The organism is Pseudooceanicola aestuariicola (genome assembly GCF_045763785.1).
Classification (GTDB): Bacteria; Pseudomonadota; Alphaproteobacteria; order Rhodobacterales; family Rhodobacteraceae; genus Pseudooceanicola.
Genome location: NZ_JBJGSF010000008.1, coordinates 1 through 55598 on the forward strand (window position 1 = coordinate 1; position 55598 = coordinate 55598).

General features: G+C 58.7%; 60 protein-coding genes and 2 pseudogenes (1 of these 62 running past the window's edge). 29 read left to right on the forward strand and 33 right to left on the reverse strand.

Annotated features, from left to right (window positions below; genetic code table 11):
• Positions 1-103: 103 nt before the first annotated feature.
• Positions 104-988, reverse strand: coding sequence for a LysR family transcriptional regulator (locus tag ACI3GR_RS17995; protein ID WP_407496457.1), 885 nt, complete (start codon positions 986-988; stop codon positions 104-106).
• 37 nt (positions 989-1025) lie between these two features.
• Between ACI3GR_RS17995 and ACI3GR_RS18000 the strand changes: the two genes are divergently transcribed.
• Positions 1026-1487 carry a tautomerase family protein gene (locus tag ACI3GR_RS18000; protein WP_407496459.1) on the forward strand — a complete coding sequence of 154 codons (462 nt, stop codon included), beginning with the start codon at positions 1026-1028 and terminating at the stop codon, positions 1485-1487.
• A 22-nt stretch (positions 1488-1509) separates the two neighbouring features.
• On the opposite strand, the gene ACI3GR_RS18005 is transcribed toward ACI3GR_RS18000, so the two are convergent.
• The 4 genes from ACI3GR_RS18005 to ACI3GR_RS18020 form a co-directional block, all read right to left on the reverse strand.
• Positions 1510-2301, reverse strand: a complete 792-nt coding sequence (locus ACI3GR_RS18005) for an endonuclease/exonuclease/phosphatase family protein (protein WP_407496509.1) — start codon at positions 2299-2301, stop codon at positions 1510-1512.
• 19 nt (positions 2302-2320) lie between these two features.
• Positions 2321-3262 (reverse strand): DMT family transporter, encoded by a 942-nt coding sequence (locus ACI3GR_RS18010; protein WP_407496461.1) that lies wholly within the window; start codon positions 3260-3262, stop codon positions 2321-2323.
• Positions 3259-3720, reverse strand: coding sequence for a MarR family winged helix-turn-helix transcriptional regulator (locus tag ACI3GR_RS18015; protein ID WP_407496462.1), 462 nt, complete (start codon positions 3718-3720; stop codon positions 3259-3261). Before ACI3GR_RS18015 ends, ACI3GR_RS18010 begins: the two co-directional genes overlap by 4 nt.
• A 157-nt stretch (positions 3721-3877) precedes the next feature.
• On the reverse strand, positions 3878-5056 hold the full coding sequence (locus ACI3GR_RS18020) for an MFS transporter (RefSeq protein ID WP_407496463.1): 1179 nt from the start codon (positions 5054-5056) through the stop codon (positions 3878-3880).
• A 136-nt stretch (positions 5057-5192) separates the two neighbouring features.
• Here ACI3GR_RS18020 and ACI3GR_RS18025 point away from each other — a divergent pair, with 136 nt between their 5' ends.
• The 3 genes from ACI3GR_RS18025 to ACI3GR_RS18035 all read left to right on the forward strand — a co-directional run bounded on the left by ACI3GR_RS18025 (position 5193) and on the right by ACI3GR_RS18035 (position 7263).
• Complete coding sequence (locus ACI3GR_RS18025) at positions 5193-6032, forward strand: LysR family transcriptional regulator (RefSeq protein WP_407496465.1); 840 nt, start codon at positions 5193-5195, stop codon at positions 6030-6032.
• Positions 6029-6757, forward strand: coding sequence for a 3-keto-5-aminohexanoate cleavage protein (locus ACI3GR_RS18030; protein WP_407496467.1), 729 nt, complete (start codon positions 6029-6031; stop codon positions 6755-6757). The genes ACI3GR_RS18025 and ACI3GR_RS18030 overlap by 4 nt, the downstream gene beginning before the upstream one ends.
• Before the next feature lie 245 nt (positions 6758-7002).
• Positions 7003-7263 carry a WGR domain-containing protein gene (locus ACI3GR_RS18035; RefSeq protein ID WP_407496510.1) on the forward strand — a complete coding sequence of 87 codons (261 nt, stop codon included), beginning with the start codon at positions 7003-7005 and terminating at the stop codon, positions 7261-7263.
• Positions 7264-7626: 363 nt separating this feature from the next.
• On the opposite strand, the gene ACI3GR_RS18040 is transcribed toward ACI3GR_RS18035, so the two are convergent.
• From ACI3GR_RS18040 to ACI3GR_RS18050, 3 genes are all read right to left on the reverse strand, one after another.
• Entirely contained in the window at positions 7627-7995 is a 369-nt protein-coding gene (locus tag ACI3GR_RS18040; RefSeq protein WP_407496468.1) for a hypothetical protein, read from the reverse strand.
• A gap of 173 nt (positions 7996-8168) precedes the next feature.
• Positions 8169-8618: a hypothetical protein gene (locus ACI3GR_RS18045; RefSeq protein ID WP_407496470.1), complete on the reverse strand. Its 450-nt coding sequence runs from the start codon at positions 8616-8618 to the stop codon at positions 8169-8171.
• Positions 8615-9250, reverse strand: coding sequence for a hypothetical protein (locus ACI3GR_RS18050; protein WP_407496472.1), 636 nt, complete (start codon positions 9248-9250; stop codon positions 8615-8617). The genes ACI3GR_RS18045 and ACI3GR_RS18050 overlap by 4 nt, the downstream gene beginning before the upstream one ends.
• A gap of 498 nt (positions 9251-9748) precedes the next feature.
• On the opposite strand from ACI3GR_RS18050, the gene ACI3GR_RS18055 reads away from it, so the two are divergent.
• The 6 genes from ACI3GR_RS18055 (at position 9749) to ACI3GR_RS18080 (ending at position 17621) form a co-directional block, all read left to right on the forward strand.
• Complete coding sequence (locus ACI3GR_RS18055; RefSeq protein WP_407496473.1) at positions 9749-11905, forward strand: hypothetical protein; 2157 nt, start codon at positions 9749-9751, stop codon at positions 11903-11905.
• Between the two features lie 271 nt (positions 11906-12176).
• The gene (locus tag ACI3GR_RS18060; protein WP_407496474.1) at positions 12177-12377 is read left to right on the forward strand and encodes a hypothetical protein; all 201 of its coding nucleotides are present in this window, start codon (positions 12177-12179) and stop codon (positions 12375-12377) included.
• 681 nt (positions 12378-13058) lie between these two features.
• Positions 13059-13619: a hypothetical protein gene (locus tag ACI3GR_RS18065; RefSeq protein ID WP_407496475.1), complete on the forward strand. Its 561-nt coding sequence runs from the start codon at positions 13059-13061 to the stop codon at positions 13617-13619.
• Between the two features lie 161 nt (positions 13620-13780).
• Positions 13781-14212: a helix-turn-helix domain-containing protein gene (locus ACI3GR_RS18070; protein WP_407496477.1), complete on the forward strand. Its 432-nt coding sequence runs from the start codon at positions 13781-13783 to the stop codon at positions 14210-14212.
• A gap of 105 nt (positions 14213-14317) precedes the next feature.
• Positions 14318-16204, forward strand: a complete 1887-nt coding sequence (locus tag ACI3GR_RS18075; protein ID WP_407496479.1) for a site-specific integrase — start codon at positions 14318-14320, stop codon at positions 16202-16204.
• Position 16205: 1 nt separating this feature from the next.
• Positions 16206-17621: a hypothetical protein gene (locus ACI3GR_RS18080; RefSeq protein ID WP_407496480.1), complete on the forward strand. Its 1416-nt coding sequence runs from the start codon at positions 16206-16208 to the stop codon at positions 17619-17621.
• 68 nt (positions 17622-17689) lie between these two features.
• Here the strand turns inward: ACI3GR_RS18080 and ACI3GR_RS18085 are convergent, their stop codons facing one another.
• Complete coding sequence (locus ACI3GR_RS18085) at positions 17690-18094, reverse strand: hypothetical protein (RefSeq protein WP_407496481.1); 405 nt, start codon at positions 18092-18094, stop codon at positions 17690-17692.
• 746 nt (positions 18095-18840) lie between these two features.
• Between ACI3GR_RS18085 and ACI3GR_RS18090 the strand changes: the two genes are divergently transcribed.
• A complete protein-coding gene (locus ACI3GR_RS18090; RefSeq protein WP_407496483.1) occupies positions 18841-19617 on the forward strand; it encodes a hypothetical protein in 777 nt (258 codons plus the stop codon).
• A 518-nt stretch (positions 19618-20135) separates the two neighbouring features.
• On the opposite strand, the gene ACI3GR_RS18095 is transcribed toward ACI3GR_RS18090, so the two are convergent.
• The 4 genes from ACI3GR_RS18095 to ACI3GR_RS18110 all read right to left on the reverse strand — a co-directional run bounded on the left by ACI3GR_RS18095 (position 20136) and on the right by ACI3GR_RS18110 (position 22652).
• Positions 20136-20429, reverse strand: coding sequence for a hypothetical protein (locus tag ACI3GR_RS18095; protein ID WP_407496485.1), 294 nt, complete (start codon positions 20427-20429; stop codon positions 20136-20138).
• 371 nt (positions 20430-20800) lie between these two features.
• On the reverse strand, positions 20801-21271 hold the full coding sequence (locus ACI3GR_RS18100) for a hypothetical protein (protein WP_407496487.1): 471 nt from the start codon (positions 21269-21271) through the stop codon (positions 20801-20803).
• 131 nt (positions 21272-21402) lie between these two features.
• A complete protein-coding gene (locus ACI3GR_RS18105) occupies positions 21403-21813 on the reverse strand; it encodes a hypothetical protein (RefSeq protein ID WP_407496489.1) in 411 nt (136 codons plus the stop codon).
• A 272-nt stretch (positions 21814-22085) separates the two neighbouring features.
• Positions 22086-22652: a hypothetical protein gene (locus tag ACI3GR_RS18110; protein ID WP_407496492.1), complete on the reverse strand. Its 567-nt coding sequence runs from the start codon at positions 22650-22652 to the stop codon at positions 22086-22088.
• Positions 22653-23866: 1214 nt separating this feature from the next.
• Between ACI3GR_RS18110 and ACI3GR_RS18115 the strand changes: the two genes are divergently transcribed.
• Complete coding sequence (locus ACI3GR_RS18115) at positions 23867-24646, forward strand: hypothetical protein (protein ID WP_407496493.1); 780 nt, start codon at positions 23867-23869, stop codon at positions 24644-24646.
• A gap of 546 nt (positions 24647-25192) precedes the next feature.
• Here ACI3GR_RS18115 and ACI3GR_RS18120 read toward each other — a convergent pair.
• From ACI3GR_RS18120 to ACI3GR_RS18140, 5 genes are all read right to left on the reverse strand, one after another.
• Positions 25193-25504: a SpoIIAA family protein gene (locus tag ACI3GR_RS18120; RefSeq protein ID WP_007803481.1), complete on the reverse strand. Its 312-nt coding sequence runs from the start codon at positions 25502-25504 to the stop codon at positions 25193-25195.
• On the reverse strand, positions 25476-26441 hold the full coding sequence (locus ACI3GR_RS18125) for a cation diffusion facilitator family transporter (RefSeq protein WP_007803480.1): 966 nt from the start codon (positions 26439-26441) through the stop codon (positions 25476-25478). The genes ACI3GR_RS18120 and ACI3GR_RS18125 overlap by 29 nt, the downstream gene beginning before the upstream one ends.
• Complete coding sequence (locus tag ACI3GR_RS18130) at positions 26431-26994, reverse strand: transglutaminase-like domain-containing protein (RefSeq protein ID WP_007803479.1); 564 nt, start codon at positions 26992-26994, stop codon at positions 26431-26433. Before ACI3GR_RS18130 ends, ACI3GR_RS18125 begins: the two co-directional genes overlap by 11 nt.
• A gap of 69 nt (positions 26995-27063) precedes the next feature.
• A complete protein-coding gene (locus ACI3GR_RS18135; protein WP_008327361.1) occupies positions 27064-27684 on the reverse strand; it encodes a cation efflux transmembrane domain-containing protein in 621 nt (206 codons plus the stop codon).
• 82 nt (positions 27685-27766) lie between these two features.
• Positions 27767-28195, reverse strand: coding sequence for a MerR family transcriptional regulator (locus ACI3GR_RS18140; RefSeq protein WP_007803476.1), 429 nt, complete (start codon positions 28193-28195; stop codon positions 27767-27769).
• 213 nt (positions 28196-28408) lie between these two features.
• Between ACI3GR_RS18140 and ACI3GR_RS18145 the strand changes: the two genes are divergently transcribed.
• The 10 genes from ACI3GR_RS18145 to lnt are packed head-to-tail and all read left to right on the forward strand — an operon-like array spanning position 28409 to position 35861.
• Entirely contained in the window at positions 28409-28975 is a 567-nt protein-coding gene (locus ACI3GR_RS18145; protein ID WP_007803475.1) for an SCO family protein, read from the forward strand.
• Positions 28976-28980: 5 nt separating this feature from the next.
• Positions 28981-29403, forward strand: a complete 423-nt coding sequence (locus ACI3GR_RS18150) for a disulfide bond formation protein B (protein WP_007803474.1) — start codon at positions 28981-28983, stop codon at positions 29401-29403.
• A complete protein-coding gene (locus tag ACI3GR_RS18155; RefSeq protein WP_007803472.1) occupies positions 29400-30059 on the forward strand; it encodes a DsbA family protein in 660 nt (219 codons plus the stop codon). Before ACI3GR_RS18150 ends, ACI3GR_RS18155 begins: the two co-directional genes overlap by 4 nt.
• Positions 30060-30081: 22 nt before the next feature.
• Entirely contained in the window at positions 30082-30552 is a 471-nt protein-coding gene (locus ACI3GR_RS18160) for a copper chaperone PCu(A)C (protein WP_008327335.1), read from the forward strand.
• Entirely contained in the window at positions 30552-31178 is a 627-nt protein-coding gene (locus ACI3GR_RS18165) for an SCO family protein (protein WP_007803468.1), read from the forward strand. The genes ACI3GR_RS18160 and ACI3GR_RS18165 overlap by 1 nt, the downstream gene beginning before the upstream one ends.
• Positions 31175-32548 carry a M23 family metallopeptidase gene (locus tag ACI3GR_RS18170; protein WP_007803467.1) on the forward strand — a complete coding sequence of 458 codons (1374 nt, stop codon included), beginning with the start codon at positions 31175-31177 and terminating at the stop codon, positions 32546-32548. The genes ACI3GR_RS18165 and ACI3GR_RS18170 overlap by 4 nt, the downstream gene beginning before the upstream one ends.
• A 3-nt stretch (positions 32549-32551) precedes the next feature.
• Positions 32552-33010: a DUF411 domain-containing protein gene (locus ACI3GR_RS18175; protein WP_007803465.1), complete on the forward strand. Its 459-nt coding sequence runs from the start codon at positions 32552-32554 to the stop codon at positions 33008-33010.
• A 22-nt stretch (positions 33011-33032) separates the two neighbouring features.
• A complete protein-coding gene (locus ACI3GR_RS18180; protein ID WP_007803463.1) occupies positions 33033-33815 on the forward strand; it encodes a ZIP family metal transporter in 783 nt (260 codons plus the stop codon).
• Positions 33816-33819: 4 nt separating this feature from the next.
• A complete protein-coding gene (gene lspA, locus ACI3GR_RS18185) occupies positions 33820-34293 on the forward strand; it encodes a signal peptidase II (protein ID WP_007803461.1) in 474 nt (157 codons plus the stop codon).
• The gene (gene lnt / locus ACI3GR_RS18190) at positions 34290-35861 is read left to right on the forward strand and encodes an apolipoprotein N-acyltransferase (RefSeq protein WP_009807490.1); all 1572 of its coding nucleotides are present in this window, start codon (positions 34290-34292) and stop codon (positions 35859-35861) included. Before lspA ends, lnt begins: the two co-directional genes overlap by 4 nt.
• Positions 35862-36122: 261 nt before the next feature.
• Here lnt and mntR read toward each other — a convergent pair whose 3' ends face one another.
• Positions 36123-36581: a manganese-binding transcriptional regulator MntR gene (mntR, locus tag ACI3GR_RS18195; protein WP_008327326.1), complete on the reverse strand. Its 459-nt coding sequence runs from the start codon at positions 36579-36581 to the stop codon at positions 36123-36125.
• A 97-nt stretch (positions 36582-36678) separates the two neighbouring features.
• Here mntR and ACI3GR_RS18200 point away from each other — a divergent pair, with 97 nt between their 5' ends.
• Positions 36679-36954, forward strand: a complete 276-nt coding sequence (locus tag ACI3GR_RS18200) for a hypothetical protein (RefSeq protein WP_012187175.1) — start codon at positions 36679-36681, stop codon at positions 36952-36954.
• On the opposite strand, the gene ACI3GR_RS18205 is transcribed toward ACI3GR_RS18200, so the two are convergent.
• Positions 36948-39302 (reverse strand): heavy metal translocating P-type ATPase, encoded by a 2355-nt coding sequence (locus tag ACI3GR_RS18205; protein ID WP_497204831.1) that lies wholly within the window; start codon positions 39300-39302, stop codon positions 36948-36950. The two genes, ACI3GR_RS18200 and ACI3GR_RS18205, sit on opposite strands and share 7 nt — an antisense overlap.
• A gap of 177 nt (positions 39303-39479) precedes the next feature.
• Here ACI3GR_RS18205 and ACI3GR_RS18210 point away from each other — a divergent pair, with 177 nt between their 5' ends.
• Positions 39480-39767, forward strand: coding sequence for a hypothetical protein (locus ACI3GR_RS18210; RefSeq protein WP_369817429.1), 288 nt, complete (start codon positions 39480-39482; stop codon positions 39765-39767).
• 47 nt (positions 39768-39814) lie between these two features.
• Here the strand turns inward: ACI3GR_RS18210 and ACI3GR_RS18215 are convergent, their stop codons facing one another.
• From ACI3GR_RS18215 to ACI3GR_RS18225, 3 genes and pseudogenes are all read right to left on the reverse strand, one after another.
• A complete protein-coding gene (locus ACI3GR_RS18215; protein WP_007803448.1) occupies positions 39815-40480 on the reverse strand; it encodes a L,D-transpeptidase in 666 nt (221 codons plus the stop codon).
• A 193-nt stretch (positions 40481-40673) separates the two neighbouring features.
• Complete coding sequence (locus ACI3GR_RS18220; RefSeq protein WP_007803446.1) at positions 40674-41396, reverse strand: cytochrome c biogenesis CcdA family protein; 723 nt, start codon at positions 41394-41396, stop codon at positions 40674-40676.
• Positions 41384-41503: pseudogene (locus tag ACI3GR_RS18225) on the reverse strand (IS5/IS1182 family transposase); the annotation flags it as partial. The pseudogene ACI3GR_RS18225 and the gene ACI3GR_RS18220, both read right to left, overlap by 13 nt.
• A gap of 109 nt (positions 41504-41612) precedes the next feature.
• On the opposite strand from ACI3GR_RS18225, the gene ACI3GR_RS18230 reads away from it, so the two are divergent.
• Entirely contained in the window at positions 41613-42257 is a 645-nt protein-coding gene (locus tag ACI3GR_RS18230; protein WP_007803445.1) for a hypothetical protein, read from the forward strand.
• Between the two features lie 7 nt (positions 42258-42264).
• Here the strand turns inward: ACI3GR_RS18230 and ACI3GR_RS18235 are convergent, their stop codons facing one another.
• The 5 genes from ACI3GR_RS18235 to ACI3GR_RS18255 form a co-directional block, all read right to left on the reverse strand.
• Positions 42265-43602, reverse strand: coding sequence for an APC family permease (locus ACI3GR_RS18235; protein ID WP_007803442.1), 1338 nt, complete (start codon positions 43600-43602; stop codon positions 42265-42267).
• A gap of 48 nt (positions 43603-43650) precedes the next feature.
• A complete protein-coding gene (locus tag ACI3GR_RS18240) occupies positions 43651-45996 on the reverse strand; it encodes a copper-transporting P-type ATPase (RefSeq protein ID WP_407496497.1) in 2346 nt (781 codons plus the stop codon).
• A 78-nt stretch (positions 45997-46074) separates the two neighbouring features.
• A complete protein-coding gene (gene lgt / locus ACI3GR_RS18245) occupies positions 46075-46995 on the reverse strand; it encodes a prolipoprotein diacylglyceryl transferase (RefSeq protein ID WP_007803438.1) in 921 nt (306 codons plus the stop codon).
• Positions 46996-47100: 105 nt separating this feature from the next.
• Positions 47101-47487, reverse strand: a complete 387-nt coding sequence (locus ACI3GR_RS18250; protein WP_407496499.1) for a DUF302 domain-containing protein — start codon at positions 47485-47487, stop codon at positions 47101-47103.
• A 139-nt stretch (positions 47488-47626) separates the two neighbouring features.
• The gene (locus tag ACI3GR_RS18255; RefSeq protein ID WP_223229252.1) at positions 47627-48220 is read right to left on the reverse strand and encodes an EF-hand domain-containing protein; all 594 of its coding nucleotides are present in this window, start codon (positions 48218-48220) and stop codon (positions 47627-47629) included.
• A gap of 397 nt (positions 48221-48617) precedes the next feature.
• Here ACI3GR_RS18255 and ACI3GR_RS18260 point away from each other — a divergent pair, with 397 nt between their 5' ends.
• Positions 48618-49175, forward strand: coding sequence for a hypothetical protein (locus ACI3GR_RS18260; protein ID WP_012187179.1), 558 nt, complete (start codon positions 48618-48620; stop codon positions 49173-49175).
• 76 nt (positions 49176-49251) lie between these two features.
• On the opposite strand, the gene ACI3GR_RS18265 is transcribed toward ACI3GR_RS18260, so the two are convergent.
• The 4 genes from ACI3GR_RS18265 to ACI3GR_RS18280 form a co-directional block, all read right to left on the reverse strand.
• Entirely contained in the window at positions 49252-49917 is a 666-nt protein-coding gene (locus ACI3GR_RS18265; RefSeq protein WP_012187180.1) for a L,D-transpeptidase, read from the reverse strand.
• Positions 49918-49959: 42 nt separating this feature from the next.
• On the reverse strand, positions 49960-50472 hold the full coding sequence (locus ACI3GR_RS18270; protein WP_435368869.1) for a disulfide bond formation protein B: 513 nt from the start codon (positions 50470-50472) through the stop codon (positions 49960-49962).
• A 113-nt stretch (positions 50473-50585) separates the two neighbouring features.
• Positions 50586-51848: a multicopper oxidase family protein gene (locus ACI3GR_RS18275; protein WP_407496500.1), complete on the reverse strand. Its 1263-nt coding sequence runs from the start codon at positions 51846-51848 to the stop codon at positions 50586-50588.
• Between the two features lie 125 nt (positions 51849-51973).
• On the reverse strand, positions 51974-52555 hold the full coding sequence (locus tag ACI3GR_RS18280; protein ID WP_407496501.1) for a L,D-transpeptidase: 582 nt from the start codon (positions 52553-52555) through the stop codon (positions 51974-51976).
• Between the two features lie 179 nt (positions 52556-52734).
• Between ACI3GR_RS18280 and ACI3GR_RS18285 the strand changes: the two genes are divergently transcribed.
• Both ACI3GR_RS18285 and ACI3GR_RS18290 read left to right on the forward strand, forming a co-directional pair.
• A complete protein-coding gene (locus ACI3GR_RS18285; RefSeq protein ID WP_012187184.1) occupies positions 52735-53571 on the forward strand; it encodes a DUF305 domain-containing protein in 837 nt (278 codons plus the stop codon).
• 12 nt (positions 53572-53583) lie between these two features.
• Positions 53584-53829: pseudogene (locus ACI3GR_RS18290) on the forward strand (glutaredoxin domain-containing protein); the annotation flags it as partial.
• Between the two features lie 52 nt (positions 53830-53881).
• Here the strand turns inward: ACI3GR_RS18290 and ACI3GR_RS18295 are convergent.
• The gene (locus ACI3GR_RS18295) at positions 53882-54592 is read right to left on the reverse strand and encodes an IS6 family transposase (protein WP_008335478.1); all 711 of its coding nucleotides are present in this window, start codon (positions 54590-54592) and stop codon (positions 53882-53884) included.
• Between the two features lie 160 nt (positions 54593-54752).
• On the opposite strand from ACI3GR_RS18295, the gene ACI3GR_RS18300 reads away from it, so the two are divergent.
• Positions 54753-55598: the 5' portion of a TrbL/VirB6 family protein gene (locus ACI3GR_RS18300; RefSeq protein WP_407496503.1), read on the forward strand. 234 nt of this gene lie beyond the right edge of the window; 846 of the gene's 1080 nt are visible here — the first part of the coding sequence; it begins with the start codon at positions 54753-54755; its stop codon lies beyond the right edge, outside the window.

A 55598-nucleotide genomic window follows, 5' to 3' on the forward strand; every position in this document is an offset into this window, starting at 1 on the left:
GGAAACCATCGTCCCGATGGACCCGAGACCGGTCATGCACTAACAATCAAACCGGACCACTCAGGTGGGGCTGATCAGCCCACGCTCCGTCCATCGTGCGACATCAGATGTGTGCCTTAAGATAGTCCAGGATCGCGCGGATCCGAGGCAGCGATTGCCGACCGGGTTGAACGAGGGCTGTGATTGGCTGCCTTCCGGCTTCATGGAAGGCGGTCAGTAGCGGAACAAGATCGCCCGACGCCAAAGCCTCTGCCCCCAGAAAATCCCCAAGGCGAACAATGCCCGCTCCGGACACGGCCGCGCGCAACAGCGTTTCGGCACTATCGGATGTCAGCTGTCCACGTACCTTGACCGAAACAGGTTTGCCATTCTCTCGAAAGGGCCAGACAGCTTGATGAAGAAAACCGCCCAGCAAAAGACATTCATGCCGAACAAGGTCTTTCGGCGTTTTTGGTTCTCCATGCGCGGCCAGATAGGCAGGGCTTGCCGCGATAACACGCGAGACTGAGCCCATGGGGATCGCGACAAGCGTGCTGTCGGCCAAATCGCCCACGCGGATCGTTATGTCCGCCCGATCGGCGATGGGATCAATGCGGTGATCCGACACCGAAATGTCGAGCGAGATATCAGGGTATGACGTTGTGAACTTGGCCAGTAGCGGTGCCAGCTTGTGGTTCGCGAAGGCCGTGCCGCAATTCAGGCGCACATGTCCGCGTGGCGTCGTCGCGACGGCTGATAACTCTGCGCCCGCGACTTCGATGGCTTCCAGTATCGACTTTGCCCGAGGCAGGAATGCCTCGCCTTCGGACGTCAGCGACAATTGCCGCGTTGACCGAAAGAGAAGCTTGGTGCCGAGGGTCGTTTCCAATCGCGAAACCATCCGGGAGACACCAGAGGACGTATAGCCCGTTTCGGCAGCCACCGCAGCGAATGAGCCGCGCTCGACCACGCGCACGAACGCCGCGATTTCGGGGGCAAGGTCAAACATTTATTATAGACTCACAGGCAAGGGAGAAGGCCAAAAATTGGTCTATTTCTGCGATCAGATCAAGAATACAATCGCTTGGTCAGCTTTGACCTTGTCACGGAAAACTCTCATGCCGCTCAACAAACTCCATGTGCCCTGCGATCTTCCTGTGGAGACATGTATCCAGGTCAACACCTTGCTACATGCCGCTCTCGTGCAGCACTTTGCCGTCAATCCTGAGGATGATTTCTGCATCGTCATGCGATATGCGCGCGAAGACATGATGCTGCATCCGACCTTTCTGGGGCCGCGCGATCCTGAGGCCAGCATTATCATTGACATCACTTTGATGGCCGGGCGAACTGACGCGCGGAAAGAGGCGTTCTATTCCGAATTGCGATACAAGTTGCAAAAGATCGGCTTTCCGCCTGACAATGCGATCGTCTTCCTTACCGAAAACAACCCGATTGATTGGTCCTTCAGCCGAGGCGGATCGGTGAAAAAGGTGCTGGCCCTTTAACCAATCTACTGCAACGGCGATGCTAGACGGTCAGAACCAGCGGGCAATGGTCTGAAACCTCGGGTTCGTACACGACGTCAAAGGATTTGACCGCGCTTTCGTCATTCACCAGCATGTAGTCGGCGTATTTGACGGGTTTGGTGTAGTGCGAATTGCGAGTGCTGGTAAAGCCACGCCCGGTGACCAATTCTGTGAACCCGACCTCTTTCAGGATCTGCAACGTCTCGCTGCGCGGTTCCACGTTGAAATCTCCGCAGAGCACGGACAGATCATCCGGCAGTGCCACTTGCTGAGACATATTCAGGAAACGGCGGGCCTGGGCGGTCCGGTCAGGCGTGTCCATCTTGCCGCGCAGATCGCGTAGACCGTGCATGTGCGTTATGCTCACGGGGCGAGAAAGCTCCGCGTTAAATACACGGACGGCGTGGGCGCTGCGCGATCTTGGATGCTCGCCAAAGCCATCGTGCGAGTAGCTTTTGTGGACGAACCCTTGCACCTGGCCAATGATCGGGATCCTTTTGTGTACGAAAGTCGCCAAGCCCCATTGCGACGGAATGGTGGTGTCCCCATCCCACAGAACGCCTTGGGCCGCAGGGCAGAAGATCGCCACGTGATCGGGCAGACGCCGCATGACGTCGCGAAAGAAATTCGCGCGCTGCGGCAGGATGTGGTCGCCATCCCGATATGTTAGCCAATCCTTATCGGTCTCGGGGCTGTGCACCACCTCTTGAAGGCACAATACATCCGGCGCTTCCTTGGCGAGATAGGGCAGGATCTCTTCATGCAGTTTTCCACCCCAGCCGTTCAGGCACATTATCTTCAAGACACTCTCCTCATGCAGGGCGATCCCCCGCTTCAACCCAAAGGACCCAGCAGAGTCCAAGCATGACGCAGCCTATTCCTGATACCTGCAAGAGAGTGATCTGTTCGTCAAGAAAGGCGAACCCGCCAATGACGCCGAACACAGGCGTTGTCGTCAGAAACAGGCCGGCCATCCCCGCTGGAATCCCCTTGAGCCCCACGATGTAGAGCCAGAACGCCAACGCATACTGGACGACGCCAGAGATGATCGCCAGGGACAGCATTGGCGTTGAGGTATCGACTGGAATCCTTTCCCACCCAACCGCAATCAACACAGCCAGTATCAACAGAACGAGGCACAGACCCGCAGTTTGTTGCAGGGCGGTGAGAAGCAGGGCGGGCATTGTCTGTGCGAGGCGACTCGAGGCGATGACATAAAGGGCCGCAAAGAGCGTTCCCAAGAGAATGAGACCATCCCCCAGAATGCTGCCCGCGCCATCTGTCGCGGCATTCGCAGCATCGGTTGGACCGGCAAACGAAACGACGGCAACGCCGACGACAGAAAGAAGAATGCCCAGCCAGCTAACCCCGCGCATAGTCGCACGAAACAACAGCCACGCGAGCAGTAGAATGAATACCGGCTCGAGCGATGCGATGACGGTCGCGTTACTTGCGGTCGTCATGGCGAGGCCGGGAACCCCGACCGCGTAGGCCAGCCCTGGTTCCAGAAATCCGGTTGATCCGGTGTGCGCGGCCATGCCGAACGGGGGCAACCGCACGCGGGCCACGCATGCCGCCAGCCAGAGCACTGTCACACTGGCAGTAAGTTGGATGCTCAACAGGGTAAACGGACCAAATGCCTCAAGCGCCCCCTTGGTCATCACCGTCGCGCCACCCCAGCAAGCAGCGGACCCCAGCATTGCGGTAATCGCTATGGGCCGCGTGACGGCCGGGTGCACCGCGACGAAGGTCATCCGCGCGCGACCGTCTGCAGATAGGTCATCTCGACAGGGCAGGACGCCTGTTCGCAGATGCCTTCGTCGCAATTGCGGCAGATATGATCGCGAGCGGCCCTGGATGTGGTCAGCTTTGACAAAAGGCGTTCCAGGATCCGTTCTAGGTTGTCTTTGTCCTCTTGCGACAGATCGGCCAAAAGATCGTCAAGGAAGCCGGACTGGTGCGACCTCAGGTTTTGGTACGCGGCCCGTCCCTCATATGTCAGGAAAATCGGAACGTGCCGTCCCTGCTTTTGCGTGGACCTCTGCACCAGACCGTCGCTTGCGAGGCGGTCGACCAGCCGCACCGTTGCCGAGTGGCTAAGTCCAGTGACAGACGCAAGATCGGAGATGCTTTGCCCGTCATGCTGGCCGAGGGTCAATACCGTCGCGACAGCCGACGCACTCAGCTCCGATGCGGCAGTCATGGCCAGCATGTGCTGATCTGCGACAGCGGTCGCAAGCGCGTGAATAAGATTGCCAACCCTGTCCATCTTTACTTCAATATATTTATGCAGAATGCATATATACATAAATTCGCTTGGCGCAAGCGAAACGATGGGTGACGTGCATGGGGCGGCAGCAACGAGGGGCCTACCGGAACACGGCGACGTCTCGCCAGGGCTGATTCCTCGCATAGGCCGCCAATCCGCAAAGGGACAAAATGCCGATTGCCGCGAGAACAAAGAAACCACCCGTGTGGCCATCTGCAGTCAGGACACCCAGATAGGCACCAATGCCGGCACCGACGCCAGCACTGGCTTTGAATGCCCCGAAATAGACCGTAGCCGAACGCCCTTCGGCGTGACGTGCGGTGAAGATTTGCCCCGCCAGCATGACGCAGGATTCCCCGACAGAGAAAAGTGCTACGATCAAGAGCAATCCCCAGAGTCCCCCGACCGATGCGGCCCCGGCGATAGAGGCAAATGACACGATCAGGCCAAATATGAGCACCAGCAGCGTCTGACCGCGCGCAACAAGCGGGCCAAGGCAGGCGAGCGCTGCGACGCCCGCCAACCCGTTGACCACGAGGATCGCGTTGGCCCATGCAGGCGCATTGCCGAACCGTGAGGCGAGGAGCGGGAAGGCCGCAAAAAGCTGTGCGAAAACGGCCCAGAACGGAATGAGCGCCAAACACAAAAGCAAAAACTGGCAGTCCTGAAGCATGGGTGCCACAGAGCCGCTGATATGCCGATGCTGCTGGCCGCGAAGCAAGGGGCTTTGAACGCGAAGGCATCCCAGGCCGAGCACGATCAGCACAGCTCCAGCCGCGAGGAAGGCGGCGTCCGGGCTGACGAGGGTAAGCGCCACGCCGGACAGGGGGCCAAGCACGCAGCCCAGATTGAGCGCCTGGTCATTCAGAACGAGCAGCCGGTTGCGGAAATGCATGTCCTGTCGTCCGATGACCCCATAGAGACCGACCTCGTATGTCCCTTGACCCAGACCCAAAAGCGCGGCGGCCAGCAGGGCTTCGGCTGGCTGTGAGGCGAACGTCAACGCGGCAAAGGCCAGCCCGCGACAGGTCAGACCGGCAGACACGCCGCGCCATGGTTCAAGCCGGTCGACAGCCGGAGCCAGCAAGATCGGGCCAATCCGTGAGACACAAAAATAGATGGCGAGCGCCGTTCCCGCGACCGAAACCCCGCTGTCGATCCGCTGGATGATGAGAAGCGCGAGCATCGGCATTGCGGCGAAGTGAGCGGCATTCATTGCCGCCTGAAGAACGGCAATTCCCTTCAAGGCGCGTGGCAGGGCATGGGTGGCATGTGGCATCACAGTCTCCTTGGGCTTGTCAGAACCTTAGAGATTTGCCAACATGTCGCATATGGAAACCTCATCACCTATATGTACACCAAATGGATACACAGAGGCGCCCGCCTTAGTTCGCCATGTGCTGCGATCGGATGCCATGCGGGTCGTTCTTGCCGTGAGCGAGCTTGGATCGGTCCGCGCGGCCGCAGATGCCGTTGGCCTCACGCCGTCCGCGGTCAGCAAGCAGGTTCGGCGCGTTGAAGACCAGATCGGTCGCGCGCTTTTCGTGCGGTCGCGGTCCGGCCTTGCACCGAATGCCGAAGGCCAAGCGATTGCCGGATATGCAAAGAGATTTCTGGATCTTGCCAGCGAGATGGGCGCCCGATTTGACCGCGAACTTGTGGCGGGTCGCGTCCGGCTTGGCATAACCGACGATGTCGGTCTTGCAAAGATGCCGGAGTTGATCCGGCGGTGCGCCGCGATCCACCCGGGGCTACGGATTGAATTGACCGTTGGGCACTCATCGGAACTGCGCGATCTGAGTTCCGCGAGGTCTCTGGACCTCGCGATCCTGTCCGACGGCGGATTTGAACTGCCCTCCGATGCGATACCGCTGAGCTCTGTGCCCTTGGTCTGGATCGCCGGTGCCGGATGGCGGGACGAGGGAGGAGATCTTCCGATTGCGATCTCGGACGAAGGATGCCGTTGGCGGGCGGCTGCACTCACTGCGCTTCAGGGCGCGGGTCGGTCCTATGATATCCGCTGTACAAGCCCAGCCATGAGCGGACAACTCTCGGCCGCCCGCGTGGGATTGGCCGTGGCACCCGTACCAGCCACCGTCGCCGCATTGGAAGCCGGTTTGGACGCGGTCCGTACATCCTTGCCGGACTTGCCAAAGTGTCATCTGGGTCTTGTCGGCGATGTAGCGGCCAACAACGCGGTCAAAACAACCGCCGACGAAATCTGTCATGTGTTTGGAACGGAGGACCTGGCATGATCGTGCAGGCCTGTCTGAATGGCGCACGCCCCTCAGGCTATCACGAGGCGTTGCCGATCTCGCCAGACGAGATCGCGGCAGACGCCGCACGGTGTGTCACTGCCGGTGCTGCGGAACTGCATGTCCATCCGCGCCTGGCAGACGGACGCGAGGGCCTTGCCGCAGTAGACGACGTGATGAGGGCGCTCAGGCAGACCTGTCCCGGCACGCTCATCGGTGTTTCGACCGGCGCATGGATCGAGGAGGACCCAGAGATCACACGCGCGCGCATCGCGAACTGGTGCGTCTTGCCCGATCACGCGTCCGTCAACCTGTCAGAGCCTGACGCGTTCGGCGTGATAGAGTTGCTTTCTCGACGCGGGGTCGGCATAGAGGTGGGTCTTGCGACCGCGGCGGATGCCGAGAGGTTTTTAGCTGTCGCGGATCGTTTTCATGTCTTGCGGATCCTGATCGAGATCGAAGAACAGGACACGCAAAAGGGCGACGAAATAGTGGACGGCATCTGCGCCGTTCTGACTGCGGCGAATGTCAGCAGGCCTATCCTGCTTCATGGTTTCGACGAAACTGTCTGGCATTTCGTCTCGCGTGCAAGAGAGCGTCGATGGTCGACGCGGGTAGGTTTGGAAGACGGCAATCTTCGTCGCGATGGTTCCAAAGCTTTGGGCAATGCTGACCTAATCGGTGATGCGGTGTATCTGTTCAGAGATTTCAACGTCGCGCGCTGACTTTCGATGCTATCTTAAGGTGGTGAGCCTGCCAAAATCTTAAGAATAATGCCAAGCTCAGCGACCTAAAATCGACCCGTTGATAAGCTACGATAATGGCCCCTCTTATCGTGCGCGGGACTCGCAAAAGTTCGAAGTTGGTCGGCCTGACAAACCGCAAAGCTAAAGTGCAGGAATGCTGAGGGAACATACTGGCAACACTTGCGGATACCGGATATAGTGCTAGTATGAACTATCCGCCCAACATGTTCGATTTTTCTGAAGAGGTTGAGTGTGATCTCACACGCGTTGACCTGCGTCGTGTCGATCCGTCGGTAAATATGCGGCGGTTCTACAGTATGAGCCTCCAGCCTGATTTATTTGGTGGTGTCGACCTTGTGCGAGCGTGGGGCCGTATCGGCACGAAGGGACAGTCGCTGATCGAACGACATGCTGACGAGCAAGATGCAGTTCGTGCGATGCGTCGTCATACCGCCTCCAAACGCCGACGAGGATACACGTCTTGACGCCCTGAAACACACGCTCAGGACTGCGTCAGTATGTTATATCGCTCTAACATACCCCGTATCGAAACTTGCGATAGAGCCGCGTAAGGCCTATGCAAAAGGAGTATGGTCAGCAGCGAGATCGCTGTTGGCCTACGATCTCCCTGTTTGACTACTGCCGAGCTTGTCTCGGCATTTTCTTTTCAAATATGTCGGGGTCCCGGCCGGACAATTTTCGTGTCACACCGCTATAGATAATGGGGGCACTATTCCCGGCGCGATTTGTAGCACCGTTAAAGGATGTGCGCGCGGAACGTAGGTGCGGTGAAGTCGGGTCCGCCGTCTGCGCGAGGCGCGTGGGCAGACCCGACCGGGAAACCGCGATCACTGATACGCTACAACGGTAATACGACCCTCATGGAAGAAAAAGGGCAGCTCAGGGGAGCCGGAGATTATATAACAGGCGACTGACGCAGCACTTTCAAGCGCCTGCTGATAGCTTGTAACCGGGCGGCACCCGATGACATCTGGGACACCCTCGGGGACTTTGAAGCCAACGTTCCCGATCCATCCTTGGTCAGTTTCTTCAAGGTAGATATCGAGAATAGTGTTGCGATTATAGATCGGGTGACAGGGTGAAGCGTCATCATTGGTCATTGAACGACCAGTCGCTTCAAGCGCGTCGGTGACGACGTCCATGAATGACAGTTGATCGGACGCGTGGCTGTATGTGTTGAGTACTTTGTAAGACATCAGGTTTTGTTCCGTAGTGATATGGGGTGGAAAAGAGGTGTCAGGGTGAGGTGAAAGCACGACTTGCGAGCGGATCTCACGGAGGTACCTCGGCTCTCGCGGCAGCGTCGGTCCGTAATCCCTTCACCGCGTGGGAAATTGTTGGGTGAACCTGGCGGGGAAGGGGCTCGGTCTCACGCCAGCCCCAAAGGGCCTCGGCCGTCGGCCGTCGGCCTCTCGAAGCTGAGACCTTTGTCGAGAACACCGTAGATTTCAGTTTTGAGCAGGTTTTCGATCAGTACGTTTGTTGTGACGTGCACGCCGAGGTATGTCGCGGCGCTGGCGTCCCTCCAGGTGACATCTCTGACTTGGTTTGTTTCTGGGTCGACAAGCCAGGCGTGATGAAACGGCAATGAGCCACAGCGAGGATCCCAAGCCAAGCCTTCCCAGTATTCGAAACCGTAATTGAGCACACCGTTTGCTGCATTTCGGAAGCACTGTCGTGTGTCCCCGAGAGTGATACCGGCCGGCAGCGGGGCCCCCTGCATCTCCGTCCCGACCTCCTGCAAAAAGCGTGCCATAGGCCCACTGGCGAATTGACCGGCATAGCTCTGTGCAATCAGAGGATTCATAACGTGTTTCATGAGACGTCTCCTGTAAGTGGTCTTCGATTTCCGGGGCATCGGCGACAGGCCGGAACGACTGTCGAATAGCGATGACAGCTCGGCATCTGTTGCAGCTTCGCTCGTACAAAGTGCTCCGAGGGGTGGTCGTCAAAGAAACGCGCGAGGCTGGCCTCGTGATCACGCCGAGTGACATTCGCGGAGTCGATGATGGGCTGTGCCAAGCTTTGCCAAAACGCAGGCGAAACGCCGACCATACGCAACCCGCGGGTGACGCGGTCGGCCCGGTCGATCAATTCCAGATGGACTGGCCAGGCCTCTTTGTCGTTCAGCTGGGAAACCTTGGATAGTGTCTCGACGATTTCATCGCGAACAGCCGGGTTTTCTAGCCCAAGGCAATACGGCATCTCGAGAACAAGTGTCCCGAGTTGCACCACGATTAGCGGAAACGACCCTGTCGCCGTCGCGACCGGAAGCCATCCGATGCTGAAGCGACCTTTCCGAAAGTCCTTGATCTCCGAGCTGATCGGGTCGGTGAGCTGATGACTTACATCAATCACCAAGTGTCCATTCGCAGGGGCGATGTGTATGTAAGCCCCGTCTTTGCTGAGCACGGGGTTGGGTGATTTGGTACCGATCGCAAGCACTTGCATGGTATATTCCTTATTTTCCGTTGAGTGGATGGCTGACCGTCAACCTTCCTTGAAAAGGAAATCGGAACGTTTTCCGGGCGACGGAAACGACGTGGCCAATTTTTTTGAGATTGTGGGTCTTTTCTCTCGTGACGCCTCCAACGCTCCCTGCGAATGGGATCTTGGCCGTCCGCTCGAAAGACGAAGAAAAAAGATCGGAAGATTGCGAGAAAACAGCTCAAGCTGTTGTTTTCACGGTGTTTGGTGAATGCGCGACACAAAATCGTGTCAAACCGCTATAGATTACGGGAAGACCTTCTCATCGCCTGATTTTTGCCACAGCGCGTCGCTACGCCGAACATCAATGTGCATGTTTGGCGGTGAGAAATGGGTCAGAATAATAATGTGACGAAGCTGGGTCGTTCGAAGACGGGACGCTTCACCGCGAGCTCTCCGCGTCGGACCGGTCGACGGAGCCCGCAGAGCGCGTTCACGTCGCTCGCAGACATCGAGGGGATCTTGAGAGACAAGCTGGGCTCGGCCCTTGATGACCTCATAAGCCCCCCGGATCCGAAGGACTCCGATACGAAAACCGGTCTACCTGTTCATGTGATTGCCGCAAGCCCTGGGTCTGGCAAAAGCCGCGTGACGCGCGAGCTGATGGCCAAGCGGTGTGATCACCGGATAGCGTATCACACACCGACGCTCAAATTGGCGGAAGAGGCGGAAGAGGATGAGAGACGCTTTGGGTCTAAAACACGCCTTTTGCGCGGTCGCAGCGCGCCCGATCCGGGCCGTCAAGGCAAGCCGATGTGCCGAAAGTCGGCGGTCGTTGATGAGGCGGCAGCATTGGGAGTAAACATCACTAAATCATTCTGTGGAACGGAAAAGGAAAACGCCTGCCGCCATCACAGGTCATGCGCATATTTGCGCCAGCGCAAGGGCTTGGGGAAGGTACAACACGTTTACCAAGCAACAGCGTCGATGGATCGTGCCGTTGCACCCAAATGGCAGCCAGCGGTACGCGTTGTCGATGAGGCGTTCTGGACGTCGCGGGTGCATGTGAACTGGGTTTTGATCGCCGATTTTCTGGCTCGGCGACCGATCCCGGATGAACTCGTCAAAAGTGCTTCGCCTGAGATTGAGCGCAAATGGCACGCTCGTTCCGAAGCACTTGAAGCTGCGAATAAAGATCTCATCAATCTCTTGTTTGCTGGTAAACCACTGGACGCCCTCGGGCGCACTGCAAAGCGATGCCTTTGGTTAGCAGGGTTAGAGTCAAGACTGGGCAAGCAGACGATCCAAATCAATCCGAGTGATCGGATCGGAGAACAGCGCAAAGCGATCAAAGAGGCCAAGCAAGCTCGAGCCCACGCAGCGATTTACGCTGCGATCTGGTATGCAGTTGCGAACGCCCTGAAGTGCGGACGCACCTTTACCGAGCGCGTCACTGTTGACATGCGATTTGATGAGCCGTCGCTTAGAGTGTGCGGTAAGACTCGCGTCTCAAGAGACACACCACTTGTTCTGCTGGATGCGGATGCCGACAAAACAATCTTGGCCGCGCTTGGGTGCGATGTGCGATCGTTTTCCCAACAGACCCTTCGACCGAACGCAGAGGTTGTACAGGTCGCGGACCATAGAATGCCCAACGCATCACTGCTGTGGCGCGATGGTGCCAACGAGTTGCGCAGGAAATGGGTAGATGTCATCCGGCGCGAGGTTCTGAGAGATACAGCTTCAGGCGGGCAGGGCGTCCTTGTCGGTGCGACGCGGAAAGTTGTGAAAGCCTTTTTCGAAGATGCGGGTCATAATTTTGAGGGTTGGTCTGACGCAGATGTTTCCAGCTTTATGCTCAACGAAAAATTGCACGGGGCATCTTGGCTCTGGTTTGGCGATCGGTCCCGCGGATTGAATACGTACGAGCATTTGACAACGGTGGTCGTCATCGGACGCAACGAGCTACCAGTCTCGATCCTGGAAGATTATGGCCGGGCCCTGTTCGGTGACGATCCAAGCCGTAATCTGGATTTTATGACTGTTCGCGACGGTAAGACGTTGCCGATGCCGATGATCCCGAGAGAATATGAGATGAAGAGCCGTGTAGGAATGGCCGTCGATGTTCCTTATCATCCGGATCCTTCGATCAGGTGTCTTCAAGAGCAGTTTCGCGAGCGCGGTATCGCGCAGCTGATCGATCGCCTTCGGTTGGCACGCGCGAAATCTCCGAAGCGCGTCGTTTTGGGGTGCAACATCCCTATTCCGGGTCTGCCTGTAGACGAGCTGGTGGCCTGGGAAGAGCTCGTACCTGCGCGTACAGTTCGTGCGGCAATCGCGGCGTTGGAAGACCAAGGCGGGATACGGTTTAACCACTCTGATCTTGCAATTGACGCTCCCAATATGTTCGGCTCAGCCGAAGAGGCAAAGCAGCATCTTAAGCATCTGAGAAAGCATTTCGGCCGTGATCTCGATGTTCATGCAATCAAGGCTGAGCTGGGCGGAGATGCATCGATTGTCGTGGTCGAACTGCAGCAAGACTTGAAGTACAAAAGACCCGCGATGGCGCTTTTGCGCCTCAGTCCCGGCGAGACCGCTCGTTCTGTCGCGGAACACCTGTGGGGACCTTTGAAATACTGCACAGAGGTCGAAGATCGGGCGGCGAAATCAGCTGCATGATGGTCTGTGAAACCGGGGCGATTTGCTGTGCCATCCAGTTTTACTGCGGAAAGTTTGCGGTTATCGGCTCTCGTCCGTCTACGGCATCAAACCCGATCCCCGGTCGAGCGGCTGGATGTAGCCCGCTACCTTCGGTGCATTACTCTGACTAGAATGGATTTTCTGACTATTCGGATTATTGTGTGAAAATAAGTGCTAATACATAGGGCCATTGGCCCTATGTATTAGACATCAGCAGGGCAATGGTGTCCGCCTACAGGGAGACGCTGGAATGACCTATCAGATCAAAGAGACCCGCGAATTCTATGGCCCTAAGAAGGAAACGGGCGTTCTTCGCGACCACTTTGGTGATCCGCTGACCTTCTCGGATCGCGCCGCTGCCAAGGCAGAAATTGATCGCATGGACGCCGAGGTATACTACCTCGCCCACAATGAGAGCGCCCGACCGACCTACCGCATTGTCAAGGCATGACCCCCGCAGACCTCCGCACCGCCCACCACTCCCTCGGCCTGAGCGCCGGGGGAGCTGCGCGTCTATTTTGGGTGTCTGATGTGCGAACAGTGCTCCGCTGGTGGCTGGGCGAGCGTGACATCCCAGGCCCCGTCATAGTGCTGACCGAGGCTTTGATGAGCAGCCGCGCGGTGCGGCGGCAATTCGGCCTGTCTCTACCTGACGATTCCACAACCAAATCCGAATAGCCGATTTTCTATAGGTTATCAGAATCTCCCGCGTTGCTTCTGACGAAGGCTTCGACGGTTCAAGAATTTGCGCTTACTTCTGATTTCCCCGGTACGTCGATGAGTGCTGTCGCTGAAGGCGGAGACAGAGATGTCGGCGCCGACAGATAGCTTGCCCGTCGTTTCGCCAGGCAATCACTCAGTTGCGGCTTGCCACGACGCGCGTGTCGTACGCCGCTCAATTTCCAGCATCGGGCCAACAGGCTCAACCGCAAGGCTTTCGCCGAAGGGTCGTCGCATGACTGGATGTTTCCACTCTCAAAGTCACGGCCTTGTCCTCGGTCTGCGAAGCCGCTTGAGGAGCAATTTCTAAAAAAGTGCACACCGCGTTTCCGTTCGCAAAGAAACGATACCCAATTATCGAGAGTGGTATCTTTTCAGATCGTCGGCCACACGATCACATGGAGTTATGCTGATGAGTAACATCAATCTCGTGCCCACCATTTTTCCCGCGCTTACCTCGACAGGCTGGTTCCGGGCGCTTGTCGAACAACTTGACCCCATTGACAGTCCGGATGGTTTGATCGGTGCCGCCGTCGACCACTCGCGTTTCTTGGCGGGCTTTCTCTTGACTCCCGAAGCTTGGGTCCGAAATCAGGACGGAGCGACCGCAGTAACCTGGGCGGACGCGTACCGCAGTATCGATGTTAAAGAGCTGAGAGCATTCTTCAGAAGTCATGGGACGTTGCTATGCGAAGACCATCCGCTGTTGATGCCGCACGACATGCAGATCCGCACTCTTACCTTCAAGCCCTTTACCATCGTCGGCTCTTGTGAAGCGATAGAGTCGTCGGTTCGCCCTTCGATCACTCCCAAGCTGATTATGCATGATGAGGCTGCCCGTGTGTCACCATCTCTGCTCAGCAAACACATTCAAGCGTATTGCGACGCGTTCACGGCGGCGCATGAATGCACGGGTGGCATTCGGTTAGTCGCGCCAGCAGCCGATGCGCTTGATGCGATTTTTGCCGACTAAAACCGTGCGATGACCGACGACCCTGCCGGGCCGTGGCAGGGCCGTTTGCGACACCAATCACGCTCTGCCTGCGCCAGAATAGACGTTTTTTGCTGCGCGATTTGGAAACTGCCGTTTTTTTCCCTTTCTCCTCTCTGTCCCCAAACAAGAGGCAGAGACAGATGACCAAAACCTTCAGAGAAAGCGCTGCAACCTGGCCGGTCCTTGTCGACCGCAAAATGCTGATGCAGCGCTGGCGTTGCGGGAGCGACGCGACCTTCTGGCGCCACGCCAAAACGGGCAAACTACGGGCCGTCACCGACGGCAGACACGTCCGTTATGCCCGCGAAGACGTCTACGCTTTTGAAGGCGGTCAACCGCCCGCGGGCATGGAAGACGCCTATGCCGCGGACCTCATCACCGCAGCAGAGGCCGCACGACATTGCTCCGTCAAACGGTCGACCATTGTCAACGCGGCGCGATCTGGGAGCCTCTCGACGCGCCGGATTGGCAAGACCTATCGCTTCGTTTTTGCAGAGGTCGAGGCGTGGCAAAAACGCCGGTTTGTGAACCGCAAATCCCTGAAAAACAGTCGAAATACCGAAAGTGAATGAAACGGGGGTCGAAGTTTACGGGCCAAACTTCGACCCCCGTTCCGTTCATTTTTCAGGAATGAACGGCTCGGTCGCCGAACGCAAACCCACGAAAGGTAATGAAAGATGAATGTACAGACCATGACGACACTGAAGACTCTGAGAGATGTGCGGTTGGTTCTGCCGGCGGTCTATTCGGAAAGCTCCGTCAGAACGCTGACATACGTACTCGACAAGGTCGAAAATATCACGGGCCAGAAACTGGTGCAGTGTCCTGCTGATGAAAATGCTTGGGTCAAATACGCCCAAGGCATCGTGTGGACAGGACATTTTCGCGGCGCGACGCCCGGAGATCAGAAAGACGCATTCGATGCTTGGGTCAGCAAGATTGCTGCGATGATCAAGCGCACGCAGGATCATGTCCGTGCGCCAGTCCAATGCAACGATCAGAGCGGGGCTTGGGACCTGATCGTCGACTATGCGGAAGACGTACAAGGGACTTTCGACCCGGACGGTGACTTGATCCTGGCGAGTATGAGTGCGGTTTCGATGACAACGCTGCGGTCCAACGCCGGTAACATTCATCCTGCTGATATGACCACGGACGCGGCGATCACAGTCTTGCAGCAGTGTCGGCCGGACAAGATTGCATCGCTCCGCAACGCTTTCCATGTGTTCAATAGGCTAATCAAAGAGCAAAACCGGCATGCGGCTATCGCGCATTTGCTGCCCGATTTGCCGCTCGGTCCTTTGCCCTTGATCCGAGACGTTGCGCTGGACTGGTCGCGATTTTCTGCGGAATTTATCGCAAGCAGAGATCGCGCATTAAAACGTGCGATCAACCCAGATCGTCAGCAGCGGCGGGATCGTTTTGACGGTCGGCTGGGGAAATCCAAGCTGACCGGCCTTGGCAAATCTGACGGTCGGGGCAGGGGCCGAAATCGGAAAGTCCGGAACGTCGAGGCAGCACGGAAGGCGCACTTGAATGCGCTGAGCTGGCTCATCAGGCACGCATTCCCGGATCGCGAACTGGCATATGAGTTGCGTGATATCGAAGAGGTGTTCGATACGGACATCATTTTGCGGGCCGTCCAAGCGTACATTGATCGGGCCACAGCCTCCGAGGTTCTGATCAATCCACAAGATACAGCATCGGCCGGGAACATTTTGTCGCGTTTGGAAACACTGGCTGAGCGAAATGGCTTTTCAGAGGATGCTGTTTGGGAGCTGCAGGACGCGCGATTTGATCGTCTCGACAGTTACCGCTCTCGTGAGATGTCAAAATCGCGAGAGCAGTTTATCCGGCTGGTTGATCGTGACCCCGCGATCGCAAGAGCAATTGTCTCCGGTCCGCGGCGTCTGGCGGCCGAGGCGGCCCTAGTTCTCGACGACTGGAACAATCATTCGATCCGCTCACGGGATGAAGCAATGCATCTATCCATGGGGTCGAGCATGCTTGCGCTCTTGCTCGCACGCTCTGTGCGCAGCCGCAATCTCAACGGTCTGCTGATTGCCGGCGAAGAGGCGGAGTTGATCCGTCCGTTGCGAGACTCCCGTCCTTGGCTGCAGTTCGCAAGGTCTCGGGTGAAAAATAGACGCCCGATTGAGGGTGAAATTCCTGAGCGCCAATGGATTGTAATTTCGGCGTGGCTCGAACAAGGGCTGCCGCGGTGGTGTGAAAAACACGGCGTAGATATCGACGCAAACGAGTATTTTCTGCCGGGCCCGGCAGGCGTCCTCTCCCGCGCGACGTACAACAAGGTTTGGAACAAGTGCGTCGAACGCCTCGGTGTGCCCGGTCTGCAACCGCACATGATGCGTCACGTCACGGCCACGATCTGGCTCGCTGCCAACCCGGGCGACTATGCGACCGTCGCGGCGTTTCTTGGCGACAGCGTGTCCACCGTCGAAAAATTCTACGCCCGCGGCGAAGGCGCTGCGGCCGCAAAACTATTCGCCGAAGCGATCGAGGCTATCGATCCGACCCTCACCGCATTCTTAAAGAGGAGCTGACATGACCCAGACCCAAGATATCAAAAAGCAAGTAGACGGCCTCGCTCAACGTATGCCGTATGCGCCAAGACCCGTCGTAAAACGAATGCAGGACCATCTTCGCGACGGTGGAACCATCGCCCGTGGGACTGCTGTGGCACTTAATGAATTCTACGGGCTCCTGGCCCAAGCGGGGCTGGCGCCGGGCCAGGTCACCGAACAGATCTATCGCGACGCCGCGCGATCGAGAACGCGGTTTCGCTATTTGATCGCCGGGCTTCGAAAGTTCGCCCCAAAGGTCCCATTGGCGCCATCGATCTCGGTCAAGCAAAGCTGGGACCGATGGCTTAACGAGACATACAATAAAAAGGAGCCGATTGCGGAGTTGACTCGCCGGATCGGGCTGCCACCCGAAGACTGGCCGGCATCGTGGCAGGCGGGTCTGCCCGCACTTGATCGCAGTGTGCGCCCCTATGGGGATCGACTGCGGCCCCTCGCGGAGCGGACCAAAAGAAAGGTGATTTCTGCCGTGGGCTTAATCGCACGAGCGCGCCGTTGGGCGATGGATCGCGGCGTTCACGTTTCGGACCAGCCTTCAGAGGAATTGTTCGAAGCATTTTTGCACTACCTCGAGGAGGAGCGGAACGTCAGCTACGGCACTGCTCGAGACTACCTCGAAAGCGCACTCATGTTTTTCTTGCGCGCGGGGCTGTTAGATGACGAAAGTTTCGGAGTTCTTTGTCATTTAATCTCGATGCTACACGCAGAAGCAAACGATCGCGACCCGTCCAAATGGGCGCGCTTGACAGAGTTTCGCAAACGGTTCACGCTGGCCGACGTACTCCATCTTGCGATGGCTGCATCGGAAACGGCGAACGATCTTGCCGGAAACTCGGCGGAAGCGTTCAACTTCCGGCAAAAAGGCATGATCTACGCATTGTTGGTCAATACCGGGGATCGGCAGGGAGACCTGCGTGAATACCGGATCGGTGATCATCTTGTGCGCGACGATGAGCTCGGATGGTGCCACGGAATCCGACAAAACAAAACCAAGCGTAAGAAAGAGATCGACGCGCTTTGGCCGGGGACATCTGAGCTCATCGACCAGCATATTCTCGGTGATCGGCCCGAGTGGATGCTCAAAGCGCGGCTGGCGGAGGTCGACGGGCTGAACCTGTTGACACTCTCGGACAGGACCGTGAATCCGGGATACATCAACCGGCGTCTGGCGACCGATTTCCGAATCCACGGACACTTGGTTCGCACGTTGATCGCCGACCTGATCCGCCGCGCCCGTCCGGATGCGCTTTGGGCTTTGCAGCAAATGCTCGGGCATTCCAATCGGTTTTCACAACGCGTTTATCGCGCGGACTTCGATGAGAGCCGGTCCGTCCAGCAGATTGATGCGCTCTACGAGAAGATCGACCCGATCACCTGACGGGTCGCACCAACCCTCATGCGAATATAGAGTGTTCGGCACGCGGCCGAACACTCCAACGATCTTGGTCATGCCGCAACTTTCGGAGCTTTGACCGGTTTGAGAATTTGCGTGAGCTCTTTGACGAGCGTCAGGCGCTCGTGGGCGCTCATACCGGGGTTATTCTCCTCCAGTTCCAATCCGCGGGCGATCCGCTTGACCGCAATGCCGGGAACGCCATGGACCTCGGCGACGTGATCGGCGGTCCGAGCTGCGGTCATCTCGGGGTACGGAAAGCTTCGAGACGGGGCCCGTGCGTTCTCAGTCTTTTTGGTCCGTTCGGCGGCCGTGAACCGTCTGGCTTTGTCAAAGGTACCAGGCGGGTGTGCGATACGTCTTTTTCGACTGAGATAGTCCAAACCTGCCTTGATCTGCGCAGGGGTATAACCGTTCTGCGTTGCGATAGCCTGGGTTTGCGGGAGAGTCTTGAGCATGGTGGATACTCCATAGCTGGCCCCTGTTCGAGGTCGGGGCGGTTTTGGAGAGAAGTGCTGACAAGGCATATCTCTCCATTAGAAAAAGGGTTGGATCGTTGTTTCGATTGCACTGCGTGGAGCGGAGAAGTGAGATGGACGCACCAGGTCTGAGCGCGAGGGCAATACTCTGTCTGGTCAAACGAGCCGCCCACGGACGGCGGGCAAGTCATTGCGAGCGTAAGTGGCTTGTATCGTCCAGATGATGAGTGCCTGACACTGAGCAGTGGTGAGGCCTCGAAGACCCGCCTCAACAACGAAAAAGTTCAGCCACTGAGCGCTCATGTCGATCAGAGCATCCAACGAGGAGCGTTTCGGTTGCTCCAACACGTCCGGATGCGGCAGTGGCCACCCTTCCCGGTCGTGTAAGACGTGATTAGCGTGTATACTTAGCCGGAGATACGCGACTGCTAAGGGCTCTAAATGGTCAGAGTTGGCTGCCGTATGCAGACGCAGCGCCGCGAAACAGGCGTAAACAGCCTCGTTCGTGGCAGGAAATCCTTGGGCGGCCACCACCGCACGGAAGCGGTCTGAAATGCTGTAGATATCCATCAAGGGCAGGGGGGGTGTAACGTCGTTCGCGGGGTGCATTTTGGTCGTCCTTTTGGCTTTCGCCTTTGCGCTGAAGGGATTTCAGCGCCTCTGAAAAGGAGATTGGTCCGTAGTTCGGACCGCGGAAATCAAACGGGCAAGTTTTTTCATTTTTTATGAAAAAAGTGCGTACAGGGCCGGGCGGCATGGTGTTGCGGCACGCTAACAAGAGGTGTTTCGCGGAGAGCAGAGTTCCCGAACGCTTTATCTCAAGACACAGCAAATCCGGCGCAAAGAGCGCGAACGGCTGGAACAGTCAGTTTACCTGCGGTGACAAACGCGCCGTTTCAGAACATCCGCTCATGGTAATGACTGAAGGCTTAAACGGCACAGTTAAACTCCGGTTTTACGGAAAAACTGGGGCCGAGGGTCACGACGCAACGGGTGCTGCGGTGTCGATGGGAACCGCAGCACCCGTTGCGGTCGCGACCCGAAAGGACCCAAACATGCAAAAAACAGAAAACTCTACCCAGCTCGTCGACATGATTGCCGAGGTGATGTCGTCATGCCGTATCGCGGATACAGCGATTGCCGTTGATGTAATCCCCGGCCTGAAAAACCATCAGGTCGAGATGGCCGAAGAAATCCTGGCGATCATCCAAGCGCAGGACGTGTTTAATGACACCGCCCCGGAACAGATCGCGAGACTGCTCGATGTGCTTACCGCCCGTATTCGGGCAGGTACGAAAAATGTCACTGTCATGGAAGATCATGGGCATGACTTCCTGCCGGTTCAGCGCCGGGTTCAAGACGAAACGGCTGAGAACTTTTCTCGGGCCTCGGTAATCCTGAACGATCTCATGAGCGCAATCCACGTTGTACTTGATCGTCTGAAAGCAGAGTGCCTCCTCGCACGCCTTTCAGAAGAGGCTGGTGACAGCAGGGCCCAGTAAGGCCAGTGTCGGCGAACGATACTTCCTTTAGAGTTATTTTTTGAGGGAAGTACCGGCGGTGGCTATCGTCGAAGCCGCCGCCCTAATATCTTCGCAAATGCGGGGCAACCCGACCTTCACCCCGCGTATGCGGGGCAGGTCTGGGTGCCAGTCCAGATTGCTCCGATTGGCAATTTCCGCACATGCGGGAAGGGATGGGATGGTTAGGAGACTCTCGCCCTTAAGCCCGTTTCGGTGTTTTAAGTCAGAACCATCCGCCCTCACGGCGGCGTTTTGTTCAGTCCGGTTTGGCGCAAATGGGTATACGCCCGTGTGTCAATCTAAGCCGCTCTCGCAGCGGCTCAAAAACCGAAACTTTTATTCGTTGAGTGTCTAACAGCCATATTATTTAGATACTCTCAGGTCTCTGAAGGCGGAAGTGAAATCATCGTTGCCATCGGTCCCACATTTTGTCGTCAACCGCCTTCACGGCGGATAGGACGGGGAGGTGGGCGTCCCTTGGAAGAGTCCTCAAGAAATCAGGTGAAGCCGTGGTTTGGCAGATCGTCGTAAATCAAACCATCCATGTCTCCGGTTAAGACGAAGCGGCGGAATGGCCAAATCGAGTTGAAGTCATATTCGGGGGAGTCAAACCGGTCAGTAATCTCGTCCCAGAAGGCATGGTAGCTGTCCCGGTCCAAGTCTCGCTTAGCGATGCTACGGCCATTCTCCGTTAACACCGCAAGTAAACGGCCTGCGCCGAGGTCTGTGACGTGTCCGGACAAGTACTCTCTGCCGAACGCGTAGTTTAAAGAGAAAATCTTCTTGGCCATGTGGCCTCCTATTTTGTTATAGCCCGAGGGCCATGGATGTGAGTTGAACCGCTCAAGCGGCAGAAGACTTGACCTTCCGGCCTGGGATGCCGGGTTGTTCGGCCGTCCCTATTCAGGATATGGGTCCCGAGAAGAACCGACGGAAACACTTTTCCCTTTATTCTAAGAAAAAGTTTTGCGGACACTTGCTCGGCAGCATGCGAGTGCTTCTTCCAAGCCAGTGTCGTCCCTGATCGAGATTGAGCGTTCGTGTCAGGAACGGAGAGCATTTTGATACTGACGGGGGAATGCCAACTTGCTGTCCCTGCTGAGGCGGTCTGGGGTTTCGATATAGTGGGCAATTGGTCCACCTGCCCTCGAGACTGATCGCGTTATCGTCTAGGCTTGTCTACCCAGTCCCACAGATGTGCTGCAGTCCCATGTTCGAAGCGGCGCCCTTTGTCGAGGATTCCGAACATTTCCGTTCGATCCAGATTTTCGATCAGACTTTCGGTCGGCACATGCACGCCAAGATAGACGACATCGGTTGCGTCTCGCCAAGTCGTGTCCCGGACCCTGTCGTCCACAGGGTCGACGCACCAAGCATGGTAAAAAGGGCGGAGGCCGCACCGAGGATCCCAAGCGTAACCCTCCCAATAGTCGAAGCCATAACGAAGCGTCGCCGCCCACGCATTCCTGAAACACTGCTTGATGGGCCCGAGTTTCATCGCACCCGGCAGGTCGGAGCCCGGCAGTACCGTCCCGTGATCGGCCAAGAAACGCGCCATCGGGTCGTTGCCAAACGTCCCGGAAAGGGACGCTCTGATTAGAGGATGGAAGGCCCTGTCTTTGAACGTTGACATCTCCGTTACCTCCGACGAGGGGCGACGGGAGCCCGAAAAATGTTGGCCGACTGGCGCCCAGCCAGAGCGTCCTCGAGAAGGTCCTGTCCACTCCGGTAGGTATCAAAGAACAAAGACAAAGCTTTGTCGTATTACGTCGGCGTAACCGATGCCGAAGCAAGGATTGCCTTTGCCGCGCCTTCCCAGAACCTCGGTGAGATGACGATAAGACCGGTATCGCGCGCTTGATGGCAAGACCGATCCAGCAGTTCGTAGAAGATCGGCCAGCTGGCCGAAGCGGTGAGCCTGTGCATCGGATCCAGAGCGACTTGCACGCGGTTGCGTATCGTTGGGTCCTCAAGGCCGAGGCAGTACGGAGTCTCGATGACAAGTGCGCCGAAACGCGCGATGAAAATCGGGAAGGAGCCGGAGCCTGCTGGGACGGAGACCTGGGTCAGCAGGTAGTGACCTTTCCGGAAATCCTGGATTTCGGACTTGGTTGGTTCGTCGAACTGCGCTTGGCAAGAAACATGCAGATGGCTCGCCTTTGCATCGATATGCATGACGCAGCCGTCCTGAGCGAGGCGAGGGGTCGGCGACAAGGTGCCTTGGGAACACGCGTTCATGGGAGACTCTGTTTCAGTGTGGGTGTGGCAGGGCATCGACCATCGGTGCCTCTCGTGTAGGAGATGGGATGACCTTGCTCCGGATGGAAATCCGGCGGAGGAAAGGGCGCTATCATGGATTAGCTTCGGCTGGCGGGCGTACGGGAAACGGCTTGGCGCGCGAGACGCCTGCGCCTCAAAAGGGCGCAAGCGTCCTGAAGGCGCGGCTTCTAGTGGAACGTGTTCCCGGTGGTTGCCCGGTCGCGGAGCACCATCGCTTTCAAGTCCTGCAGGTCTGCGATTATCATCTCGCGGCTGCTCATGAACTCTGCGTACGGGACATTCGCGGACCTGATCACCGCATTGGCCAGACAGGGCCAGAGACCCGCCTCGAAGGTGACACCCCTCAGGCCGACCGTCTTGTTGGTGCGGCGATCGACAAGTTCGTAGAGGACTGTCGTTGACAGTCCTGTGTCCCATTCACCGCGTTCGATCGAGTCAACTATGGCGGTTCTATCCTCGTTTTTTAATGCGCCGAGGCAGAAGCCTTCGACTGCCGGCTGAAAACCGGTTTTAGCGATCAGGAAAGGAATGGATCCTGTTTTCACGCGGGCGTTTACGAGCAGGATATTGTGGTCCGCTCTATGGAACGCCTGTACTTGGGAAGGTGTAGGGTTGGAGATTTGTATGTGACACGATATCTCCAGCCGACCTTGGAATGGGACGATCCGAAGTACGGATCCATCTGCGTCGAGGATCGGGATTGGGCTTGTGCGCCCGACAACAAGTTGGGTCATTTTGACCTCCAGAAGTAGAGTGTAGAGATTTCCCCCCAGGCGATCGGTGCGAGGGGGCGATGAGGTTTCTTGCTGGTGTGGCACTGGTGCCGCGCTGCTTGCCGCGCGACACCAGCCCGGGGAGTGCGTCCGGACGCGGTCGTGTTTGTTCGACCGCCCTACAGTGGGCGATTGAACGTCGTATGGACCGGGCCGTGCCGGTCTGCCCGCGACTGCAGTCTCACCCTCGAGAACCGATCCTTCTCTGCTGCGCGCCGCATGTCAGGACGGTTGGTCTCGGGGCTCCGATCTCGCTCGGGCAGCCGGAATAATGGCCACTTCGAAATTTTTAGAAGCAGATAGCGTCAGACATCCAAATGTGTTGCAGAAACACTACATGTTGCGTCGAAACGGCGTCAGGATGGTGTCGGTTGAGGGGCTTTGCCGTGAAAAATCCGTGACGCCGTGATTTTTGATTGGCGCGGGCAACTTTCCCGTCGGCCCGATGGCCGACATAGAGGTCCGACCTGCACCGTTTGCGAACGCCGATCCGGTTGTTGCGCCGACCTTCCCTCGAGGGAATGGTCGATAGCGCCTTGTGGCGATCAGGAGATGGACTAGTGGCAAGGCTGCGGCGGAATGTCGACTTGCGAGACGGAAGATGAACCTGCCTCAGAGCGTTGTCAGGGCCATAGCTGTCGTCGAAGCCGCGACACTCGCCCCAAACGATAGCGGATCCAACATCGTGCCGCGTCGGTCAGAACGGCCACCACGGTGACGGCACGGCCTCGAGCGACCCTCGTCGAGGATCGGTCGCCGATCTTCGAGCTGTCTGGGGCCTGGTTCGTCAGGGAAAACGTCAATCCCGTGGCCGCATGGCTCACAAAGAAACGTTTCGACACTGCAGACTCTAATGGGGCTCTAAATACCCTCTAACGTCTCTCAGAGATTCTTGAGCGCATTTCCCGACATTTGTCAGAGGGATACGCAGCATCGCGAGCGGATTTTTCGGGTGGAGTGTCCCCGGTTTTCGGCGAAAACCATCAGCAACTTCGGATCCGTCGTCAGGTCATCCGGATCTTCTGAACGCCGGTTCCGTCAGAACGGCGCGGAGTTCGTGAAGGCAAACATTTGTTGGGGAAGTTCGAGCAAGGTCTTCGGAAGGTTCGTCACGATTTTGGGGCGGTCTTTTTCGAACCTATCTTCGGATAGACCGCAACAGAAAGACCCGCATCATGGCCGACCCAACACAGTACCTTTGTACAGAGCGAACGATCCAACTTATTGAAAAAGAGAAGTTCTCGTTATATTCCCTGCGCTTATTACATGCACTCCTTTGGTACATGGAAAAGGAATTGAACGAGTTCAAGGTGAAGATGGCGATGGACCAGTGCCCTCCGATCTACATCGAAAACGCAACCTTGATGGCTTTGGTCGGTACACCCGCCGCGAACGACTTATCATCTCTTCGCGCCGGCATTGCAGAGATGCCATCCGGCGTTTTTGACGTTCTCGAAGAGGACCGTGGTAAACGAAGCGTCAAAGTAAAGTTCAAGGCCAAGCCTTGGGCTGATAGCTTTAATCGGTACAAACAAGAGGCCTTCGCTCTCATCGACCTGGACGTAGTTCGGCACCTTCGTACCGTTCAGCAGATCACGTTTTACACGCGTGTGGCGCTAAAGAGCGGAAGCTTGTACCCGACCTTCCACTTACCTTGGTGCCCCGACAAGAACGGGCCGTGGGAGTCTGCACGTCGCACCTGGATTGCTGTTGCGTCGCGCCTGAGCCAGTCGCTTGGATTGGATATTCTGTTTATCCCGAGCGTCAGCCCGTTTACTGGCGAGTTCGACGCGGTCAAAGTCAAGATAGTCGATGCGAAGAGTCGGTGGCAGCCAGGAAAGCTTTATCCAAAATCCGGAAGAGGCGTAATTGTGGCTAGTCAGGGACGGGCCGCGAGCCTGACGAAACGAGAGGTCGAAGCAAGATACCGCTGGCGATCTGCAACATGCCCGTGATGATCGCGGTCGATCAGGTGTGAGCAGCTAATGAAGTGTTACGTCATGCCGCTACGAAATAGTGACATGGCGCCAACTGAGCTTCATTAGCGCAAAATCGCCCACCAATCTTGAGTTGAGACGGCGCATCACGGGGAGTGCAGTATTCAGGCGGTACGCTGAGACGGCATGCTCAATAAAGTGAACATAATGTTTATTACAAGTTCGCCGCTTGTAGCCGGGAGCGCACTTCAGGGTAGCGCGCTCCCACGTACACGGAGGATACGTATAATGAAGTTTATGTTAACCAACTGGCGCCCTGAGCCGCTAAAACATTACGATTTGATAATGCCCCGGCAAGGGCAGTGCCACCGTACCAAAGTTACTCCTTTGCGAAAGGAGCGACCATGTTCAGAACTTTCGGATTGCTCTTGGGTCTCGCAACTGCTGTAGTTCTTTTGTTTATGGTTTCGAACAGATGCTGTCTTCTGCGAAGGCATCTAATTGAAAGCTACTCTACCTTTCACTTGCCCAGGCGATTGCCGCCTTCATTTCCGCCGGGTCGAACTAACGGAGTTCTGCCGTGGTCAGCACGTCGGCGAACCTGGTTCCCCACTCCAACAAAGCCCCTTCGCCCACCACAGCGACGCGGCGGAAGTCATTCCTATGGGCTGTGTCGATTTTCAGATCTTCGAGCAGAGCGGACGGCCCATCGTAGCCTTCGAACCTCGTGAGATCGAGAACCAGGCCGGGCTTACTTGTCTCTTGCAGGCGCTCATGAAGCAGGGCGTGCATCCGTTTCAGGTCGCTTTCGCTGAGCTTGCCCTCGCAGGCGAGGCCAATCGTGTCGTCATGAGCTGTCAGTGTCTCGGTGAACATGGTTTTCCTCCTCTTTTTCCGGTTTGCCGTGACCGTAAAGGTCAGCGTTTTCGTGTGCGCGGTCTTCGTGCTCAAATTCCAGACTCGAATGACCGATGCTGAAATCGTCCTTCAGCCGGTCCTTGATCGCGGCCTTGATCTTTTCGATTTGACCCCAGCCGTCCGCTGTCAGCACGACGTGGCAGTCCAGAGCCGCCTCGTGCTCCTGCATCTGCCACAGATGCACGTGATGAACGTCCGCGACACCATCCACACCCCGCATCGCCTGAACGACGGTTTCATTATCGATGTCCGGTGGACTGCCGAGCATCAGCGTCCGAATCGGACCGCCGATCTCGGTAAATGCGAGGTAGAGGATGTAGAGAGCGATGCCGATGGTGATCGCCGGGTCGACCCACCGCATGTTGTAGAGGAGGATGAGCGAGCCGCCGATGATGACCGCCACGGAGGCCAAAGCGTCCGATAGGTTGTGCAGGAAGAGCGCACGGATGTTCACGCTGCCTTTCTGCATCGAATAGGTGAGCAGCGCCGTCAACGTGTCGACGACCAGTGCCACACCGCCCAGGATCACCACCGTCCAGCCCTGTACCTCTGGTGGGTCGATCATGCGCATGCCACCCTCGTAGATCAGGTAGAAGCCGATCAGGATAAGTGTCGTGTAGTTGATGAGCGCTGCGACGATTTCTACCCGCCCATAGCCGAAGGTCATGCGCTTGTCCGCCGGGCGGCGAGCGATCTTACGCGCGAAGAAGGCGATCACCAGCGACGCCATGTCCGAGAAATTGTGGAGGGCATCCGCGATCAGCGCGAGGCTGCCGGAAAGGATCCCGCCGACGATCTGCGCGACCGTCAGGAGGCCGTTGGCCCAGATGGCGATGGAGACGCGACGATCACCGGATTGAGGATCGATGTGGGCGTGGCCGTGATCATGCGGCACGGTTCGTCTCCTCATGGCGGTGGTTCGGCCGATCGAATCCGGGGACCGGCGGCAAGATTCCGCGGCGGATGCGGCGAACCCTGGCATTCATCCAGTGACGGATGACGTGGCGATAGAGCAAGTCGCGCACAAATCCGAAGTTCTGGCGGTGATTGACCCATCCGTCGCCCAAGTCCACCTCTACCCAGGAGTGGAGGATTTCGGACGGCGCGAGGGGATAGACGAGTTCCGGAACGACGCCTCTCTGAAGCGCCTTGTGGATTGTGAACCCGTGCAGTCGGCAGCGAACTCCCACGCCACGCAGCAGGGCCATGAGGAGCGTGCCCTTGGTGTTGCACTGCCCGTGGCCATCTGCGAGGACCTCGGACGCCGGAATGTCGTCGGCGCGGTTGTAGCCGAAGGTAATCTCGTTCCTGACGAAATCGTAGATGGCCCCAATTCGGTCGTCGCTGGGAAGGTCTGCCCAGCCGCGCTCCTCGATCAGTTTTGCAATTGAGGTCGCGTCAAAATCCAGCAGCCGGGTTTTGGCCAAATGAGGGTCGGCGGGGTTCACGGGATACCTCCTCGAATCGTTCACGAGAATATGTAGTTGCTACAGTCACTGTAGCTTCAAGCCCCGATTTCAGGCCGAGTCCTTGGTTACCTGATCGTCATTGTGCACCGCCTTGTGGTGTTCACCATGCGCGTCTCTCAGGATTCCGACGCCACCCCAGGCCGCGATGCCGGCGACAATCACGCCCACGACAAGGTCCGGCCAATTCGTTCCGAGCCAGGCTACGAGCCCGCCTGCGACGACGATTCCGAGATTGGCCGCGAAGTCGTTCCAGCTGAACGTATTCGCCGCTCGGATGTTTACGTCTGGATCGCGAAGCCGTGCCAGCAGCCAGACGCAAAGTGCGTTGATGGCCGCCGCTACCAGCGCCATGACAATCATGATCGTGCCAAGAGGATCCGATCCGCCGACGTAGCGGCGCCACGCGTCATACAGGATTCCAAGGGCGAAGAGGATCAGCAGGCCGCCCGAAACGTTCGCCGCTCCGCGCTTCCACTTGGCGGAGCGGGACAGCGCGAAGAGGCTGATCGCGTAGACGAAACTGTCCGACAGATTGTCGAGGCCATTGGCGATAAGCGCGCTTGACTCGCCGAATGCGCCCGAGGCGAAGAAAGCGACTGCCAGCCCGATGTTGAGACCCAGCACGATCCAGAGTGTGCGTCTTTCCGTTGCGTTTCTCTGCTCCGCCATGCCGGGTATCCAAATTAGTGAATTGCCAATGAGTAACTAACACCGGGCTTTTTGCGTTCCGATCAAAGGTCGTCGAAATTGCTCAGGCGCCGATCTCTTCATGGTCGGTCAGGCATTCGGAATGGTCGCGCAGTACCTCGAGCACACGGCAATCAGAAGTCTGTCCGCCGCTGCACTCATGCACCATCCGCTTCAATTCCGTCCGCAGCGCCTCGAGCCGCGCCAATCGTTGCTCGACCTGTTTGAGTTGCCGACGGGCTATTGCATCCGCCTCAGCGCAGGACTTTCCCGGATGATCGCTGAGATCGAGGAGCTCACGGATCGCGTCCAACGAGAACCCCAGTTGCCGTGCGTGCCGGACGAATGACAAGCGGTCGAGTTCGGCGTCGCCATAGCGTCGTTGGCCCCCCTCGGTCCTGCCGGGCTCAGGCATAAGTCCGATCTGCTCGTAATACCGGATGGTCTGCACCTTTGTTCCGGTCTTCTTCGCCAGCGTCCCAATCGTCAGCATTTCCGCTCCCCACATTACCTACAGTGGGTGTAGCTTTATGCGGTGCGCATCACAAGCTTCACCCGAGTTTCACAGATCGGTGATTGTTGGCCGATCGATGACAATCACGCTTGAACCTACAGTAGCTAGAGGATGTAAACGCACACAAAATATAGAATCAGGTTCGGGCGGAGCGGCGTGAGGCTTTCAGGTCTTCAGAAGGTGTTGTGGGTGTTGGCGGGCGCGGCGGCGTTCGTTTTCATCTGGCTGTTGCTATGGTCCGACTACCGTGCCGATCTTGCCCGCACCGAGAGTGAACCACCGTTTCTTGCTGATTTCGAACTGACCGATCATCGCGGCATGGTCCAAACGGACGAAGATTTCGCAGGGCGCTGGATGCTGGTCTTCTTTGGCTTCACCAATTGCCCCGACGTCTGTCCGACAACACTGTCCGAAGTCGCGGCCGTGATGGAGGGCCTGGGCGATGAGGCAGCAATGGTTCAGCCGATTTTCATAACGATTGATCCGGAGCGGGATACGCCGACTGCACTTGCCGAGTATGTGCCCCTGTTCGACGCAGGGATCATCGGGCTGACCGGTACACCGGAGCAGATCGCCGCGACATCCGAAACCTTTCCGATATTCTTTGAGCGGATCGAGCAGGCGACTGCGCCGGGCGGATACACGATGGGTCACACGTCGCATCTTTTCCTTTTCGACACGCAAGCAGGCTTCGCGGACTCCTGGCCCTACGGCACGCCCGCCGAAGAGATCCTCGCCGATCTGAGACAGAGGATCTGATCGTCATGACCCGACTTTCCGGAGAGACGGCCCTTGGCCTGGCCTGGATCATCGCGCTCACCGCGTCGCTTGCTGTGCTCTTCATCGGCGAGGTTCTGGGGCAGACACCTTGCGTGCTCTGCTGGTTCCAGCGTGCCTTCATGTTCCCCTTGGCCATCATCCTCGGGCTTGGGCTGTGGTGGCAGGATCGGCGCGTGGGTCGCTACGGGATCGCGCTGGCTTTGGGCGGTGCCGCCGTCGCGCTTTGGCACTTGGGCCTCTATGTCGGCGTTATCCCCGAGCGTATCCAGCCCTGCACGGCGACCGGCCCATCCTGTACCGACGACAATCAACTGGTCTTCGGCATTCCGATTCCTTTGATGGCGCTCGTCGCCTTCGCGATGATCGGTCTGCTGTCGGCTCTCTCACTGAAGGAAACACAAAAATGAAACGACGCGGCCTCATCCTGTCCGTTCTCGCGCTCGGGGTCGCCGGTTTCGGCGGTGCCGCCTGGTATGCCACCCGCCCCGACCCGATTGCCGCGTCCGATCCCATCGACCCTGAAATGGCCGACGCGCTGATCCGACCCTATTCCCCGATCCTCGGGCCCGAGGATGCGCCCGTAACCATCGTTGAATTCTTCGACCCGGCCTGCGAGGCATGCCGCGCTTTCTATCCGGTCGTCGAGGATATCATGGCGGAGCACGGAGACGCGGTGCGCGTTGTAATCCGCTATACGCCTTTTCACGGCGAGGCGTCGGTAGAAGCGATCCGTGTGCTCGAGGCGGCGCGCATGCAGGACGTGTTTGAACCTGTGCTCGAGGCAGTCTTGCGAGAGCAGCCCAGATGGGCGTCTCACGGGACCCCGGCACCCGGATTGATCCTTGAGATTGCAGCAAGCGGAGGTCTGGATGTCGAAGCTGCCCGGACACAGATGCTGGCCCCCGGTGTTGTGGCGGTGCTCAACCAGGACCGCGCCGATGTCGAGACAGTCGGGGTCCGCCAAACGCCCACGTTCTTCGTGAACGGCAAGCCTCTCGATCCGTTCGGTGAGGCCGAATTGCAGAGGCTGGTGGCAGTGGAAGTTGCGGCAAGCCAAAGCTGATTTGCGGAGGCAGGAGAAACGAGTGGTGAAGAAGTTGAGATATACCAATGCATTGGCCGTGCTTTTGACGGTTGCAGGGCTGTCGGCCCCCGCACTGGCCGGTTCGGAGGATGTCGTGGTCGAGAATGCGTGGTCCCGCGCCTCGATCGGCGTCAACAGGCCAGGTGCCGCCTATATGACCGTGCGCAACACGGGTGAAGACGCCGTTACGCTGACCGGACTTGCGACACCGCTGGCAATGATGCCCGAGATCCATGAGTCGAAAACCAACTCCGATGGCGTCAGTTCCATGGCGCCTGCAGGCGAGATCACGATTGAGCCCGGCCAAAGCGTGGCATTGGAGCCGGGCGGGTTGCACGCCATGCTCATGAAGCTGCAAGAGCCGATGACCGAAGGCGAGAATTTCCCGCTGACACTGACCTTCTCGGATGGCGGCAAGGTGACGGTCGAGGTCCCAATCCTCGGAATCGCCGCGCGTGGACCGGAGGGCTGATGCAACGTCGGCAGCTCCTTCTATACGGCGCAGCCGGTGCCGGCGTTCTTGGCCTGACGCTCTTCGTGGGCTGGTGGCGGGTGGACGGGCCCGGTGCGCCTGAACCAAAAGGGCAGCGGCCCCTGCCCCTATCGGCGATGGAGTTCCGGCTGACCGACCACGAGGAAAATGAGGTAGGGCCTGGCAACCTGATCGGTCGTCCCACAATGGTGTTTTTCGGGTTCACCTACTGCCCGGACGTCTGCCCGACGACCCTATCGGATATTTCCGGCTGGCTTGAGGAACTGGGCGACGAAGCATCAGAGATGAACGTGGTCTTCATCACGGTCGACCCGGAGCGGGACACGGTCGAGGCCATGGCCGAATATGTCGGCTATTTTCATCCGGTCATTCGTGGCTGGACGGGGCCGGAAGACCAAATTGCCCGCGCTGCAGAAGGGTTTCGTGCCTCATTTGAGCGCGTCCCGACTGAGGGCGGCGGCTATACGATGAACCATACGGCAAGCGTATTCCTGTTCGATGCCGAGGGTGAGCTCGTCACCATGATCGACTATCACGAGCAAAGAGAATTCGCGGTGCCGAAGATCCAGCGCGCACTGACAGAAGACGTAGAGGGGGCAACATGAAGATAAGAACTGTCTTGGCGGCCGTTGCGGTCGCAGGCGCATTTTCGGTGACCGCCATCGCCATCTCTGGCGTTCTGTCCAAAGAACCGGTGCCCCCTGCGATTGCTGAAGCGACCCTCTGGACTCCCAATCCGCTTGCGCCGCCTCGGATTACCGAAACCAATTCGGTCCGCCCTACACTCGCCCAGGCGGATATCGCATTCGAGTTCAGACCCCGGCCGCTCCTGACCGTTTCCCCCGCTGATACCTCCTTGCCATCTATCGAGCCCCCGCTGGTCACCTGGTCGCGGGAGATTGCGTCCGGCGAGACGCTTGATGCGGTCCTTTCCGATGCGGGGCTGGATGCTTCGGATCGCGCCGAAATCGCCTTGGCGATTGGCACGGAATACGATCTGCGCCGTCTGCGTCCGGGTCACATCATTACGGTGGTTTCCACAACGGACGACAACCCGCGTCGTGTAGAGCTCGCCGTCGAAGACGGTGTCCGGATAGAGGCGGTCTTCGGCGAACAGCTTGCCGCCCGCGTGTTGGACCCGGATCCCGAATTGGTGACTTTCGCCGGCGAGGCGGTGATCGAGAGCTCGATTTTCGCCGCCCTGAACACGGCAGACATCCCCGCCCGTTTTGCGGTGGACCTGGCGCAGATGCTGGGCGGCACCGTGGATTTCCGTCGTGATCTTGCGGGTGGCGAGACGATGCGCCTCCTTTGGCGCGAGGCCCGAGACGGGAACAAGAGGATTGGTCAGCCCGAGCTTGCCTTTGCCGCACTGGATATCGATGGCTCGGTCTATGAAATCGTCTGGCCGAACGACGGCAGCGGCCAAGCGACGATCTATGTCGACGGAGAAGTCCTGCGCGTGTTTGCGCAACCGGTCGAAGGTGCACGGCTGAGTTCTGTGTTCGGGCGCCGCACCCATCCGGTCTACGGCAATGTACGGATGCACACAGGAGTCGACTTCGCGGCGGCGCGCGGCACGCCGGTACAGGCGACGGCGCCGGGCCGCGTTAGCTTCATCGGCCGACGCGGTGGGTATGGCCGGGTCGTCGAGATCGCTCATGGCTCCGACACCCTGACGCGCTATGCGCATCTGAGCGCCGTACCGGACGGGCTCACACAAGGGCAACGCGTGATGGCCGGAGATATGATCGGGCGGGTCGGTGCGACGGGTACCGCGACAGGCCCCAACCTACATTACGAAGTGCTGGTGGACGGTCGCCCAACCGACCCTCTCTCTGACGACCGATTGGCAGAGGCGGCCGAGCGTGAAGCGGACGACACGGCCGCGCTTGAGCGACTGCGTGAGGCGCGTTCACTTCTTGCTGAGAGGCTCGCCAGCGAATTTGCACAGACGACAACCGAAAGGCTTTGATCCATGAAACGATTTACTCCCGCCCTTGCCATCGCATTTGCCTTGCTTCCTGCGGCGCAGGCCGTCGCAGAGGCGATTCAGATCGACGTCCGGAAGACAAACGGCTGCGGCTGTTGCCTGTCCTGGATGAAGCACCTCGAGGAGAATGGCTTCGCGCCGATGGGCGAGGACATGTTCGGAGGATCTCTTGTGCGCTTCAAACTCGACAATGGCGTGCCGCAGCGCATGGTCTCCTGCCATACGGCTTTGGTCGACGGCTATGTGATCGAGGGCCACGTGCCGGCGGCTGACATCCAACGCCTGCTGGAGGACCGGCCAGACGCGGTAGGCCTGGCGGTGCCGGGAATGCCCTACGGGTCGCCCGGCATGGGACCGGAGGACGACCGGGAGGCTTACGATGTCTTCCTGATCCACGAAGACGGATCGACCGAGGTCTACACCAGCTACTCGGCTCCTGACTGAACTCGCGGCAGAACCTTAACAATTGGAACCCCTCTCCCCCATAGCGCTTGGCTTTCTTGGAAGCCTGGCCGCCGGATCGCTGACCGCGGTCGGGGCGGTCCCCGTTCTTTTTGGGCGCATCCCGTCCCGGGCCACGCGCGATCTGCTGCTTGGCTTCGCGGCGGGTGTCATGCTCGCGGCTTCGTTCTTCTCGCTGATCATCCCGGCTCTCGACGCAGCTGAAGGACAGTTCGACAACGGTGCTCTCCCGGCGGCCATCGTATGTGTTGCGATCCTGCTTGGCATGGGCGCGATCGCTCTGATGAACGAACGGCTACCGCATGAACATTTCAAGACGGGGCGGGAAGGTCCCGACGCCGCATCGCTGCGGCGCGTCTGGCTTTTCATCATCGCGATCACTATCCACAATTTTCCCGAAGGGCTTGCCGTCGGCGTCGGGTTCGGGGCTGACGGTTTGTCGGGCGGGTTGCCACTTGCGATCGGTATTGGATTACAGAATGCCCCCGAAGGTCTGGCGGTGGCGGTTTCGTTGCTCGGCGAGGGCTATTCCAGGCTTCGCGCCTGGGGCATCGCCGCTCTGACCGGTCTCGTCGAGCCCGTCGGTGGACTTCTCGGCGCAGGGATTATCAGTCTTTCGCAACCGCTGCTGCCCTGGGGTCTCGCCTTCGCAGCAGGTGCGATGCTCTACGTCATCAGCCACGAGATCATTCCGGAAACCCACCGATCCGGCCATCAGAACAGGGCGACGCTCGGCCTCGCCGTTGGTCTTGTGATCATGTTGTTCCTCGACGTCTGGCTGGGATAAGCTGATGAGAACTTGCCTCTTCGTCGGTCTGCTTGCTGCGCTGATCGCCTTTCTTGTCGATCAGGCAACGAAGGCAATCGTTGTGTCCAATGCGACTGTTCTTAGTTCCGGCGTATCGGTCTTTCCCGGCTTCAATCTCATCTACCTGCGCAATGACGGAGTGACCTTCGGGCTTCTCGGCGGCGCGCCGTGGTGGAGCCTTGTCTTACTGGCGCTTGGCATCTGCGTCTGGCTGGCGTTCATGCTGGTCCGTACCAGCAGCCGGGTCGAGGCCATTGCCTATGGTGCGATCATCGGCGGTGCACTCGGCAATATTCTGGACCGCCTGCGCTATCGTGCGGTGACGGATTTCCTCGATTTCTACATCGGGACGGCGCACTGGCCTGCCTTCAACATGGCCGATGTTTTTGTGGTTGGCGGCGTGATGCTGCTGCTCATTGCGCCGTGGGTTGGCGCTCGACTTCAGACCGATTCATGAAGCCGGGATTGCCGCAGTTCGTTAGTGAGGACCTGAACCTGTTCCAGCGCATGGGTCTTGCCCTTGCTGCCGGCGGATTGACGGTTTTGACTCTTCCGCCGTTTTCTTGGCTCATCGCGGTCCCTGTCGCCTTCTCCGTGCTCTTTATCGTTCTCCGGAACATCTCAACCTCGCGCGCTTTCCTTGTCGGTTGGGCTTTCGGACTGGGCCAATTCGGGATTGGAATTTCCTGGATCGCCGAGAGCTTTTACGTCGATGCCGAACGTTTCGGCGCACTGGCGATTCCGGCGGTCGCGGGTCTGTCCGCCGGACTTGCCATCTTCCCGGGCATGGCGGCGATGCTTTTTGCCGCCATCATGCAGCGCCGAGCTGTCGGCGGCATTGCGGCGGGCCTGCTGTTTGCAACCTGCTGGGTGGCCACGGAATGGCTGCGGGGTCATGTCCTGACAGGGTTTCCCTGGAACCTTGCCGCTTATGCCCTTGTCGACTATGCCGCCCTGCGCCAACCCGCCGCCTGGGTCGGAAGCTACGGTTTGGGCTTTCTCACGGTCTTCATCGGCATATTGCCAGGTGTGTTGACTGTGGCGGCGCCAAAGAGACGCGCGCCTGTTCTCGTGCTCTTCGCCGTTGCTGTGGCGGGTTTCTGGGTTGGCGGTGCGCTTCGGTCAGGGCAGGACGTGCCGCCGACAGACGTTGCTTTGCGCATCGTCCAAGGCAATGTGCCACAAGTCGAGAAGTGGGTACCGGGCAGCCGCCAGCGAACCTTGGAAAAATACCTGGGCTTGTCCGCGCAACCCGGACGTTTCGATTTGCTGCTTTGGCCGGAAACGGCCTTCCCCGGCTTTCTGGACGAAGATGCTGCGGCACGCGCGCGGATATCTGCAGCTTTGCCAGACGGCAGGATCCTACTGACAGGTGCGCCTGACCGAGTGGAGGGCGATGGGGGAACCAGATATTTCAACACGGTTCAGGCCTATGACGGCAGCGGCGAGGTTCTGACGGGGTATGCAAAACATCATCTTGTTCCGTTCGGGGAATATGTGCCCCTGAAAGGCTGGCTGCCCATCGAGCGGCTGACCGAAGGGTTGGGCGATTTCACGCCGGGACCAGGGCCGCGCACGCTGGCGATCCCTGGCGCGCCTCTGGTCGCGGTGGCGATCTGTTACGAGATCATCTTTCCGGGCCACGTGGTCGATGACCTTTTCCGCCCCGACTGGATATTCAACGCCACAAATGATGCCTGGTTCGGAACCAGCATCGGACCCGAGCAGCACCTCGCCTCCGCGCGGATGCGCGCGGTCGAGGAGGGACTTCCCGTGGTCCGGGCGGCCAACACTGGGATATCCGCGATCATCGACGCCAATGGAAATGTCGTCGCGCGTCTTGATACCGGGGAAACAGGCACCATTGATGCCGGCCTGCCGGGCGCGCGTACTCCAACGCCCTATGCGCGGTTCGGCGACTGGACCTTGTTGGTTCTTGTTTTTGGGTGCTGGGTCTTCGGCTGGCTGGCCAGTTTGCTCGGACGAGATCCCGATGCGCGGCATTTTGGAACGGAGGTATCCTGATGCTTGTGATCGTGAGCGCTATCGGAGGCGCGATCTGGGGTGGCTATCTGGCACGACGGAGGAGGGGGAATCACCTGGATATCCTCCAATATGCGGTAGCGTCTGCGATCGCCTTCGGACTTGTCGCCCTGTTTGCAACCATCGTGCTGTCGCGGGTTCTCGGCTAGCGAGCTTCGAAATTGCGCAAACGTGTCAGCGGCTTGAAGACCTGATAGCTCGAGGTCCCGATAGAGAATCGCGCGAATGTGCATCTAGGCGAGCTCATTTCTGATTGAGCCGTCGCTCGAACGCCTCCAATGTCGTCCCGCTGACGTGATGCTCGATCCCTTCCGCATCGCGTTCCGCGGTCTCTTCGTCGATTCCCAGGCTCAGAAGAAAGGCGACGACGACCCTGTGGCGGCGTCGACAGATCTCCGCGAGGTCCTGCCCGGCATCGGTGAGGAATATCGCGCGGTATGGCTCCCGCCGGACCAGACCAGCAGCCTTGAGCCGCGAGATGTTCTTGGTCACGGTCGGCGGCTTCACGCCAAGCCGCTCGGCGATCTCGACCGGTCTGGCCTCCCCGCGCGTCTCGATCAGTTCCGCGATCAGTTCGACGTAATCCTCCGCCATCTCGCTTTCATGTGCCTGACGCACGGTCGCAAAGCCATCGGCCTGCGCCTCGGGAGCCCGGTCGACCGCTTCGAATGGCTCACGCCCTTGTGATTGTAGCTTTGTCATACTCGGGACTTTGCAGCGAAACAGCGGGATTGACAACTTGTTTGCTTCGGGTAGATAAGTTAGCCATGTCTAACTTTTTACTTTGGAGGCCGTGGTGATGCGAAATATTATGAGAGTGCTGCTCGCCACACTCGCAAGTGCGCTCCTCCTGTCCGGACCTGTCGCCGCGACGCCGGCCAAGGAGGCGCCTTGGCTTCCCGAGGCAGCGGCCTACCGTCTGACGCTCTTTCTTGGAAATCTCGAGCCTCTGCCCTGGGACGACATCGAGACCGCCTGGACGGAACCCTACCGGGGTTCGGAATTCTCTGTCGGGGCGCTGGCGTGGCTGGACCGCAAAAGCGATATCGAGCTACCGAAACCGCCGGATCAATGACCGTGCGCCAGTGCTCCTTTCGCCATCTGCTCGCCCACCGGTTCTCCGCCTGAAGGCCCGGCCTCAACCTGATGGCCGTTCAGGAGCCGAAGTGCGTTGGCGACCACCAGCAGAGACACGCCTACATCCGCAGCAATGGCGCCCCACATTGAGGCCATACCGAACGCGGTCAGCCCGACGAACAGCGCCTTGGTCGCCAGCGATATGCCGATATTCTGGTGGATGATCGTCATGGCACGGCGCGAATGGCCGATAAGCCAGGGTACCTTGCCGATGTCGTCGGTCATCAGCGCGATGTCGGCCGTCTCGATCGCGGCATCCGATCCGACAGCGCCCATGGCGATGGCATAATGCGCCCGCGCCATGGCCGGTGCGTCATTCACACCGTCGCCGATCATCGCCACCATGTCGTGGCTTTCGACGAGTTCCTCAATGGCCGTCACCTTGTCTTCTGGCAAAAGTTCGGCGCGCACCTCGTCGATGCCGACTTCGGCTGCCACCGCGCGCGCGGTGCGTTCGTTGTCGCCCGTCAACATCACGATGGTCTTCACACCCTGCGCATGCAGACGCGCAACGATCCCCTTTGCATCTGGGCGGATGCGGTCGCGAAGCTCCAGTACGCCGGTCACGCCGGTCTCGTCACCCACGGCAACGAGGGTGCTCCCTGCCCCTTCGATCCGATCCCGCAGATCCGCCGGAATGGCATTGCCGAACCCCTTCTCTTCGGCGAAGCGATCCGAGCCGAGCCAGATAGCGCGCCCGTCGGCGCGTCCTTCCAGACCGCGCCCGGGCACGGTACGGGTGTCCTCTGCGGCAGACACGGAAACACCATCGGCTTCGGCGCGCGAGAGGATGGCGCGTGCCAGCGGGTGTGAAGACCGCGCCTCCAGGCTTGCTGCCAGCGCCATGAGATCGCGTGCGGAAACGCCGACCAGTGGGTGAACCGCCGCCACCTCAGGCTCGCCCATGGTGATCGTCCCGGTCTTGTCCATCGCCAGTGCCGTGGTCCGCCCCGGCGCCTCGACATAGGCGCCGCCCTTGATGAGCACCCCCGCCCGTGCCGACGCGGTCAGCGCTGCCACGATGGAGACCGGCGTAGAAATGACCAGCGCGCAAGGACATGCGATGACCAGAAGGACCAGAGCATTGTAGAACCAGTAGTCCCAGGCGCCGCCGAGCAGCAGTGGCGGCACCAGCGCGATGGCGATCGCCAAAGCCATCACGATGGGTGTGTAGATGCGCGCGAACTTGGCCACCCACTGTTCGACCGGCGCGCGGCGGGCATGGGCATCGCCCACCATGCGAATGATTTTCGCGAGCACCGTGTCCGAGGCGGCCTTCGTCGCCCGCACCGTCAGTGTGCCCTCGCCGTTGATCGTGCCGGCATAGACCTCGTCGCCTGGTTCCTTGGGCACTAGCGCGCTTTCCCCAGTAATTGGGGCCTGATCGACGGCCCCTGCCCCGTCCACGACCTCACCGTCGAGGGGGATCCGGTCGCCGCCGCGCACGATAAACCTTGCATTGACTGCCACGGCCGCGGCCGGAACGTCGGATTCAGATCCGTCGTCGTAAAGAACCCGCGCCGTTGGCGGCGCCAGATCGAGGAGCGCGGAAACCGCATTACGCGCCCGCCCCACGCTCCAGCTCTCAAGATAAAGCGAAAGCGAGAAGAAGAAGGCGACCGTCGCGGCCTCAAAAAACTCGCCGAGGCCGATGGCGCCCGCGACGGCCACCACCATGAGCAGGTTCATGTCGGGGCTAAGCCTCCGCGCCGAAGACCAGGCCTTGGGCGCGACAAGCCAGACGCCAAAAAGAATCGCGACGGCGAAGATCCCTGCTTCCACCATAGGCATAGGCACCTCGCCATGGCCCGCAAAGAGCCCGAGCGCGCCGCCCATGCCGGTCTCGACAATGTGAAAAAGGAATCCCGCCGCCCAGAAGCCGCCGCTCAACGAGGTAAAGCGCTTCTGACGTGCCAGATGCGCCGCCTGGTCCTCTGCTGCGTTGTCGGCATCCCATGGCTTGGCGCTCATGCCGGTCGTTGCGACCAACTGCGTGACTTCGTCGTCTGGTATCCTCTCGGCGCTATCGAGGATGGTCATTCGCCCGTTGATCACGTCGAATGCCAGGTGTTCGGTTCCGCCCACTTTCGGCCCGACAACCCGGTTCAGGATCGCCACCTCTTCGGCGCAATCGAGCCCGGAGACCTTAAAGCTCCTTCCGCCAGACGGCGCTGGCGCCGTGGACGCGACGTCCTTGCTGGCGTCGCAACAGGAGTTGCCTCTTGGGTCAGAATGCTCTTGATCACCCGGATGGCCGTGATCGTTGCGGTTGCCGTCGGAAGACATGGATTGACCTCAGGATTCATTGATTCCACATTGACATAGCCCCTACAGTAACTAGAGCTTCAAGGGCAACAAGTGGATATTCGTCCAGCAAGAAAGGCGCCCTGCGGAGGCTTGAAGCTAGCCGCCCCCTTGAAACGACGCGGTTGGAGCAACGCTTGCCGGTACGAAGCGATCAGAATGAGTGAGGTAGACATGCAGAAACGAAACGCGCCGATTATCGCAGCGACATTGGTGCTTGCTGGCTGCGCGGTGCCAACGCTGGACGACGGCGGCGCTCGCAACGAAGTGGGAAGTGTTCCCGAGGCCGTCATTGCCCTTGCTGCGCCTGGTCAGGATCTCACCACGGCGCGGCTTCGTCCCGAGGATGGCTGTTATTGGTATGAACACAGCGGTCCGGTGGAAAACACCTTGGTTCCGCTACGCTCGGCAGGTGGCAACCCCATCTGCACTTCGCGCCAGTCCTGATCAGCCCATAGATGCGTCAAGCCCACGCGTAACACATGATGCGCCAGTCAACTTCTCGGGGTGACGCTGTCTTCCGCCGAGTACAGGAATGCCGTCGAGCCAATCTCGACGTTGGGATAGAGATCATTGATGTGTGCCATGACCATTCGGACGCAGCCGGAACTCGCACGGCCGCCAATGCTTCTTGGATACGGTGTCCCGTGAATCCTTAGATAGGTGTCTCGGTCGCCGACGAAGAGATAGAGGGCTCGCGATCCGAGCGCGTTTTCAGGTCCGGGTTCCATACCGTCAGCGATATCGGCGTAGAGCTCTGGGTCGCGGTCGATCATGTTTTGTGTCGGCTGCCAATGCGGCCACCTGACCTTGCGCTTGATCGTATAGGTGCCCGGTTCGTAAAGTTTACCGCGCGCGATCGCCACGCCATAGCGCATCGCCGTGCCGCCTTCTTCGATGTGGTAGAGATAGCGCGCAACAGCATCGACATGGATATCACCGGGTACAAGTCCGTCCTTCGCGAGGACCCGCTGTGGCAGGAAGCGAGGGTGAAGGCCCCAAGGGTTGGACGTGGCCGGGTCGTAGCCGGGAGGTGTAACCTGTGCGTCCCAAGCTGCCTTCTGCGCATCGGTAGGCCACGTGTCTGCAAGGAGCGGGCTGGATATCGATGCCGAAAACAGCGCGGTGGTCGTCTGGATGAAATGTCGTCTTGTCAGCATATAGATTGCTCCGTTCACGCATTGGACGGCAAACCGAACCTTACCCCGAACGCAGTGTTGTTCGCCCGGGAAGGAGTGAGGCGTTATTGGCAACTTGCTCCATGGTGCCGTTCTTTGTCGGTGGCTTAACTCCTAAAGCTACTAGAGGTTCAAGAAAATTTTCTGTTATCAATAGACGCTGCTACTAATGGAGCTATCCGATCCGTCCCAGAACCGGAAATACGTCGAGCATCCAGTATGACAGCGCGCTCAACTGCCCTGTCATCATCGCCAGCCCCATCAAGATCATCACTATGCCCGCAAGCTGGTGGAGGCGGCGGCCAACCCGGCCGATGGCCCGCAACCGTCCCGCGATCTGGTCGGTGAATCCGGCCACGATCAGAAACGGTATTCCAAGGCCGGCGGAATAGACGGCAAGCAGCATGATACCTTCGCCCATCGTGGCACTCGCCGCACTGGCTGTCAGGATCGCGCCGAGGATCGGGCCGATGCACGGAGTCCAGCCGAAACCGAAGGCAAGACCGAGGACATAGGACGCAGCGGGTTGGCCCCCGGGGATGTTGAGATTGAATCGGAAGTCGCGTTCCATGACCGAAACACGCGCGGCTCCTATCATGAAGAGCCCGAAGAAAATGATGATGCCGCCCCCAACGAGGTTGAGTTCATACCGCCACCGAAGCAGGGCCTGACCCATTGCAGTCGCGGATGCGCCAAGTCCCATGAAGATGGTGGAGAAGCCGAGGACAAAACACAGGCTCAGCCAGACCGCGCGCGACGGCGAAGCGCCGACCACCCCGCCCTCAGCGGCTGTGCGCCCGGTTACGTAGGAGACATAACCTGGCACAAGAGGTAGCACGCAGGGGGACAGAAATGATATCGTGCCGGCTAGGAGGGCGGCGGTGAGGGCGCGCGCCAAGTGATGTCTTCGTCGACCCAGATCAGCAGGGACCCCCGCTTGCGCAGCGATGCGTTGTAGCTGGACCAGTTGGTCGTACGATAGCGGGCGGGAGATGGGTTGCTCATGGAATGCGGCTAACAGCATGGGTTCGCGAAGGGAATCCTGAGGCGTCAGACTTGTGCAACAACGCCCCGTATCATCGACCTAGTGGTGCCCACATGGCAGGCTATTTCAATGGATAGATTTTTCTCTATCAGTATGCCCGCGGCTCAGTTTGTTAGAAATGTCCTGCTGTTCAGCTTCGCTGCATTACTGCCGGTCCTGTTGTTCTACGTCTTACTGGCTCCGGGCTTTGCTCCGGCTCTTGCTGCCGGCGGACCGGCACTCATGCGCTTACTAAGGCAGGTTGCGACCAACGGTTTGCCCGTGGTTTTTGCCGTCAACTATGTCAGTTTTTTCCTTTTCGCTATGACAAAGCAACCAAAGGCGGGCTCAAGAGACACGGCGTTTTTCGTGCTGGTCGATGTCTTGCTCAGAGCCCTTCTCTTTCCAGGTCTCCACGTGCTGATATACGTTCTATCTGCCGACTGGTTCGGGTCATTCGGCGGCAATCGTTCAACCGCTTTGGCGGTTGTATCCCCGACTCTTGCGCGTTCGGCGTTTTTCGAGAACATCTCCGGCGTTTACCTCTATGCGACTATGATAAGCGCGTTGCCGCTCTACGTCTCGGCTTTCGGGCGGTCGGAATTTCTTGGACCGGTTGTACGTCGCTTGCCCATGAACACGGGCGTGATGCTGCTTGCCCTGGCTGCGTTTGCCTTGTCGGTCGGGCTGATCACGATCGGCGCACAAGGCATCGCATCTCTTCAGGCCAGGTGATGGCAGGCTAATCACCGTGGGCGTGGGCGGGGGCGGGGGCGACTTGCGGTGCCACCCATTGCGACAAGTAAACGCGCTCGAAGGCGAACACAGCGATCATCCCGACAGCGGCGTAGAGAACGATCATCGGGTCGCTTTGAAGCTTCATCACGGTGAAAGCTGCCAGTACTATCGCATCGAGCGCCAGGGCAGTCAAAAGCACGATACCGAAGGCGCCGACGTCTGCTCGACGATAGCGGAACACGCCCCAATGTATGATCATGTCCATGACGAGGTAAAAGAAAGCACCGAGGGATGCGATCCGGCCTAAATCAAAGAGCACGGCCAACGTCGCGGCGATGACGACAGTATAGACCAGGGTGTGGCGTTGGATGGGACCTGGCATACCGAAGTGGCTGTGCGGGATCATTTCCATGTCGGTCAGCATCGCCAGCATACGCGACACCGCGAAGACGCTGGCCAGAACGCCGGACGCCGTTGCGACAGCGGCCAGGATCACCGTGAGTATGAAGCCGGTTTGTCCAAGGGCGGGCTGCGCCGCTTGTGCCAGCGAATAGTCACGCGCTGAGATGATCTCCTCGATCGTGAGACTCGAACCGACCCCGTAGGCGACCAACAGGTAGACGACGACGCAGATTCCGATAGAGAACATGATCGCTCGGCCAACATTGCGATTTGGTTCAGTGATCTCGGCTCCGCTGTTGGTGATCGTGGTGAATCCCTTGAACGCAAGGATGGCCAGCGCCGTAGAGGCGATGAACCCCGTGAGCCCGTAGGATTGTGAGGTCTCGGACGCCGCGGCGAACGCAAAACCACTGGACCACAGGGCCGCGATGCCAAACAGAGCTATGCCTCCGATCTTGATCGCGGCCATGATCAACGAGAACAGCCCGACCGAGCGGTTTCCGGCCATGTTCACCAAAAAGGCGAAAACGATCACGGCCACAGCCAGAGCGGGGACCAATGGGCCACCTTCGATATCGAAAGGGCGCAGGACATAGGTGGCGAAGGTTCGCGCGACGAGGCTTTCCGCGATCACCATGCTGAGCGCCATCAGCAGTGCGGCCCCGCCCGCGATGGCTCCGGGGCCATAGCATTTCTGCAGGATCATGGCGATGCCACCCGAGGACGGCCATTTGTTCGACATCCTGATGTAGCTGTAGGCGCTGAAGCTTGTGACGACCGCGCCGGCGATGAATGCAAGCGGGAAAAGCGGGCCGGCGAGCTGCGCGATTTGCCCCGTCAACGCAAAGATTCCAGCGCCGATCATCACGCCTGTCCCCATCGCAACGGCTCCGCCCAGACTGATGGAATTTTCGCGGTACGTTTCTTTTTCGCTCTGCATAAATGGCCCCCTTTTAATTTTGGTTCATCCGAACGCTGTTGCGCGCTTCTAGATACGAACGCCGCGAAGGCGCAGCGAATTGAGCACCACCGAGATTGACGACGCGCTCATGGCGAAGGCAGCAAACATCGGACTGATGAGGATGCCAAAGAAGGGAAACAGAACTCCCGCCGCGACCGGCACGCCGGAGGCGTTGTAGATCAGCGCGAAGAACAGGTTCTGGCGGATGTTGCGCATCGTGGCCCGGGCGAGCCGCCGCGCACGCACGATACCATCAAGGTTGCCCTTGACCAGCGTGACGCCCGCGCTTTCGATGGCCACATCGGCGCCGGTGCCCATGGCGATGCCGACATCGGCCTGCGCAAGCGCGGGGGCGTCGTTGACGCCATCCCCGGCCATGGCGACCTTGTGGCCCGCCTCTTGCAACTCAAGGATGATCCGCGCCTTGTCCTCCGGCAGCACGTCGGCCCGGATCTCATCGATTCCGAGCCGCGTGCCGATGGCCTTGGCCGTGCGTTCGTTGTCGCCGGTCGCCATGATGACGCGGAACCCCAGTTCATGCAGATCCTCGATGGCTTCTGGCGTGGTCTCCTTCACTGGGTCGGCGACAGCAACTAGACCGGCGATCTCGCCATCCAGCACAACGAACATGACCGTCTCGCCTTCGTCGCGGCGGGGATTGGCCTTGGCGGTCAACGCGCCCGCCTCGAGCCCCAATTCGCGGATCATCGCCAAATTGCCGAGCGCGACCGCTTTGCCGTCAACGACCCCCTTGACGCCCTTGCCAGTGACCGCCTCGAAGTCCCGTGCCTCGTCCATTTTGACATCTCGCTCCTCCGCACCCCTGACGATCGCTTCGGCCAAGGGGTGCTCCGATCCGCGCTCAAGCGATGCGGCGAGACGCAAGACCTCGGCTTCGTCGTGGCCGGGTTGCGGGAGTACGTCGACAAGCCGCGGCTTGCCTTCGGTCAACGTGCCGGTCTTGTCGACGATCAGGGTATCGACTTTCTCGAACCGCTCCAGCGCCTCGGCGTTCTTGATCAGCACCCCTGCCTGAGCGCCCCGTCCTGTCGCTGTCATGATCGACATCGGTGTCGCCAGGCCAAGCGCACAAGGACAGGCGATGATCAGAACCGCCACCGCCGAAATCAATGCGTAGGAAAGCGCAGGCGCGGGCCCCCAGATCGCCCAGGCGATGAAGGACAGGACCGCGATACCGATGACGGCCGGAACGAAATATCCCGCCACCTTGTCGGCGTATTTCTGGATCGGGGCGCGCGAGCGCTGCGCGTTCGACACCATCTCGACAATTTGAGCCAGCATCGTGTCGGACCCGACACGCGTCGCCTCCATCACCAGACTGCCGGTGCCATTGATCGTCGCGCCGGTCAGCGGGTCGCCCTCGGTCTTCTCGACCGGCACGGGTTCACCGGAGATCATGCTTTCGTCGACCGAGGACCGGCCGTCCAGAACCACGCCATCGACCGGCACCTTGTCACCGGGCCGCACGCGCAGCCGGTCCCCGACTTGCACGTCCTCCAGCGGGATTTCCTCCTCGGATCCGTCGTCCCGGATGACCCGCGCGGTCTTTGCCGCCATGTCGAGAAGCGCGCGGATCGCCTTGCCGGTCCCCTCGCGGGCGCGTAGTTCCATCACCTGGCCGAGCAGCACCAGCGTCACGATCACCGCCGCCGCCTCGAAATAGACGCCGACATGGCCTTCGGAGTCTCGGAACCCATCAGGGAATATGTCCGGTGCGAGAACGGCAACGACGCTGAAGAGCCAGGCGGCAAGAACGCCCATGCCGATCAGGGAGAACATGTTGAGGTTCAATGTGCGGAACGAAATCCATCCGCGTTCCAGAAACGGCCAGCCGCACCACAAGACCACTGGCGTTGCCAGGATCAATTCGATCCATTGTGTGGTGCTTTCGCCAAAAAAAGTCCGGACTGCGGGGAAACCGACGAATGGCCCCATCGTGAGGACAAGGAGCGGGATCGTCAGGACTGTGCCGACCCAGAACCGCCGTGTGAAATCCACCAGTTCGGGATTTGGACCTTCATCGCCCGGCACACCGGATTCCAGTTCCAATCCCATACCACAGATCGGACACGCGCCCGGATCAGGCTGCCGCACCTGAGGGTGCATCGGGCAGGTGAAAATGGGACCATCATGTCCTGTAGGAACCAGATCATATCGGCCATCGGCCGGCGTGGCACCCGCGTGGTGTTCGTGATGATCATGTGCTGAATGGACCTCGAGCTCCGATTCCGGCACGAGGTGCATCCCGCATTTCGGACAATTGCCGGGCTCGTCCTGCCGCACCTCAGGGTGCATGGGGCAAACGAATACCGAAGAAGCTGCTGTGGTTTCAGAACTGTCGGGAGTGCTCATTTTGCGGTCCTTTCCGAGAATGCTTCTCTTGCCTAGGGCTTCCATCCGCGGGAGGGTCAAGAGAGATCAGTACGGCGATTACATTGCGGCTCTGCGGGGTGGCGCTGTCCGGCCCCGTTCCCGCCGGGCGAACACGATCAACGCCAGCCCGACCAGCGCCATTGGCATGGAGAGCAACTGGCCCATGGTCAAACCCCACTCACCAAAATGAAGCGCATGGCCGATCGGGTTGTCCGCCGTCACAAATTGTTGGTCCGGTTGCCGGAACATCTCGACGAAACTTCGGGCAAGACCATAGCCGGTCAGAAACACGCCAGCCAAGGCACCGGGCATTTTCAGCCAGCCCCGGCCCCAAGCGAGATAAATGAGCAGTATTCCAAGAATGAGCCCCTCCAATACCGCCTCGTACAGCTGGGACGGGTGTCGGGCGCAGAGGCCGCTAACCCCTGGGCAGGCCTGCGCGACTTCGCCGGGAAAGATCACCGCCCAGGGAACGTCCGTTGGACGCCCCCACAACTCATTGTTGGTGAAGTTCGCCAGCCTTCCAAGAAACAAGCCTGGTGGTGTTGCCAAAGCCAGCAAGTCGCCAGTGCTGAGCAATGACGCGTTCTGTCTAAGGCAGAACAGCAAGGCCGCGATGACAACTCCCGCGAACCCCCCGTGGAAAGACATGCCGCCTTGCCAGACCATCAGAATTTCCAAGGGATTGGCGAGATAATATGCGGGCTGGTAGAACAGTACAAAGCCCAGGCGACCACCAGCAATCACGCCGATGATGATCCACGTCAGAAGATCTTCGATCTGCGTTCGGTCAAGCGGCGGTCCAGCTGACGTCCAGAGCGCGGGACGGCTTATGGCACTCGAACAAATGCGCCAGCCAATCAGGATACCGAAGATATAGGCTAGCGCGTACCAGCGGAGTGCGAATGTGACCCCCCCGATGTCGAAGGAGAAGAGGTCGGTTCCAATATCCGGAAATGGCAATCCCGCTGGCAGCACTGGGTGAGTTCCTCATCAGGAATTTACGTGGGGATTAGATGGCATTGATCGAGCACCGCTAAAGGCGCTCGATCTGCGACAGGGCATCCAACGCCCATCCCGCCATCACGCGGCGTCGAGGGCGTCCCGAAGGAGATCGCGGACTTCGCCGGCGACCGCGTCCAGGTCTTGGTTCTGCACCGCCTGCATCGAAGCGACAGGATCGACCGCGCTGACCTCGGTGTCGCCGTCCAGTTGCCGCAGGATAACATTGCAGGGAAGCATCGCACCGATGCGAGGCTCGATCTCGATGGCTTTGTGCGCCATGCCCGGATTACAGGCCCCCAAGATGCGGTAAGGCGGCATGTCCGCATCAAGTTTCTTTTTCATCGTCGCTTTGACGTCAATCTCAGTCAGAACGCCGAAGCCCTTGTCTGCCAAAGCATCCCGAACACGCATCTCTGCGTCATCGATATTGGTGTCTTTCAGGACGCGATCATAGGTATAGGCCATGGGAATTTTCCTTTCCGTGTCTCTATTTTTTGGCATAACGAGGCTAAACGGTTCAGGTCGCGGTTCGGTTCAATGTCCCGGCCGAGAACGGTTTTGGCGTTTTGAGGACGGGTGCCGGAAAAAACCGGCACCCGTTGGCTCAGTTGTCCTGCATCATGGAGCCGTTGCCCATGCCCTGACCGTTGCCCGGCCGCGCAGGCGCATCTGCCATGTTCGACCGCATCATCTGCATCCGCTCCATCCTATCGGCCGGAGCGGCCATCTCTTCCGGCGTCACCGCGCCGTCGCCATCGGCATCGAGGTGTTGAAAACGATCCACCATCATTTCGCGGATCATCGCGCTGTGGAGAGCTTCAAACTCGGTAATCGAGAGGTTTCCATCCCCGTCGCTGTCAAACTCGGAAAGCTTGGCCTGCAGCTGCGTGCGCATTTCTTCCGGCGTCGTTGTGCCGTCTCCATCGGTGTCGAACATTTGCATCATGCCGCCAGCCATGCCTGCGCCCATCATACCACTGCCCATGCCTGCGCCCATCATGTTTCCGTGCATGCGCTGCATCATGTCCATCATTCCGCCCATGTTCCCCATCATGCCCGGACCACCGTTCTGCATCATGCCTGCCCCACTTTGGGCACCAGGTTGACCACTGTGCCCATGGTTGGCATCCGCCAAGGCGACGCCACCAAAGGCGGTTGCAGCCAGAGTCATTGCAGCGAGTAGAGTATTGCGTTTCATGTCGATCACCTCGTGTCAGTGTTACGATAGCCACCATATGGGATGCACCTGCAGATGCGGAATGCCACGCGAGCCGGTGTTTTGTATCGCGAGGTCACAAAGGCGGGGTCTGTTACAAATTGCGACAAATCAATTCGGGGCGAACGCTCCTCTTAATCTGAGACTTGCGATATCCAGAGAAAAACCTGTCGAGGAGTCGCGTACCAACCGACACCGAACCCGTGTTTCGGTGGACGTGAAATCCGGAAGAGTTGGTGTCGAGAGTGGTAGAGGACCTGAATATCCCGAAAATTCAATTATTCAACCCATGGCAGGAGGCTGCAGGGTGCTCTTTTTGAACCGCATTTTCTCAGTTCTAACCTTGGTAATTTTGGCGGGGTGCGGCGCAGGAAACGACATGCGCCCGGATGCTTCAGCCGAAGTCATCAGTAGCGCATCCTACCGTCACGATGGACCGGCCGCGCTGACGTTGTACACCATGATCAACAACAGGTCCGGGGCGGGTGCGCATAGCAGCGTCATGATTAATGGGTCGCAGCGTGTTATCTTCGATCCGGCAGGAACGGTCCGGCTGAGCGCTGTACCGGAACGGGGAGATGTGCTTTATGGCATTACTCCACAAGTGGCCGATTTTTATGCGCGGGCTCATGCTCGCGAGACCTACCATGTCGTCATACAAGAGATCGATGTGTCTCCCGAAGTCGCGGAGCAGGCTTTGCGCCTTGCAATTGCCAGCGGCCCAGCCGCTTCCGGTTTTTGTAGTGCCAGTACCTCCGCGGTACTCAGACAATTACCAGGATTTGAATCCATCGGACGCACATTTTTTCCAAAGCGCCTGATGGCGGATTTTGGCAAGTTGCCGGGCGTGCGAACCACAAAGCTGTTCGAGAACGATGAGGACGACAAATCCGTAGCGATCGCACAGTTCGAAAGTTCACTTGCGACACAGCCGTGAGTGTTCGTCCAACAATTCATTGGAAGATGTCCCTGCACGACGCAGTCCTCGGCGTGTGAGCCAAAGATGCAATAGGTTAGCTTCGAGCGGTAACGCTGTCTTCGGCCGAGTAAAGGAACGCCGTCGATCCGACAGCGACATTCGGATAGAGATCATTGATGTGGGCCATCACCATGCGCACGCATCCCGAACTGGCCCGGCCGCCAATGCTGCGAGGGCTCGGCGTTCCGTGAATTCGAAGGTACGTATCCCGATCTCCGACGAATAGATACAAAGCCCTGCTGCCCAAGGCATTGTTGGGGCCGGGCTCCATACCGTCGGCAAACCGCTCGTAAGCCTCCGGATCGCGTTCGATCATTGACTGCGTTGGCGTCCAGTGCGGCCATTCGACCTTTCGGCGGATCGTATAGGTGCCGGGTTCATAGAGATCGCCCTTGGCAATCGCCACCCCGTATCGCATCGCGGTGCCACCTTCCTCGATATGGTACAGATAGCGCGCGATCGCATCGACGTGAATGTCACCCGGGCGCAAACCGTCATTCGCCAAAACGCGTTGCGGCAGCAGCCTGGGATGCAGCCCCCATGGGTTGGTTGTTGCCGGGTCATAGTTGGCGGGCGTGATCTGCGCATCCCAAGCTGCTTTTTCGGCTGTTGACGGCCAGGTCTTAGCGAATGCTGGCGAACTCAGAGAAGCTGAAAACAGCGAGCCGGAAAGTGCAAGGAAGTGTCGTCTTGTAACCATGAAGCGAAGCCCTTTGTTTGTTTTCGATGAATGCGGGACGATTCAAGAAACGTCCGCGACCCCATGCCACCGAACCTTTTGATGTCTTGCGATCGCGACCAACCAGAGGCAAGCAAGGACACCGCTTAGGATCGCGTTCCAACTCGCCATGGACAACGTCAGAAATTCCCAGACAACCTCACTGCACAGAACAAGATTGGACGCATTTGAACTGGCAGAGGGCAGCAATTCCGATACCGACATTTGGGAAACATCGAGGCCGGATCCCGTGCAAGAAGTCGGTCCCTCCCACCAGCCGCGCTCGACACCGGTATGAAACACTCCCAACGCGGATGTGCTGAGTACCGACAGGGCACCGATTATCAGGATTGGCAAAATCGGCAGAGCAAAGAGCAACAGAGCGCCCATTCCAATGGCGATTGCGTGTGGGTAGCGTTGCCAGATGCACATTGCGCAAGGCGCGTAGCCAAGAGCCTGGAAAACGAAGGCCCCTAACAGCAAGGCGGCTGATCCTGCCGCCGCAGTCATGCCGAGAGATTTTGGTGTCAGGGTCAATGAACGCTCCCGTTGGCAATCGATGGACCTGTTTCTCGCTTGTCAGGTTACGTAAACGGCAGAAGGGCTGTTACCATTCAGAGATTTGTAACGGTATGTATCCGTCGCGACCCTCAGCCGACTCTGATCCACGTTGCCATACCGTCGGCCTGGTGGCTCAACATGTGGCAATGCAGCATCCACGATCCCGGATTGTCCAGGACGACGAGAATATCCCGCGTCTCGCCGGTATCCAGATAGGTCGAGTCCCGGTATGGACCGGCTTCACCCGCCGCATCGAGTTCCCAGAAATGGTGGCCATGCAGATGCATGACGTGTGGGAACCCGGTTTCGTTGCGGATCGAAATGCGCGCGGTCGTCCCCTGCGCGGCGGATAGGAAAGGCCTTCGAGGCAGGCCGGATACGTCATTGAGCGCCCATGTCCCTGTGCCGTTGTGGGACGCGCTTCCCGCACCTCCCTGGAGCACCAGCTCCGCGGTTTGGCCGGGGTCTTTCGGGGCGGGCATTCGGTTGGCGGGCAATGCGGTGATGGGCGCTTTCGCGGGCTCACGGGAACCGGAAACAGCGATTTCGCCAAGGCTCAACGTCTGTTCTCCAAAGCTGTCGTCGAATCTAATAGGCCCGGTCGCATCACCAATCACATCGCATCTTTGCCCCGGAGCTAGGAGGATGGGTTCGAGTGTCTGTGGCTGCGCCAGGGGCATACCATCCAGTGCAACGATCTTGCCTATCAAACCATCCAGGCCGACACGGTACACCCTGTCGATAGAGGGATTTATGAGACGCAGTCGCAGACGGTCGCCTCGTTTCACAGTCTTGCCGGTTCCATTGAAAACAAGTGCCGTGACCGTATTGCCGATACGGCCCTCGGTTGCGAAATGGGCCGGGTTGAACGCTTCGTCGTACTGCCCGGACTGATCCAGCAAGACATCGAAAAACTGAACAACGATGTCATGGTCGACAGCCGGCGCATTTTGCTCCTCGACGATGAAGGCGCCGAAAAGACCGCGGCTGACCTGATCGTAAGACAGGTAATGCGAGTGATACCAATACGTGCCGGCATCCGGGACGCCGAATTGATAACGATACGAGTCGCCCGGAATGACCACATCCTGAGTGAGGACGTTGACACCATCCATCCGATTTGGAACCCGCAACCCATGCCAGTGAACGAGAGCGCCCTCCTCCAATCGGTTATCGAGGGTAATGCGGGCGGTTTGTCCTTGTCGCATTCTGACTTCTGGGCCCGGCAGACCACCGTTGAAGCCCAACATCGACACGTCGTACCCAGCAAGGTGCGCCTTGATCGATTGGGGCGCGAGGATCAACTCGTGTGTCGCTGCTGGCAAGCGGGTACCAGCCAGCGCAACGGTCATCCCGCCAAGGAAAGACCTCCGGCTCAAAGACAATTCCGTCACCTCATGAATGATAGACTGGCTTTCGCCAACTGCCGCACTTGTGCCATTTCCGGAAGAGGAACTTCAAGGCGACAGAACACTCCTCACGCCGTTGTCACTTTGGGATACAGGAAGACGCGGGCGCCGATTTCAACGCGATCGTACAGATCCTTTACATGTTCATTCGTCAACCGCGCGCATCCATTCGACACGGCCGAACCAATTGTCTCCGGGGCGTTCGTTCCGTGAATGCGAAGATAGGTATCGCGTCCCTCGTCATCATAGAGATAGAGCGCACGGGCCCCGAGCGGGTTGTTTGGACCGCCTTTTAACCCGCCCTTGTACTTCGCGTATTTATGTGGTTCGCGCCGGATCATGGCGTTCGTCGGCCTCCACCACGGCCATTTGGCCTTGCGCGCCACCGCGAACTCTCCGGGTTCGTACAAGCCTTTGCGCCCTACCCCAACACCGTAGCGGATCGCCATCCCGTCCTCGAGCATGACATAGAGGAAAAAATCGTCAGGAACGACGTGGACATCCCCTTTCACCCAGTCATCGCGACGGGTGTTTACCAATTGCGGTTCAAACCGTTCGGGCAATTTGACTTTGTGGGCCCAGGCGGTTGTGGGCAGAAAGCAACCCAACGCTCCGGCACAAATCAATTCTCGTCTCGTGAAATTCTGCATGTCGCGATCTCCTCGGACCCATGAAAATTCAGTGCGCGTCAGGGGTAAAGAAAAGAAGCCGTGAACCGGGGCAAACGACGCGCCTTTGTTGCCTTGAAACTACGAAAATTCGTGCTTTTGGAACTCTCCAGCGCTGGAATGTTGTTGTTTTACAGAGAACTGCAAGGAGGTGACTGGAAATGCACTACTCACGATTCTTTATGATGATCGGAACATCGACCGTGGTCATGTTCGTTCTGATGTACCTGAACACCTATCTTTGGGGCCATATCTTCTTTTCGGAGACACGCCTTTACATGGCCATCCTGATGGGGGCGACCATGGCCGTGATCATGTTGGCGTACATGTTGTCCATGTATCAGAACACCAAAGCCAACATCGCGATTTTCGTTGGCGCAATAGTCCTTTTCGCGGCGAGCCTCTGGTTGGTTCGCGGGCAATTCACGGTGCAGGACAGGTCCTACATGCGCGCCATGATCCCGCACCACTCGATCGCCATCATGACGTCGACTCGTGCCGAGATCACCGACCCGCGCGTCCGGGGGCTCGCAGACGACATTATCTATGCGCAGGACAAGGAAATCGCCGAAATGCGCTACCTTATTGCTGACATTGGAGCAAACGGCGAAGCATCGGCCACGCGAAGCGAAACGCCGGCGCAGGTTGTGGATGCGCAACAGGCGCTTCAAACGGAGGTCGTGTCGAAGGTCGATCCTGAGTTTCTGACGGAAGACGAAATCGCTGCGGTGTTCCCGAATGGCGGAAATTGCCGCTTTGCTTACACCTCGGACAGTCCGGCTGTACTGGTGACTGGTGAAACCGGCGAAGGGTCTGCCGCCGCAATGAAGATCAGCGGTGATCTGGTGCGCCTGAATGCGCAGGGCGAAAATGCATTTTCTGAAGGCCCGCTGTCGGCCGAGATCGCAGAGACGAACGGTGACCTGACCGATCTGATCGTCAGCGCGGGAACCGACTACGAAGCCGGGTTCCGTGGTCAACTTACGTGCAGCGGATAAGGAGGAAAGGACATGCCCCGCGACACAGACAGTAAATCCGCGCAGCTTTATCGCATGGTCATGCCGGGCCATGTCTGCCCCTACGGTCTGAAATCGAAAGACCTGCTGGAGCGGCAAGGCTTCGAGGTGGAAGACCATCCGCTTGACACCCGTGAAGACACCGATGCTTTCATGGAGAAGCACGGGGTCGAGACGACGCCGCAGACTTTCATCGGGGACGAACGGATCGGCGGTTACGATGATCTCAGGGTGTTTTTCGGGCATTGCCAACTTATTTGCACCCGGCTGAATGCGGCCTGCTCCGCGCCCGTCATGCGGTCATCTCGAGTGCGTAGCCGTTCCAAAGATCAAAGGCATCGGATCGGGCGTGGCGGTACGATGTGGCGGTAAGACGATAGCGGCGGGGACGGAAGAACATGTTGATCTGGTCATGTGCGTCCAGAAATCTCTGAGCCTGTCCGGGTGACTTGAACCGCCCCATGAGTTTCTCTCGCTTGCGGGTTGGCCGATGGGATCCTTCGATCCGGTTGTTCAAGCCCTTGTGCGCCCGATGATCAGCATTCGCCACGAGGTTGCGGATCGGCCTGATGTAACTGCGCAGCTTGTCGGTGATCACGACCCGCGGCGCGCCAAACCGGTCGATCAGCCGCTTCAAGAACCGGCTGGCGGCCTTTGCATTACGTTGCTTTTGCACGAGAATGTCGAGCACATTCCCATTCGCGTCGACTGCCCGCCAAAGCCAGAACTTCACGCCATTGATCGGAACAACGACTTCATCCAAGTGCCATTTGTCACTGGCGCCCGGCCTGTCGCGCTTGATGCAATCGGCGAAATGGCGGCCAAACCGGTTCACCCAGTTCCGGACGGTTTCCCGGCTGACCATCACGCCGCGTTCGGCCAGCAGATCCTCGACATCTGCCGTGCTCAGCGCAAACCGATGGTAAGCCCAGACGGCATAGGAGATGATCTCGCGGGGAAAACGAAAGCCCTTCAGGCGTCGAATTGTCGGCACGGTTTTCATGATGACCGCCTATCCCGACGGAACCCCGTGATCAACTTGGCAATGCCCTTCAGAGTATTGGGATGTCGTCGAGGCAACATCGGAATACCGCAAGCGGGCAAACGAACTTCGGCGTGAGGCAATGCCGATTTGTGAAGCCGAAGGCAACTGGTAACCGTTCATGAGCGTCGTCACCTACTTCGTAGAAACAGCTGAAGGCTATCTTGACACGGCCGCAGAGACACAATTCGGCGCAGTGGCCGCGACAGTTGGCACATTGCTGGTTGTCGGAACGACGCTTGTGGTCATCCTGGTCTGCATCAATATGATCTATCAGTACCGCGCCATGGATGGGCGCACTGCCTTCTGGTTGGCCGTGAAACTCGCCTTGATAGGTGTGTTTGCTACGAATTGGGTTCAGTTCAATGGGCTCGCTTCAGCCATTCTGAGCGGTATCGACAGTATCGCGGGATCGCTGGTCGCCTCCGTCGGTGGCGGCGCTCCGGGGCCTTCAGGAACCTTCGCCGAAGAATTCGATGACCTCATCGCGGCACTTGGCGACTATCTCAATGCCGCAGGGTCCGAACTGAATTGGATGGCGGGAGCACTCTTGGACACGCTCGGGGTCCTGCTACTTTCAATCCTCGGCGGCTTGGCTGCATTTATCGTCGTCGCGTCACGGTTGATGGTCGCGCTCCTGATTGGGATCGCGCCCGTCATGATCTTCCTTACCCTCTTCGAGGTGACCAAGGACTATTTCGCACGCTGGCTATCGGCACTCATCTCCTTCGCAATGTACCCGATCATCGTGGCGGGTGTCTTCGCAACGATCACCAGGGTTTCAAGGGCCCTACTCGCAGAACTCGGCGATCCCGAGGGCGCTTCAAACATAGGGGCGCTCATCCCGTTCTTCATGATGGTGCTCATGGCCAAAGGCTTCATCATCGCGACACCTTTTATCGTCCGATCCGTCTCCGGCAACATCATGATGCCGGCGCTTTCAGCCGGATTTGGCGGGAGCTACGCC

Coding starts and splice junctions, on each gene's coding strand:
- mntR (WP_008327326.1), bottom strand. CDS start 36,581: ATGACAAAGCTACAATCACAAGGGCGTGAGCCATTCGAAGCGGTCGAC.
- ACI3GR_RS18040 (WP_407496468.1), bottom strand. CDS start 7,995: ATGTCTTACAAAGTACTCAACACATACAGCCACGCGTCCGATCAACTG.
- ACI3GR_RS17995 (WP_407496457.1), bottom strand. CDS start 988: ATGTTTGACCTTGCCCCCGAAATCGCGGCGTTCGTGCGCGTGGTCGAG.
- ACI3GR_RS18200 (WP_012187175.1), top strand. CDS start 36,679: ATGCGAAATATTATGAGAGTGCTGCTCGCCACACTCGCAAGTGCGCTC.
- ACI3GR_RS18025 (WP_407496465.1), top strand. CDS start 5,193: ATGCGGGTCGTTCTTGCCGTGAGCGAGCTTGGATCGGTCCGCGCGGCC.
- ACI3GR_RS18035 (WP_407496510.1), top strand. CDS start 7,003: ATGTTCGATTTTTCTGAAGAGGTTGAGTGTGATCTCACACGCGTTGAC.
- ACI3GR_RS18080 (WP_407496480.1), top strand. CDS start 16,206: ATGACCCAGACCCAAGATATCAAAAAGCAAGTAGACGGCCTCGCTCAA.
- ACI3GR_RS18110 (WP_407496492.1), bottom strand. CDS start 22,652: ATGACCCAACTTGTTGTCGGGCGCACAAGCCCAATCCCGATCCTCGAC.
- ACI3GR_RS18260 (WP_012187179.1), top strand. CDS start 48,618: ATGCGCCCGGATGCTTCAGCCGAAGTCATCAGTAGCGCATCCTACCGT.
- ACI3GR_RS18265 (WP_012187180.1), bottom strand. CDS start 49,917: ATGGTTACAAGACGACACTTCCTTGCACTTTCCGGCTCGCTGTTTTCA.
- ACI3GR_RS18175 (WP_007803465.1), top strand. CDS start 32,552: ATGAAACGATTTACTCCCGCCCTTGCCATCGCATTTGCCTTGCTTCCT.
- ACI3GR_RS18120 (WP_007803481.1), bottom strand. CDS start 25,504: ATGTTCACCGAGACACTGACAGCTCATGACGACACGATTGGCCTCGCC.
- ACI3GR_RS18070 (WP_407496477.1), top strand. CDS start 13,781: ATGACCAAAACCTTCAGAGAAAGCGCTGCAACCTGGCCGGTCCTTGTC.
- ACI3GR_RS18170 (WP_007803467.1), top strand. CDS start 31,175: ATGAAGATAAGAACTGTCTTGGCGGCCGTTGCGGTCGCAGGCGCATTT.
- ACI3GR_RS18205 (WP_497204831.1), bottom strand. CDS start 39,302: ATGTCTTCCGACGGCAACCGCAACGATCACGGCCATCCGGGTGATCAA.
- ACI3GR_RS18140 (WP_007803476.1), bottom strand. CDS start 28,195: ATGCTGACGATTGGGACGCTGGCGAAGAAGACCGGAACAAAGGTGCAG.
- ACI3GR_RS18285 (WP_012187184.1), top strand. CDS start 52,735: ATGCACTACTCACGATTCTTTATGATGATCGGAACATCGACCGTGGTC.
- ACI3GR_RS18095 (WP_407496485.1), bottom strand. CDS start 20,429: ATGGCCAAGAAGATTTTCTCTTTAAACTACGCGTTCGGCAGAGAGTAC.
- ACI3GR_RS18165 (WP_007803468.1), top strand. CDS start 30,552: ATGCAACGTCGGCAGCTCCTTCTATACGGCGCAGCCGGTGCCGGCGTT.
- ACI3GR_RS18060 (WP_407496474.1), top strand. CDS start 12,177: ATGACCTATCAGATCAAAGAGACCCGCGAATTCTATGGCCCTAAGAAG.
- ACI3GR_RS18115 (WP_407496493.1), top strand. CDS start 23,867: ATGGCCGACCCAACACAGTACCTTTGTACAGAGCGAACGATCCAACTT.
- ACI3GR_RS18015 (WP_407496462.1), bottom strand. CDS start 3,720: ATGCTGGCCATGACTGCCGCATCGGAGCTGAGTGCGTCGGCTGTCGCG.
- ACI3GR_RS18275 (WP_407496500.1), bottom strand. CDS start 51,848: ATGACCGTTGCGCTGGCTGGTACCCGCTTGCCAGCAGCGACACACGAG.
- ACI3GR_RS18005 (WP_407496509.1), bottom strand. CDS start 2,301: ATGTGCCTGAACGGCTGGGGTGGAAAACTGCATGAAGAGATCCTGCCC.
- ACI3GR_RS18085 (WP_407496481.1), bottom strand. CDS start 18,094: ATGCTCAAGACTCTCCCGCAAACCCAGGCTATCGCAACGCAGAACGGT.
- lspA (WP_007803461.1), top strand. CDS start 33,820: ATGAGAACTTGCCTCTTCGTCGGTCTGCTTGCTGCGCTGATCGCCTTT.
- ACI3GR_RS18010 (WP_407496461.1), bottom strand. CDS start 3,262: ATGACCTTCGTCGCGGTGCACCCGGCCGTCACGCGGCCCATAGCGATT.
- ACI3GR_RS18105 (WP_407496489.1), bottom strand. CDS start 21,813: ATGCATATCGATGCAAAGGCGAGCCATCTGCATGTTTCTTGCCAAGCG.
- ACI3GR_RS18100 (WP_407496487.1), bottom strand. CDS start 21,271: ATGTCAACGTTCAAAGACAGGGCCTTCCATCCTCTAATCAGAGCGTCC.
- ACI3GR_RS18155 (WP_007803472.1), top strand. CDS start 29,400: ATGAAACGACGCGGCCTCATCCTGTCCGTTCTCGCGCTCGGGGTCGCC.
- lnt (WP_009807490.1), top strand. CDS start 34,290: ATGAAGCCGGGATTGCCGCAGTTCGTTAGTGAGGACCTGAACCTGTTC.
- ACI3GR_RS18050 (WP_407496472.1), bottom strand. CDS start 9,250: ATGCAAGTGCTTGCGATCGGTACCAAATCACCCAACCCCGTGCTCAGC.
- ACI3GR_RS18090 (WP_407496483.1), top strand. CDS start 18,841: ATGAAAAAAGTGCGTACAGGGCCGGGCGGCATGGTGTTGCGGCACGCT.
- ACI3GR_RS18135 (WP_008327361.1), bottom strand. CDS start 27,684: ATGGCGGAGCAGAGAAACGCAACGGAAAGACGCACACTCTGGATCGTG.
- ACI3GR_RS18215 (WP_007803448.1), bottom strand. CDS start 40,480: ATGCTGACAAGACGACATTTCATCCAGACGACCACCGCGCTGTTTTCG.
- ACI3GR_RS18295 (WP_008335478.1), bottom strand. CDS start 54,592: ATGAAAACCGTGCCGACAATTCGACGCCTGAAGGGCTTTCGTTTTCCC.
- ACI3GR_RS18235 (WP_007803442.1), bottom strand. CDS start 43,602: ATGCAGAGCGAAAAAGAAACGTACCGCGAAAATTCCATCAGTCTGGGC.
- ACI3GR_RS18280 (WP_407496501.1), bottom strand. CDS start 52,555: ATGCAGAATTTCACGAGACGAGAATTGATTTGTGCCGGAGCGTTGGGT.
- ACI3GR_RS18230 (WP_007803445.1), top strand. CDS start 41,613: ATGGATAGATTTTTCTCTATCAGTATGCCCGCGGCTCAGTTTGTTAGA.
- ACI3GR_RS18255 (WP_223229252.1), bottom strand. CDS start 48,220: ATGAAACGCAATACTCTACTCGCTGCAATGACTCTGGCTGCAACCGCC.
- ACI3GR_RS18045 (WP_407496470.1), bottom strand. CDS start 8,618: ATGAAACACGTTATGAATCCTCTGATTGCACAGAGCTATGCCGGTCAA.
- ACI3GR_RS18020 (WP_407496463.1), bottom strand. CDS start 5,056: ATGCCACATGCCACCCATGCCCTGCCACGCGCCTTGAAGGGAATTGCC.
- ACI3GR_RS18075 (WP_407496479.1), top strand. CDS start 14,318: ATGAATGTACAGACCATGACGACACTGAAGACTCTGAGAGATGTGCGG.
- ACI3GR_RS18210 (WP_369817429.1), top strand. CDS start 39,480: ATGAGTGAGGTAGACATGCAGAAACGAAACGCGCCGATTATCGCAGCG.
- ACI3GR_RS18065 (WP_407496475.1), top strand. CDS start 13,059: ATGAGTAACATCAATCTCGTGCCCACCATTTTTCCCGCGCTTACCTCG.
- ACI3GR_RS18150 (WP_007803474.1), top strand. CDS start 28,981: ATGACCCGACTTTCCGGAGAGACGGCCCTTGGCCTGGCCTGGATCATC.
- ACI3GR_RS18240 (WP_407496497.1), bottom strand. CDS start 45,996: ATGAGCACTCCCGACAGTTCTGAAACCACAGCAGCTTCTTCGGTATTC.
- ACI3GR_RS18030 (WP_407496467.1), top strand. CDS start 6,029: ATGATCGTGCAGGCCTGTCTGAATGGCGCACGCCCCTCAGGCTATCAC.
- ACI3GR_RS18250 (WP_407496499.1), bottom strand. CDS start 47,487: ATGGCCTATACCTATGATCGCGTCCTGAAAGACACCAATATCGATGAC.